This window comes from Prevotella koreensis, assembly GCF_003977605.1.
In the GTDB taxonomy this organism is placed as follows: domain Bacteria; phylum Bacteroidota; class Bacteroidia; order Bacteroidales; family Bacteroidaceae; genus Prevotella; species Prevotella koreensis.
Genome location: NZ_RYYU01000001.1, coordinates 57,672 through 115,158, shown reverse-complemented (window position 1 = coordinate 115,158; position 57,487 = coordinate 57,672). Strand labels below are relative to the sequence as shown.

Sequence of the window (57,487 nt, the reverse complement as noted above, 5' to 3'; positions counted from 1 at the left end):
CCGCTATCATAGGCGATATTAGCAACAGTAATACCTCTATCTGATTATTTATGGCAATGTTCCGAGCAGCCTTATCGCAAGTTATTGCCGAAAGTCTTGGAAAATAATCAGACTCCATTGCAGAGAATACCATACCTGCGTATGTCAGCGTTATTACATATCCCGCATTATATAGTCCTACTGTATCAAGAGCACCATAGTTATTGAGCATGGAACGTATGGCAAAGTCCATACCGCTACCCATTATTCCCGCCACTACAAAAGCGATACCGAGTTTTATCATACCTGCACCCTCACCCAGCGTTGCCTTTGAGAAATCAAACTTCAATGGATAAAACCTAAGCGAATACCTGATGGTGAGCAACATCTGTATCACTGCCACTATCACAAGCGAAGGAATAATGGCAACTTCACCCCATATATAATATATAGGTATAGTCGTTATAAGCGCAAGCAATATATTTAATGAAGAAATAGCAGCAAGCCCGCGCAACTGCTGCGTTCCTTTCAATATCGCAGTTTCACCACCTGTAATTGCCGTCATGCCAACTATCGGCGAGAGCAATATGAAATGTAGTGTGTGGTCACCCCAACTGAAAGCCACATTATCCACAAGCGGACCGGCAATCATACATACGAATACACCCAACAATGCCACAAGAATACTCCACGACCTTACAACAACTATATTTTTCTCTACCTCCTGCTTATTTTTCTTACTATAAGCCTCAGAAATATTCTTAACGGCACTAATTTGAATTCCGAAATTGGTAGAGTCGGAAATAAGTTTCACGGTGGAATTGAAAAGCGAAACAAGTCCCATTCCTTCAGGGCCGAGTATCAACGCAACAAACTTGTTACGTATAAGAGCAAAAAGTATATTGATTATTTGTATACCGCCAAAAATGCCGGTATATTTCAATATATGATGATAACTGCCCTTCTTGCCCTCCATAGTCTGAATTTATTAACGTAAAAACCGTAGGTTTATTACACTGCATGTCATTTTTTTATATATAACCTAAAAACATGACATTATTTCTTAAAACCAAGGTGATATTTTCAAAAAAATCGCATTATACCTAAGCATTTAGGACACATTGCCCAATCAAATTTCCACATTATCGGAAAATAGCAAATATTTCCAAAGAAAAACGTTATTTTTCAAATCAAAGTCGTAACTTTGCAAACGACAAAAGATAATAACAATGCCGAAGAATATTTATGTCAAGGAACAAACGCCACTCGTGAGTTTCATCGTCACGACATACAATCTACCCGAAACATTACTCAAGGAATGTCTGCAAAGTATTATTGACCTGTCTCTAAACAATAGAGAGATTGAAATAATACTTATCGATGATGGTTCGGACGAGAGTGCACTTGCACAAATAGAAGAAATGCGAGACCGAATAATCTACCTATGGCAACCAAACAATGGTGTCAGTGCGGCTCGTAACATGGGAATAAAAATAGCGAGTGGAAAATACATACAGTTTATAGACGGAGACGACAAACTTATTCAGGCAGGATATGAACATTGCCTCGACATAGTAAGGTTCAACGACCCCGACATAGTATTATTCAATTTTACAAATAAAGACGACGACATAGACACGCCTTATCTCTTTGAAGGACCTGTAAGCGGAGACGAATACATGCGCCGAAACAATATAAAGGCATCGGTATGCAGTTACGTTTTCAGCCGCAGGATTCTCGCCGACCTTAAATTCACACCGGGAGTTGAGTTCGGAGAAGACGAGGAGTTCACACCGCAACTTATACTTAGTGCAGAACGCCTGTATGCAACAGATACTTGTGCCTATTACTATAGACCAAACCACACCTCGGTAACTCATGGTAAGGGAAAGCGAAAACTCGCTAAAAGACTTGCCGATGCAGAGCATGTCATATTCAACCTATACCACCTTGCCGGCACTTTACCGATACAAGATTCGGCTGCATTACGTCGCAGAGTGGCACAACTGACAATGGATTATATTTACAACACCATAATATTAACCCGTTCAAAACACCAACTGAACAAACGAATAGGAAATATGAAAAAGCATGGACTTTATCCACTCCCACAGGAAAACTACACATGGAAATATCGTTTGTTTAGCAGATTGGTAAAATCAGAAACAGGAAAGAACTTATTGCTTTTACTGCTACCGCTATTGAAACGCGAAAGATGAGAATACTATTGTTGGGAGAATACAGCAACGTACACGCAACACTTGCCGAGGGATTAAGGGCGCTTGGCAACGAAGTTGTTGTGGCGAGCAACGGTGACTTTTGGAAAGACTATCCGCGCGACATAGACCTTGAACGCAAACCGGGAAAAATAGGCGGAATAAGTCTTTTTGCAAAGATTCTATCCATTATGCCACGTATGAGCAACTTTGATGTCGTTCAACTGATAAACCCTATATTCTTCGAATTGAAAGCACAACGCATTGCTCCTTTCTATAAACAACTGAAACGTCGTAATGGTAAGGTTTTCATGGGAGCATTCGGCATGGACTATTATTGGACAAAGATAAACTCTGAGCAGATGCCATTGAAATACAGTGACTTCAACATTGGTGAGCACATTAGAACAAATGCGGATGCCGTGAAAGAGCGTAAAGACTGGATTGGAACTCCGAAAGAAAAACTGAACCGCATGATTGCCAAAGACTGCAACGGAATTGTGGCAGGGCTATACGAATATTATGCCATCTATAAACCAATATTTCCAGACAAAACAAGATTCATACCTCTTCCAATAAAAACAAATAGCACAAAGATACCGGACATGATCCCACACGAGGGAAAAGTAAAAATATTTATCGGTATAAGTCGAGGAAGAAGCGAATATAAAGGAACTGACATTATGCTGAAAGCAGCAATTGATGTCGCAAGTCGCCACCCTAATGAAATGGAGATAATGAAAGCAGAAGGATTGCCTTTCTGTGAATATCAACGGTTGATGGATGGAAGCGATGCTATACTTGACCAACTATACTCCTACACACCAAGCATGAACTCGCTACTGGCAATGAGTAAGGGAATAATTTGCATAGGAGGAGGAGAACCTGAAAATTATGAGATTCTTAATGAAAAAGAACTGCGCCCTATCATAAACGTCAAACCATTTTATGACAGCGTTGTGGAACAACTCGAATGGCTGCTTGCAAATAAAGATAAGATTCCGCGAATGAAACGTGAAAGTATCGAATATGTACGTCGTCATCATGACCACATAGATGTCGCACGTCGTTATCTTGAGTTTTGGAATGACGACAGTTCATTATAAATACGTTGCACAGGAAGCCCCATTACATTAAAATAACTTCCATTAATAGACTCCACACCTACAAGGCCTATCCATTCTTGAATACCGTATGCTCCGGCTTTATCGAATGGCTTGTAATTATCAATGTAATAGTCTATCTCCCACGAAGAGAGTTTCTTAAATGTCACATCCGTCTCAACTGAGAAACTACGCTCTTGGACTTTAGTCGTCAAGCACACACCCGTTATGACCTGATGTGTTCGCCCACTTAGCATTCTCAACATCGAACGTGCATCATCGGCATCAACAGGTTTTCCAAGTACCTTGTCATCAACCACAACAATGGTATCTGCCGTGATTACAAGTTCATCATCGGAAATATTTCCGACATAAGCCGCAGACTTACTACGTGCTATATACTCCGCTATCCTATCAGTAGGCAAACCTTCGGGATAACTTTCATCTATTCCAGACAACAGTCTTACCTCGAAATCAAGACCGAGACCGGAAAGCAGTTCTTTTCTCCTCGGACTGCCTGATGCCAATATTATTTTCATACTCGATAATTGACAATTGTAAAAACCTACCATCCAAATGCACGAGCATCACTAAGCCATTTGCCTTGCGCCCTTAACACCTGTTCAATAACATCTCTACCACAACCATGACCTCCACGTCTGTCACTGATATATATGCAGGCTTGTTTAACTTCCGCACAAGCATCGGCAGGACAGCACGGACAACCGCACCGGCGCAACACCTCAAGGTCGGGAATATCATCGCCCATGAAAAGTATTTCCTCATCGGAATAGCCGTAACGCTCCTTAAACTCCTCGTAGGTCTTTACCTTCACGGCACATTTCATATAAATATCATTAACGCCCAAACGCTCATATCTAAGTCTTACCGAATCGGTGTTAGCACCTGTTATTATTGCTATACGAACCCCCATCTTCTGTGAAAGTTGTATTGAGTAACCATCTTTTATATTCACCGTCCTCATTGGTTCACCATCAGGGTGTAGAGGTATTGTTTCGGAACTCAGCACTCCATCAAGATCGAAAACTATTGTTTTTATCTTACTTAAATCGTAGTTTATCATTTCAATATCGAAAAATACAAATTATCAACCGTCAATTCGCATTATACTTTTACTCATCAATTCGTAAATATCCCTCGTCATTTGGTCACCGATAAGTTCTGCATGCTTTCTCATCACTTCGGTATCTCTTCTGGCAGCCGGTCCGGTTTGTGCATTATTCGGAGAAAGAGCATCAAGTTTACCTACTGTTTCTTTTATAAGAGGTAACATCACGCTGAACGGAATATTGTGAGCATGAAGGATTTTATCTGACAGCGCAAAACAATGGTTGGCAAAATTACAAGCGAAAACGGCTGCAAGATGCAGATAGCAACGCTTGTCGGAATCAAGTCGATATACCTTTTCTGTGAGTTCACGTGAAAAGGCCTCAAGTATCTTACAAGTATCTTCATCCGAAGCCTCAACAAAAATTGATATTTCATTGAAATCTACAACTTTCTGCTTACTGAAAGTCTGCATCGGATAAAATACTCCATGCCGAACATTAGTGTTGCCGAAAACACTCATCGGAACACTTCCGGCAGTATGTACCACAACACCATCTCCGACTTTCTTCACAACTTCAGTAAGAACCGAATGTAGCACACTGTCCTTCACCGAAACAATATATAAGTCGGCACCGGAAACAATCTCGTCAAGCGATATGGTAAAGCCACAATTAAGCCTTTCTGCCAAAGCCTTTGCCGATGCTTCGGTGTAACTGAACACTTGTTCTACATTCCTACCACATCGCGACAAAGCCTCTCCAAGGTTTGTCGCAAGGTTGCCTGCACCAACGATTACGATGCGCTCAATATCGCCCGACATGCACATTTTCCCACTTCAATCGGTCTTCATTCTGTGGCTTTCTATCATCTGCCTTATGACCGAAAGCAAGAACACAGAGGCACGACAAATTCTCCGGGATGTCAAGAATACCGCGTATTACTACATCAGCACTTGTACCATCACTAAGTCCGCGCCCACGCATTTGAACCCAGCATGAGCCAAGACCAAGATCTTCTGCCTGATATTGCATTGAAATAGCGGCAATAGAAGCATCCTCTATCCAACAGTCGTTTGCCAACGGATCTCCCAAAACAACAACAACAAGTGGAGCATCTTTAACAAACAACGAACCGTTACTTTTTGCATCTGCAATTTTCTCTATGTCAATCTTGTCATCAACAACAACAAACTGCCAGTCTCTCCTACCCTTACTGGTTGGTGACATAAGAGCCGCCCTAAGAATCAATCTCACATCTTCTGCCGAGATTTCTTCTTCAGTAAATTTACGATGACTTCGACGTAACTGTGCCAATGTATTGAAATTACTCATAATTTATATGTTTTAATAGTTCTTTCTAAATACTTTATTCTTTTCGTTAGTGTCAAACATTGCTATAATCCGCCACACTCTTGACTACTGCAAAGATACGAATAATATCTTTATGCACAAATTAAAACACACATAAAAATCTTAAAGGTTAAAAGTTAATGACAAATAATATATGCACACTTAACTTTTAACCTTTAATTTTATTTTGAGCCTCTTGTCGGATTCGAACCAACGACCCCGAGATTACAAATCACGTGCTCTGGCCAACTGAGCTAAAGAGGCGGGTGGGCAAGCTATCTGCATCGCGCCGCTACAACCAACTACCTTTGCTACGTTCCCGTCCTGGAGGATTCGAAGGGAGCTGGCCGTGCAGGACTTACCCATTTTAGCGGCTGCAAAGTTAGTAATTTATTTCTTAAATCATCGTGTTTAGCGTAAGAAAATCCACCTTTTAACCTTTTTTGTGCTTATAGAATATTCAATAATATAAAACAATAGTCAATTATCCGTTGAGCCGAAACCGGAAGCGCAAGTTTCATATTTCCACAAACAATAAAAAAGAGTCACTCTTTCAAAGTGACTCTCTGCGGTGCGTACGGGACTCGAACCCGTGACCTCCTGCGTGACAGGCAGGCATTCTAACCAGGCTGAACTAACGCACCAATGCGTTTTCTTACAATCTTACAAGGGGAGAGAAGCAACTCTCTGCGGTGCGTACGGGACTCGAACCCGTGACCTCCTGCGTGACAGGCAGGCATTCTAACCAGGCTGAACTAACGCACCAATCAAATGCCCCTTTTAAGATTGCGGATGCAAAGGTATGGTATTTTTTTTTATTTTCCAAATCATTGGACTATTTTTTTATTTTTTTTTGCAACAATATTGCATCTTGATAATCATTCCCAACAGATAGCCACTGTTTGAGGATTGCAGTAGGCTCATAACCAAGTTTGTTGAAGAGCCTCTGCGAATGTTTGTTAGACACTCCCACAATGGCATATAATTGGAAAATCCCAAGCACATCGGCAGCATAGCGATGCAATTCCGACAAGGCTTCTTTTGCAATTCCCATTTTTCGCAAATCAGTCTTTACCACGATACCTACCTCTGCACGACTATGCCGAGGGTCGTAATGAAACAAGTCCACTATTCCTGCAACACCGCCTCCGTTTGTTTCTATTATAAGTCGCAACTGCTTGTCCGCATAGATGTCGTTAGTGGCATTTGCAATATATTCATGCAAGGCATAACGCGAATAAGGTACGTTTGTCGAACCAACATCCCATATACTACGGTCGTTCTCTATAGCATAAAGTTCCTCCAAGTCTTCCGGCTCCATTGCCCTCAAAGCAATTTTATCGATTTTCATGCGAGAACCTCATTTAAGGTTATTATTCTATTGCTCTTTGCCTCAAACGTTCCGATAGTCAGGTTTTTCATCGGGTTACTGCCAAATATCTTCAGTATTTCCCCATACGAATAAGCATCTATATCATATACAACGTATGTAGGAGTATTCAAGTCGCAAACTTCTTTCAGCGAGTTATGTCCTTCCGGCATGGTTCTGCTGTCTGCCGTATAAAAACGCGCAGTAAGTCCGAGTTTGCGAGATATGCGACGACAATTCTTTATCGCTCCTTCCCTACCAATAAACACATAGTCGGGATAACGCTCACGTGCCTTATAGAATCCGAGCGTCTTGCGCAGTCTTCCACATCCCAATGAAATAGTGGCCATAGATGCCTTGAAGAGTATCGCAGCCCTTATTGGTATGCTGAGCAACATAGTCATGTTGCCGTAGTGTTTACGGAAGAATATAAACATCGCCTCGTAAAACACATGCACATATCTGAAACTGCTCTTCTGCGTGCTTTCGCCCTTATAGTGAAGTATGTCGATAGGATAATACCAGTTACGGAAACCGGCTTTAAGCAGCCTGCAACTCAAATCGATGTCTTCTCCATACATGAAAAAATCTTCGTCAAGCAGTCCGGCCTTGTCAAGTGCTTCGCGGCGAAGCATACAGAAAGCACCACTCACCACCTCTATCTCCACCGGCTTGTCCCAAGGCAGATAACTCATATAGTACTTACCATATATTCGGCTTTTTGGAAACCTTTTGCACAGACCAACCATTTTATAGAAAGCAGTCATCGGCGTAGGCACTCCGCGACGACTTTCCATTGCCACATCGCCGTAACTGTCGAGCATTCTTACTCCCAACGCCCCGGCATCTTTATGTTCGTCCATAAAGCGCAAACATTCTGCGATAACATCTTCACCTACAAAAGTATCGGGGTTAAGCAGAAGAACATACTCGCTCTCGGTCTGCCTTATGGCAATGTTATTTGCCCTCGCAAAGCCCAAGTTATGGTTGCTTGCCACAAGGTTTACATCAGGGAAAGAGCGTGAAATCTTCTCCACGGTATCGTCCTTGGAATGATTATCCACGACATACACTTCTGCCTCAAGGCCATGCAAAGCACGTTGAAGACTATTGAGGCATTGTTCCAGATAATGCCTAACGTTATAACTTACTATTACTACCGTCAGTTTCATTCCTCTATTGTCATTTCTCTTTTCATCCTCGATTCCGAAGGATAGACGAAAACCATCGATATGAGCATAATTATTGCCATATATCCAAAGGCAACATTCATGTATATATAATATAATATGGTGTTTGCATTTAGCAACGTGGCAAGCATCAGCAGACGTATCATAGCCCATCTTCGATAGCCTCCCTCTTTTATGGCGGTGCGCACTTTCTTGAAACGAAATAGTCGTACGGCAAGCGGAATGACACAAACCGTGAGCAACTCTGTCAATGTTACCACAGCGAACTGCACATTCACCTCGTCGGCAAACGCTCCCGGCAGCAACGTGTCGGTCTCAAACAATACTGCCACAAGTATCGAAATGATGATGGCAAGCCAATATGTTGTTTTTATCATATCTAAATATTCATGCACCTCCATAAGGCACTCTGTCAAGAATACTGCGCCCCAAGGTTATTTCATCGGTATATTCCAGTTCGTTCCCTACACTGATTCCCCGTGCAATAACGCTCTGCTTCACGTCATAATCGGCAAGTTTTCGGAACACATAAAAAGCCGTTGTGTCTCCCTCCATAGTACTGCTTAGTGCCATTATCACCTCATTCACATTGCCTTCTGCTACGCGTCTTACGAGCGATTCCACTTCAATATCGCTCGGTCCGATGCCATCTATCGGTGATATAATACCTCCAAGCACATGGTAAAGCCCACGATACTGCTGTGTATTCTCTATTGCCATAACGTCCTGTATGTTTTCCACCACACAGATTGTAGTGCTGTCGCGCCTGCTGTCCGAACATATCGGACAAACGTCGGTATCGCTGATGTTATGACAAACATTGCAATGCCGCACCTCATGCTTCAGTCGGGTCAATGCCACGGTAAGTTCATCCACCGCGCTGTCATCTTGCCTCAGCAAGTGGAGCACGAGTCGGAGAGCCGTCTTCCTACCTATTCCCGGCAGTTTCGACACCTCACTTACCGCCTTTTCAAGCAGCATTGATGGGTATTGCTGAGTCATGGTCTTGTCTTTTAATGTGCAAAGTTAGTTTAAAATAAGCGGAATGCAAAAAGATTACAATATTTTTCGTATCTTTGCAGCAAAAATAATATGAAAATAAACAAATCGGAATTCAGCATAAGCAGTGCCACACTTAGCCAATGTCCAAAAGACACGAAGCCGGAATATGCTTTTATAGGACGCAGTAATGTGGGGAAATCGAGCCTTATAAACATGCTATGCAATCATAAAGGGCTGGCAAAGACTTCCGCAACACCCGGAAAGACGCTGCTCATCAACCATTTCATAATCAACAACGAATGGTATATCGTTGACCTGCCCGGCTACGGATATGCGAAGAGGTCGAAGACACAGCGCGACAAACTTCAGCAGATGATTTCTTCATACATACTACAGCGCAAACAACTCACCAACGTATTCGTACTCATAGACATACGTCACGACCCGCAACAGATTGACCGTGAGTTCATAGACTGGCTCGGCAAAAGCGAAATTCCGTTCGCCATCGTCTTTACAAAGGGAGACAAACTGGCACAATCGAAAATGAAACAGCAGGCCGAAGCATATATGTCGAAACTCGAAGACACATGGGACATACTACCACCCTACTTCATATCAAGTGCCGAAAAGGCATACGGACGCGAAGAGATACTCGACTATATAGAGAGTATCAACGAGGAGATAAAGAACAACTCGCAAGAATAACCGGTAAGACATCATAATAAATCGACATAAATTGGCATCAATCCCTTATCTCGACATACAAAATCTCACAAAGTCTTTCGGAGAACTGCTGCTCTTCGAAAACCTCAACATGAGCATTGCCGAAGGACAGCGCGTGGGACTTATAGCAAAGAACGGCACAGGAAAGAGCACGCTGCTGTCAATAATCAATGGTGAGGAGGGATACGACAGCGGAGATATAATATTCCGTCGCGACCTGCGCGTGGGTTATCTCGACCAGTCGCCACACTTCGATCCGGATGAAAGCGTACTCGATGCATGCTTCAATCATAACGGCGAAGAGGAGAGAGTGCTGAAAGCAAAACAGATTCTCACGCAACTGAAGATAAAGAATCTCGACCAACCGATGCGGGAACTCAGTGGCGGACAGCAGAAACGCGTGGCTCTTGCTAATATACTGATAACCGAGCCCGACCTCCTGATACTCGACGAGCCTACCAACCACCTTGACCTTGACATGATAGAATGGCTCGAAGGCTTTCTTAATCGCGGCAACAAAACGTTGCTTATGGTGACACACGACCGCTTTTTCCTCGACCGCGTGTGCAATATCATAATGGAACTTGACGACCAGACAATATATACATATCGTGGCAACTATAGTTACTATCTCGATAAACGGCAGGAACGAATAGACAACAAACGAGCGGAGATAGCACGGGCGAACAACCTATATCGCCGCGAATTGGAATGGATGCGCCGCCAACCGCAGGCTCGCGGACACAAAGCACGCTATCGCGAAGAGGCTTTCGTTGACCTTGAAAAGGTGGCAAAGCAGCGAATAGAGGAAAGACAGATGCGACTGAAACGCTCTAACGTATATATCGGCAGCAAGATTTTTGAATGTCAATACGTGTCAAAGGCATTCAATGCAGACACGCAGGCACAAATCACGATACTAAAGGATTTCTACTATAACTTCGCACGTTTCGAGAAGATGGGCATCATTGGCAACAACGGAACCGGCAAGAGCACATTCATAAAAATGCTCTTGGGAACCGAACAGCCGGATAGCGGGCGCTTCGACATCGGCGACACGGTACGATTCGGCTATTTCTCGCAAGAAGGACTGCAATTCAACGAGCAGCAGAAAGTGATAGACGTGGTAACCGATATTGCCGAATACATAGACCTCGGAAGCGGGCGACACCTCACGGCATCGCAATTTCTGCAACATTTCCTCTTCTCACCGGAACAACAACACAACTATGTGTATAAACTATCCGGCGGCGAGCGACGAAAACTCTATCTCTGTACGGTATTGATGCGCAACCCAAACTTCCTCGTTCTCGACGAACCCACCAACGACCTCGACATTCAAACCTTGCAAATTCTTGAAGAATACCTGCAAGATTTCCCGGGATGCGTAATCGTTGTGAGCCACGACCGCTATTTCATGGACAAGGTTGTTGACCATCTGCTCGTGTTCAAGGGCGAGGGAGACATAAAGGATTTCCCCGGCAATTACACCCAATACCGGCAGTGGTCGGCACTGCAAAGTAAAGAGGAGGCAGGCAACAATGGCAAGAAAAAGACACCCTCCAAGAACAACCAAACCGATGCTGCGACCTCAAAACCTGAAAAGCCACGCCGACTGACATACAAAGAGCGAATTGAAATGCAACAGTTGGAAAAAGACATAGAGAAACTTGAGGCCGAGCAACAGCAACTGGAAGAAGAACTATGCAGCGGAACACTCAGCGTAGAAGAACTCACCGCCAAAAGCATACGGCTGCCTAAACTGAAAGAAGAAATAGATGAGAAAAGTTTAAGGTGGCTCGAACTCTCTGAAATAGGAAGTTGAGAAACCCAAATTGGGCGAAATTGCGGAGCAAAACAGGCGAAATTGAAAAGTAATTTGGGCGAATTTGGTTTGCAAATTCGCCCAAATTGGTTTTAAGTATATTACCGAATGGTCTGTGATAGATTATTTCTCCACAAGTATTCGGGCATCCACGGCAATGACATCGTTTTCGTCTGCAAGCAACGGATTGATGTCCATTTCCTTTATTTCCGTGGCATGACGGAGGAGGGTTGACAAACGGACGATAATCTCTGCGTATTTCTTCTCATTGAGTCCTTTCTGTCCGCGCGTACCTTTTATTATCTTATATCCTCGCAACGAACTAATCATATTCTCCGCCTCGGCATAAGACAATGGAGCAAGACCGCTCGAAACATCTTTCAGAACCTCAACGAATATGCCGCCGAGACCGCACAACACCACATGGCCGAAGCGTGGTTCGTACTTCGCTCCGATGAAGAGTTCGGTACCTTTTATCATCTTCTGCACCATAACTGCCGTGGCATCGGTAATCTGCATCATGCGATCGAACTCTCGGGCAAGATGTTCTGACGTACCAACATTCAGCACTACGCCACCAACATCACTCTTATGCACAGGTCCTACAACCTTTACCACCACCGGATAACCGCACTTCTCGGCAAATGCCACGACTTCTTCCTTCTTGCTGCTGACAAATTCGGGCACGGTCGGTATGCCTGCACTCTCAAGCAATTCGTTGACAAGTTTCGGCGCGATGTAACCGCTTTCCCCAATTCCGTCTATTATACGACGTATGCGAGACACATCAACACCGTCGGTAATTATCGTCTGGTCGGCTGGTGCCGGAGTCTTCATAATCTGCGCAAGAGCAGTGGCAAGCACCACCTCGTCAGAGAAATTGACGTGTCCGTGCTGCAAGAACTCGCTCACTTCCGGGCCGGCAGTAACGACACTTGGGAGTATCGGGAATATCGGCTTCTTGCATTCGAGCATCTTCTTGTGCAACACATCGTATGCCTCGTACAACTGAACCAGACCCGGTGTGCCGAAAATAACCATTATGGCATCTATATTGTCGAACTTCTTCTCGCAATAGTCGATTGCTATACCGAGATGTTCGGGAGTTCCGGTAGCGAGAATATCTATCGGGTTTGCCACCGAAGAGCCCGGGAAGAGTTGTTCTTTCAGTTCGTCGGCATCCTTTCCGGATATTGGCGGAACGTTCATTCCTCCCTTTGAAAGGGCATCTGTAAGCATCACACCGGGACCTCCGGCATGGGTAACGATGGCGACATTCTTGCCCGTGAAGCGCGGAAGCGTGAAGATACAGCCTACGGTTGTCAGTTCGTCGCGAGAGAAACAGCGCACGATGCCGGCCTTACGGAACAGTGCCTCAACGGCAGAGTCGCTCGAAGCAATGGCTCCGGTATGACTTGACGCGGCACGGCTTCCACTCTCTGACGAACCTGCTTTGATAGCAGCAATGCGGCATCCCTTGCGTATAAGCGATGTTGCATGTTTCAGAAGTTTATCAGGTTCGGATATATTCTCTACATAAAGCAGTTTCACCATCGAGTCTTTTTCCGGGTCGAAGTGCTCGTCCATATATTCCAATACGCTCTCAATGCCTATCTGTCGGCCATTTCCTACCGACCATACCGAGTTGAACGGCAGTCCTTTTGTCACCGCACTCTCAAGGATAAACACCGCGGTTGCACCGGAACCGGAGATGAAGTCAACGCCCTTCGGGTTGAGGTTGGGTATCGGCTTGGTGAACACCGAGTGATGCCAGCGTGTGAGCAGCCCGATGCAGTTAGGCCCGATGAGGGCGCAACCATAACGCTCACAAGTATCGAGCACCTGCTGTTCGAGCACGGCTCCTTCTTTGGTCTCTTCTCCGAAGCCTGCCGAAATGATGATGAATGCGCGCGTTTGCTTCTCTTTGGCGAGAAATTCCACATACTCCGGACAGAATTTCGCTGCCACCACAAGAATGGCAAGGTCGGTCTGCGGTAATTCTTCGACATCATGGAAGGCTTTAATGCCCTGCACCTCGTCTTCTTTCGGGTTGACGATGCGCAATGTTCCCTTATACCCGCCACTAAGAAGGTTGCGCACAACGGCACCGCCCGGCTTATGGCAATTGTTGGAACCACCGATTACTACGATGCTTTCCGGTTCTAATAATTGCTTGTTAATCATAAAGTTGTATTTTTCATATAAGTTTGTTAACTCAAGATTTCCATTCCATAATTTCACTGCGAATTGTGGTATGGTGATGCAAATTTAGGAAAAAAGTGGCAAAGGACAAAAGTTTTATTAAGGTATTTTTGCGTGAACGATTTATTTTCACAAAAAGATACCGCAACGAGCGGTGTCGTTGCGGTATCCATAGGTAATCGACGAGTTATCATCGTGTCATTTCATCAGTCTTCGGGGCCAACGTTAGTTGCTTTTAGCATCTCTGCCACCTCGCTGTTTATCTGTGCGGCAAAGTCTTCCATCTTCAACTGACCTTGGTCGCCCTGTCCCTGCTTGCGCACGCTGACGAGTCCTTCGGCTTCTTCTTTCTCGCCCACGATGAGCATATAAGGTATTCGCTTCAACTCGTTGTCGCGAATCTTACGACCGATTTTCTCGTTGCGCTCATCAACCGTTGAGCGTACGCCGACACTGTCGAAATAGCGCTTCACGCGGTTTGCATATTCCACGAACTTCTCCGAGATGGGCAGTATTGCAACCTGTTCGGGGGTAAGCCATAGTGGGAACTTGCCTGCCGTGTGCTCAATCAGCACGGCGGTGAAACGCTCCATCGAACCGAACGGCGCACGGTGAATCATCACCGGTGTTTGTTTCGAGTTGTCTTCGGCGGTATATTCCAGTTTGAAGCGCATCGGGAGGTTGTAATCAACCTGTATCGTACCCAACTGCCAGCGACGGCCGATGGCGTCTTTCACCATGAAGTCGAGTTTCGGGCCATAGAAAGCAGCCTCTCCATACTCTATCTTGGCGTTCAATCCCTTCTCCTTGCAAGCATCGATAATAGCCTGTTCGGCCTCTTCCCACACTTCGTCGGAGCCGATGTATTTCTCTGTGTCCTTGGGGTCGCGCAGCGAAATCTGCGCTTCGTAGTTGTCGAAGTTGAAAGTAGAGAATACGGTCTTGATGATGTCCATCACGCGCATGAACTCCGTCTTTATCTGGTCGGGACGACAGAAGATGTGGGCATCGTCCTGTGTGAACGAGCGAACGCGTGTCAGTCCGTGCAACTCCCCGCTCTTTTCATATCGATATACTGTTCCGAACTCTGCTATGCGCAGCGGAAGGTCTTTATATGAGCGCGGTTTCCATGCGAACACCTCACAGTGATGAGGGCAGTTCATCGGTTTCAGCATATATTCCTCGTCCTCCTCCGGAGTAAGAATCGGTCGGAAAGAGTCCTTGCCGTAGTGTGCATAGTGACCACTCGTGACATACAGGTTCTTAGACCCGATATGCGGAGTGATTATCTCCTGATAGCCGTAATTCTTCTGTATCTTGCGAAGCATTTCCTGAAGTCGCAGGCGCAGGTCGGTTCCCTTTGGCAGCCATATCGGCAATCCCTTGCCCACACGGTCGGAGAACATGAAGAGTTCCATCTCCTTACCAATCTTGCGATGATCGCGTTTCTTTGCCTCTTCGAGCATTACGAGATATTCGTCGAGCATCTTTTTCTTCGGGAACGTTATGCCGTAGATACGCGTCATCTGTTCGCGTTTGGCATCGCCTCGCCAGAATGCGCCGGCCACGCTTGTTATCTTTATGGCTTTAATGTCGCCTGTGGACATGAGGTGAGGGCCGCGACACAGGTCGGTAAAAGAGCCTTGGGTATATGTCGATATTGTGCCGTCCTCGAGGTCAAGGTCTATATGTTCGCACTTATACTCTTGTCCGTCGGCCTTGAACTCTTTCAGAGCATCGGCCTTCGATACATCACGGCGCACCACTTTCTCGTCCTTGCGTGCCAATTCCTGCATCTTTGCCTCTATTTTCGGGAAGTCGTTCTCCGAAATCGATACCCCCTCGGGAGTCATCACGTCATAGAAGAAACCGTTCTCTATGGCCGGTCCGAAACCGAACTGTATGCCGGGATAGAGTTCTTGCAAAGCCTCGGCCAGAAGGTGTGCACTGGTGTGCCAGAAGGTGTGTTTGCCTTCCTCGTCGTCGAACTTGTAAAGGGCAATTTCCGCGTCCTTCTCAATAGGTCTGTTCAGTTCCACTGTCTCGCCGTTCACTCCGCAACTTACAACGCTGCGTGCCAAAGCCGGCGAAATGCTTTCGGCAATCTGAAGTCCGGTAACTCCGCTTTCATACTCGCGTATCGAGCCGTCCGGAAAAGTAATCTTTATCATATCTACAATATATGTTTGTTTATCGTCTGCAAAGTTAGTGCAAATTAAAGACACTACAAAATAAACGGCATTTATTTTTGATATTGCTTAGCAGGTACGATTATCCTTCTTCAGGGAGTATTACCTATACGCTCGTCGTTGCTGTAGATGGCGGTCAGGGATGAGCAGTTGGAGAACATGTTATTGATTAAGGTTACGTTCCTTGTGTCGAAACTCCTCAAGTCGAGTTCTTTCAGTGCCGAGCACTTGTTGAACATGCAGCGCATGTCGGTTACGTTACTTGTGTCGAAGTTGGTCATGCAGAGTTCGGTCAGCGCCGAACACTCGGCGAACATCCAGCCCATGTCGGTTACGTTGCTTGTGTCGAAGCGCGTTACGTCTAACTTGGTCAGACCGGAGCACTCGTTGAACATGCAGCGCATGTCGGTTACGTTACCGGTGTCGAACCTGCTTACGTCTAACTCGGTCAGACCGGAGCAACCGTCGAACATGCTGCCCATGTCGGTTACGTTACCGGTGTCGAACCTGCTTACGTCTAACTTGGTCAGAGACGAGCAGCCGCCGAACATGCAGCGCATGTCGGTTACGTTCCTTGTGTCGAACTTGCTTACGTCTAACTCGGTCAGAGACGAGCAGCCGCCGAACATGCCACCCATTCGTGTTACTTTCCTTGTGTCGAACCGAGATACGTCTAACCCTTTAAGAGACGAGCAGCCGCCGAACATCTCCGACATGCAGGTTACGTTGCGTGTGTCGAAGTGAGTCAGGTCTATCCGGGTAAGTTCCGTGCAGTCGGCAAACATGCTAACCATATTGGTTACTTGAGAAGTGTTGAGGTTCTCTATCCCGATGATCTGCCTTAATTCTCTCATGTTCATGAACCAGAAAGATGTGTCTTTCGGGCGGAAATACTTGAACGATGCGTCGAATACCACCTTGCTTATCGAGAAGTCCTCGAGCAAATAACTCCCTGCCCAAATCGGGAACTTTCCCATTTCTTCTGTTCTCATTCTGTTGATGCTCCACACGGTGCCCCTACGCTTTGCCTTCTTCGCATCGTAGTAGAAAGTGAGGGTCGTCTCGTCGGTGCTTTTCACCACGTAGGCTTCCTTTCTCTGTGCCTGCGCGTTCTGCGGCAGGGCAAGCATCATTGTCGCCACCATGACAGGCAGAAGCATTAGTAAAGTCAGTCTCTTTTTCATAGTTGTTTGATGCCCTCCTGCTGTCCCGCCGACGTGTAGTCGGGCGGGAACGCCTTATAGAGGGCTCGGGCGTTGGGTTAAACCCAAATCTCCGCAAACGGCAGGAAAAGGAGTTGCTGCGTTTGCGGAGACTGATGATTGTTAGAATTCGTTTCGTAGGAACGCTACTTGTCGTTGCCGGAAAATGCTCAATCCGGCAGACTCAGGCCGCCGTCGCCGCGTTATGGCTTCTTCTTGCGCTTTTCGTTGTCCACTCTGAGTTCCACCGCCTTGGCGGCTTCGCGCATCTGCGCCTTTGGCGTGAAGATGATTTTGGGCTTATTGAGCGAATCCACGCTAACGTCAACCTCCCTGTCCTCCATCTTGGAGGGGACAAGCACACGGAACGAACCGAGGTCGGCAAGATCGACGCTTTGACCCAAGAGCAGCGCGTCGCGAACGATTGCGCCGAGCGAAATCAGTGCGTTGGCCACGTCGCCCGCCGAGAGCGAGGTTTCGCGCACGATGCGGTCCACCACCATCTTGTTCGTCAGGTGCTGTTTCGACTTGGGCGAAGCGTAATATACCGTCTGTCCACGGCGGTTGCCGATGTTTAGTTTCCTTGATTTTACTTCAAATTCTATCATTGCTGTTTACTTTTAATTGGTTTATGACTTTTGTTCTGTAATTGCGCCTTTTGCACACCACGAGTGGGGTATCATTACAGGCCACTCGTGTGGTATCATTACATCCCACTCGTGGTGTACGGACGACTGCCCGCCGCCCCGCGCCCCTTTGGTTTCCTTGTTTCGGGGCGCGCAGGGGCAGGGATTATTTCTTCTTATTCTTATCCGTCATCTTACCGCTGTAGCTCATGGTGAAAGTGTGCTCATTGTCGTCTTTTCCTACCACGAGCCCGTTTTCCAACTTAATCTTGATACCGCTTACAGGGTCGCCATTAACGGTGAGCGTACCATCTTTGAAGACGGGTAAAGGGCTGCTGGGCCCGGCAAAAGTTTGGAAGAATGTTTCGCCGTCGGGGGTATAGTAAGTTACCTCCCAATAAACCCCGCTGTGCTTCTCTTCCTTTTCCTTCAGGTTGATGGGGTTGCCGGTCATGTGCAGGCCTTTGTTCAGTTGAATTTTCACCCTTTCCACACTACCTTCTTCCACGAGGTAGAAGAAGAGGTTGTAGTTGCCGTTTTTTTTTATCAACGTATTCAGCCTTGACGATGGGCTTTTCCATGCCGCCGAAGGTTACGGTGTTGGTGAACTTCTTCGCATCATCGTCGTTGTCACTGTCTTTCGAGCACGAGGTGAACGCCGCGCTCATCATCACTGCTGCTGCAAGGGCGAAAGCAGCTTTCGCTGCGCTTGTGAAAAATAGTTTTTTACTCATTGTTTTGATTTTAATTATTAATTATTGATTGTGGTTATTAGTTCTTCGTCATCGTGCCGTTGTAGCTCAAGGTGAAGGTGTGTTCCTTGTCGTCGCTACCCTTTACGCGTCCGTTTTCGAGTTTGATATTGATGATGGCCGTGGGCAAGCCGCTCATAGTGAGGGTGCCGGTGGTGAAGACGGGGATCTCGGGGGCATCGGGATTGCCGAAAGTTCTGATGAACTTGGTGTTATCGGGCTTATAGTATAATACCGCCCAATACCACTTTCCGTCGTGCTTCTTTTCCTTTTTGGTCAAGTTGATGGGTTTGCCGGTAATGTGCAGGTCTTTGTTCAGTTCAAAATTCACCTTTTCTTTATGATTGGTAGAGAGGTAAAGATAGAGGATGTAGTCGCCGTCGGCCTTGTCTTCATATTCGGCCTTGAGTATGGGTTTCTCCACGCCGTCGAGGGTCACGGTCTGCGCCTTGGGTGTGGGCAGACTGCCATTGTCATCGTCACTGTCTTTCGAGCACGAGGTAAATGCTGCGCTCATCATCACTGCTGCTGCAAGGGCGAAAGCAGCTTTCGCTGCGCTTGTGAAAAATAGTTTTTTACTCATTGTTTTGATTTAAATTATTGGTTATTAATTGGGGTTATTACTTCTTATTCATCTTGCCTTTGTAACTCAAGGTGAGGGTGTGCTTCTTGCCGTCGCTACCTTTTACGCGTCCGTTTTCGAGTTTGATATTGATGATGGCCGTGGGCAAGCCGCTCACGGTGAGGGTGCCGGTAGAGAATACGGGGTCGTCAGTGCCGGGCTTGCCTAAAGTTTCAATTAAATAGACATCGTCTTTAATTTTGTAATCTACCGCCCAATACCACTTTCCCTCGTGACTCTCTTCCTTTTTGGTCAAGTTGATGGGTTTGCCGGTCATGTGCAGGTCTTTGTTCAGTTGAATTAGCACATTTTTCTTACGGTCGGCAGAGAGGTAGAAGTAGAGGTCGTAGTTGCCGTAGGTATTGTCTTCATATTCGGCCTTGAGGATGGGTTTCTCCACGCCGTCGATGGTCACGGTCTGCGCCTTGGGTGTGGGCAGACTGCCATTGTCGTCGTCGCTGTCTTTCGAGCACGAGGTGAACGCCGCGCTCATCATCACTGCTGCTGCGAGGGCAAGAGCCTTGTTTGCCGCGTTCGCAAAGAAATTGTTTTGTTTCATGTTCTTTTAAATTGATGTTTCATCGTTTTGATTGATGTCTCATCGTTTTGATTGATGTCTCATCGTTTTGATTGATGTTTTTATATTTTTAATTGATGTTTCATCGTTTATTCAAATGCGCCCGCACCGGGAAACCCCGTAGGGGTGGCAAGACCACAGGCAGGCGGTGGAGCGATAGCGCAACCCCTGACCGAAGGGGTGACGGACACCATCAGCCGCCCGCCACGTTTCACCCGCCACATGCACTCTCCATTTCCCCGCGCTCTGCCATCCCCTGCGCTCAATCCTCAAACGCATACCGTTCATCATACGCAATGCCGTAGGCTTCGAGAAACATCTTATACTCCTCACGAAACGAACGCCGACGATGATGCTCCGCCTGCCGACGAATGTAACGCTCAACGGTGTCGAGCAGCGACGCACTGACGGAGAACGCGCCGTAACCCGCCTGCCACGCGAACGAGTTGTAATGCGGGGCAACCGTCTTCAACCACTTGCTGCTTTCGGCCTTGACGGCGCGCACGAAATCGGCCGCCGCCACCGTCTTGGGCAATGTGGTGAGGATGTGCACGTGGTCGGGCATGCCGCCCACCTCGATGGCCGTTGCGCCCAAACTGCGGATGGTTCCGCCGATGTAGGCGAAGAGACGGGGGAGGTCTTCCTCGCGCACTTTCACGCTCGTGCTCTTGACGTGGAAGATGAGATGAATGTCGATTTTTACCAATGTCGTTGCCATAGGGCTTGAGTTTTATTGATGTTATTCGATTGAGAGGATACGGATACGTTCCGTCGCCCCTTGTCAGGGGTTGCACCCCTGCCTGTGGTCTGTCGCCCCTTTCAGGGCGCCATTTGATTGGGGCGTTCCCATTGTACAGGGGTTTCGCACTTGCGGGCGCCACCACCTGCCTGTATTCCGTCGCCCGGTCAGGGCGCCATTTGATTGGGGCGTTCCCATTGTGCAGGAGTTTCGCCATTGCGGGCTTCACCGCCTGCCTGTATTCCGTCGCCCGGTCAGGGCGCCATTTGATTGGGGCGTTCCCATTGTGCAGGGGTTTCGCCCTTACGGGCTTCACCACCTGTCTGTGGTCTGATGCCCCTTTCAGGGCTTACCCTTACGAACATTCCTCTCGTAGATGCGTAGCGGGCGCAGGGATTATTTCACCTTCGTCATCGATCCACTGTAGTTAATGGTGAGGGTGTGCTCCTTATTGTCTTCGCCATTTACGCGCCCGTTTTTGAGCACGATGTTAATGGTCCCGTCGGGCGAGCCGCTCATGGTGAGCGTGCCGGTGGTGAAGACGGGGTCGATTTTCTCGCCCGAATTGTAGAGTTCTTCGGGCCGGCTAAAAGCAGAGATGAGTCTGTTGCCGTTAGGCTTATAGTAAGATACCCACCAATAGTACTTTCCGTCGTGTTTCTCTTCCCTTTTGGTAAGATTGATGGGGCTGCCGGTCATGTGCAGGTTCTTGTTCAGGTCGATCTTCACCTTTTCTTTACCGTCGGCCGAGAGGTAGAGCCTGAACTGGTAGTTGCCGTCGGCCCTGTCTTGGTATTCGGCCTTGAGGATGGGTTTCTCCGCGCCGTCGATGGTCACGGTCTGCGCCTTGGGTTCGGGCAGGCCGCCATTGTCGTCGTCACTGTCTTTCGAGCACGAGGTGAACGCCGCGCTCATCATCATCACTGTTGCTGCGAGGGCAAGTGCCTTGCTTGCCGCGTTCGCAAAGAAATGTTTTGCTCTCATAGTTTATTGTGCCTCCCTTAAACCTCTTTTTGTGAGGAACGCCGTGTCGGGGCTGTGGGCGTTTGGGTTGATTTTGTTTTTACATCTTCTTGTGTTTGCCTATACGCTTGTCGTTGCCGTATATGGCGGCCAAGCATGAGCAGTCGGAGAACACATTCGGCTCATGTCGGTTAATTCCGAGGTATTGATTCGAATGGCTGTGCAATGGCTTGCCGTATGGCATATTGAAGTGTGGTGTCTCGCTGTTGTTTTCATACTGTTGGGGGTTAGCGGTTGTTCACTTGTATGGTTGTTCGCTTGCAAATTTAAGTCATTTTTACGAGAAATGCAAGGAATAGCGTAAAAGAAGTGCGCAAAACTTTTATTTATCTCTATTTGTCCATTAGATTCCGCACCGATGCGCGTCCTCTTGTCGGCAGGCACGGGCGCGGCATCACTTCTCGCTAAACCTGCGTATCACGCTGTATGCGTCGAACAGGCCGAGTTCCCCTGCCTTGCTGAGGTCGGCTATCCCCGCCTTCCGGTCTCCGCTCTTCAGGAGTGTCATGCCGCGGTTGTAATAAGCCTCGGCGAGATTAGGATCTATACTGATTGCGTTGGTGTAATCCTCGATGGCATGCGCAAAATCCTTTCGTGCAACATGGAAATTTGCGCGATCATACAACAAGAATGCACTGGAAGGATTTAGGCTAACCGCGTGATTGAAGTCATCGAGCGTCCGGGCGGCCTTCAGTTGAATATCAATGCCCTGCGAAGCATTAAAATCATTCATCATGGATTGGCATACGGCACGCTGCCAGAACGCCATTGCTGATGTGCTGTCGCTTGAGATATAAGTAGAAAGGTCGTTTATGGCATCGTCAAAATTCTGCATTTGCAGATATGCCGCGGCACGTTTCATAAGCAAAGGGCTTATTAAATAAATATCTTTGGCTGCGGCAATCTCGCCACTAAGTTTGTCTATAAGAGCGAAATAACGGTTGCTTTCTTCTTCGGAGAGAGGGTTTCTGTTGCAAACGAGATACAGATTCTCTTCTGTATGTTTCAGAGAATTCAGTTTCTCAAGTTCCACATCAAACACTGTGTACGAACGAATACCGTTTGCTGTCTGACCGAAAGCAAGAGCAAACATCGGCATCAGTTCCTCTCCGGTCTTCCGGTTCTGCACCTTTCCTCTGTATTCGCTGTCATACTCGTGCTCCACCGTTGACTCATCGGCAACCACCATTTGGTTATACTTATCCATATCAATCTCGCTTCGTTTCCTCACTTCGCGAGTTTTTGACTTGCTCCACCGTTGCTGAATGCCGAAATGTTTATTGTTCTGAGCCTTAAAAATGCGGAACTCATCCTGTTCGGCTAATGCCGTCATGCCAAGGCGGCGATAACACTGCGCGCGATGATGCAGTCCTGTCCAGAAATTTGGGAATTGATTGATAACGGACGTATAGTCACGTATTGCTCCTCGCAGGTTTCCTGTGCGGTCAAGTAGCAGAGCACGGTTGAATATCGCCATGAAATTCTGCGGCTCATGTTGTATTATGAAATCGAAATCGGTTATCGCACGGTTGTAGTCTCCAACCTGAACGCGCAGTTGTCCACGATTATAGTGAGCCATGAAGTTGTTAGGATCAATCTCTATTGCCTTGTCATAATCATCCATCGCCCCACGCAGATTATTTATATTGTATCGCGCGAGGGCACGATTAACGTAGTTACCCACGGCATTAGGTTTCAGATGAATGGCCTTTCCAAGTTGCTCGTCGGCATCACGCCATTGTTTTCTCGAAAGGCTTATCATTGCTCTGACTGTCCAGGTCTCACCATCGTAAGGGTCTATTTCAAGACTCTTGTCAAGGTATTGCGCACCGCATATCGTGTCTTTCTGCATCAAGCAAACCTCTGCTTTCAGCGAATAGGCCTTTGAATAATCACTCCACCTTACCATCATTGAATCGAGTTCGGTGTTGGCACGGTCGAAATCCTTGTTTTCTATTCTGCAAAGAACGCGGTTATACCATAGTCCGCGACTTGTCGGGTCATATTTTATCGACATGTCATAGTCGCTTATGGCATCATCGAATTTCTTCTGACGAATACGACATAGGCCACGTAGTTCGTACATTCCGGTTACGTATGGATTACGTTTTATAGCCTCCGAGCAGTCGTTTTCTGCTCCTACATAGTCGTCAAGATAAAATTTCGCCACCCCACGGAAGAACCAAGGTTCATAAAGGAAAGGCTTCGCGGTTACGGCTTGATTGAAATACTGTATAGAAAGCACATAATCCTCATAATAGAGCGCACTGCGCCCTATCATTATCAGTCTGTCAATGTTGAACTGTGCCATTGCAAACAAGGGAACAAGCATTGACAAGCAGAGGAGGAATCTGCGCATGGTGTTCTATTTTCTAACAGGTTTCGTGCGGTATCCGCAACGGTATTTGCCCTGTAACATCGACTTTAATTTGTTCTTTATCATAGTTTTGCGGAGCGGTGCTATGCGGTCAATGAACATCTTTCCGTCGAGATGGTCGAACTCGTGCTGCATAACACGTGCGAGATAGCCATCTACCCATTCGTCATGTTCGTTGCGGTCGATGTCTTCCCAGCGCACACGTATCCTCGTAGGTCGCTTAACTTTCTCATGTATTCCGGGCACTGAGAGACATCCTTCTTCCATTGTTTCGGTTTCACTGTCATCATATTCCAGAATATGCGGATTGATAAAAGCCTTTTTGAAGCCTTTATATTCCGGCATATCGTCAGAAAGCAGGTCGAGGTCTATGATAACCACGCGTATGTCACGCCCTATCTGTGGTGCCGCAAGACCGATACCCTCGCTCGAAGCAAGTGTCTCGAACATGTTCTCTACCAGTTCGGGCAGTTCGGGAAAGTCCTTAGGTATATCCTCACTAACCTTTCTCAGCACCGGCTGACCATAAATATATATTGGTAATATCACGATGTAATGATTATATTTTTAAAATTAGATTATCTTGAATTTCTCCTTCCCTCCATATAACTTTGAAGTATTATGGTTGCCGAAATCTCGTCAACGAGAGCCTTGTCCTGCCTTGCTTTCTTGTGCAAACCACCATCTATCATGGCTCTATGTGCAAGGACTGACGTGAAACGTTCATCCACATAATCAATGGGCACATCGGGGTGTGTTTTCTTCCACTGTGCCACAAACTGCTGCACACGCGCAAGATTCTCACTCGGCTTACCGTTCGGCTGCATCGGTTTGCCTATAACGATGCGCTCTACCTGCTCTTTAGACATGTAATCGACAAGAAAACGATATAGTTGTGACGTAGAAACAGTCGCCAACCCATTGGCAATAATCTGCAATGGGTCAGTGACTGCTATACCTGTTCGTCGCTTGCCGTAGTCGATAGAAATAATCCTCGCCACGCCTTATATAACACGATTACCTAATCTCCGGTGAGAGCAACCATGCATCCGGATACTGAGAGCGGAAATCGTTGCGGCTGCGTGCAGCATCAGCCTTATTGTCGAACGTTGCTACAATAACGCGATACATGTGCCGTGCCTCGCTATAAGCCACTTGTGCATCGTAACCTGCGTTTCTGAGTTTCTGCTGCAAGCCGTATGCATTGGCATCAATGCTAAATGAACCAACAACAACGCTGAAACTCTTCAGGCCGTTACCGTTCACCACACGCACATTCTCCTGGCGCACCGAAACATTGTCGTAATTGTCAGTAACTGTGGTTTCGGTGATTGGACGTTCCGTAACAGGAGCCACAACAACTGTTTCATCACCCATATTTCCGTCTGCCAGCGCACTGATACCTGTGTCTCCGTTAGCCTTAGCAGCGTCATACATCTTACGATAAGCGCTTTCAGACGACTTACAACTTGTAAACGCCAGTGCAAAAGCCAATCCGGCGCAAACTACCATGTACTTCTTCATAATCTTCATTTGCTGTTTATAATTTAGAATGTTACTAATGTAGTTCATATAAAAACTGCTGCGAAATTACACAAAAACAATCAAACATTACAAAAAAGTGCGCATAAAGTTTGTTAAATGACACAAATAGTAGTCTTTTTAATAAAAAGAACATCGTTTTTTTGGAAATTAAATAAAGAATTTATATATTTGCAATTCAGTAAGGAATAAATGTTTAACCCAAATTAAAGAAAGAACAAATGAAGACAGTTGGATACATTGGCGCTTTTCTCGGAGGCGCAATCGCCGGGGCAGCAATAGGTTTGCTCTTGGCTCCTGAAAAAGGAACAGACACACGTAAGAAACTCAGCGGCACTATCGAAGATTTCTGCGAAAAGCATAAACTGAAACTCACCCGCAAGGAAATAGAGGAATTTGCAGACGACTTAGAGATTGCCGGAGCATCAGAGGAATAACGATTTATGTTCTCAAGCGACAGAAACATTGAAACCATAGGCCAACTCGTGGAAGTGCTGAGGCACTATGTCGGGTTGCAAACCGAGTATGTCAAGTTAGACGTAATCGATAAAACGGTGCGCCTAATAACAATACTCGTCATGGGAGCAGCGGCAGCACTCGTAATGTTGCTTATGCTTATCTATCTCTCTTTTGCCGCAGCATGTGCAATGGCACCGTTAGTCGGTTACCCTTTGGCATTCTGCATAGTGGCTGCGTTCTACCTGACAGTACTAATAATCCTATACTTGTTCCGCAAGCCTCTCATCGAACGACCGTTGGTGAAGTTCCTTGCCGAGATGCTTTTTGAAAACGGAACAAAAACGGACATTTAAAAATGCTCAAAAGATATGGAAGAAAACAAGACAATGACTCCTATATCGGCAGTGCCTTCTGAATATAAGACACTGAAGGCTATATCTGCGAGGAAGCAGCAGTTGCTGACAGGGATAAGGGCTGACAACGCCAAGATAGGTACGCTATGGAAAGACTTGACGACCAAGCACGAACAACCAACAAAGGGATTGAAGATGGCCGACATACTGAACACTGGCGCTGGAATCTTTGATGGAGCAATGCTCGGTTGGAAAATCTATCGCAAATACTATGGTTTTCTGAACAAATTCAAGAAGACAGACAAGTAAATTATTCTGAACAACCAATTTCAACCTCCCGCCCGTCGAATGCAAGTTGCACATCGGGTGGGAGTTTTTCGTTCACTTCGGCATGCAATCCTATATCGTGACAACTATGTATGAGATAAGTACGACGTGCCCCCACCCTACGGGCAAATGCCACGGCATCATCAACATTCTGATGAGCATGATGGTCGGGGGAATACCTAAGCGCGTTGACAACAAGCGTATCAACACCGCACAGTAGGCTTATCTCTTCTGCTTTTATGGTTTTCATGTCGGTGATATAAACCAGTCCGCCAATACGATAAGCCGTTATTGGCAAATTTCCGTGCATCACTTCGAATGGCATAATGCTTATATTGTTCACACTTATAATCTTATGTCGTTCGATACTTATAAGGTTTATCTTCGGTGCTCCGGGGTAACGGTTCTTGGAAAAGCAATATGGCACGGTGTGCATCAGTTCGCCTGCCGTTGCATTGTCGGCATAAACATTCACCTCACCGAACTGACAGAAAGGACGAAGATCGTCAATACCACCTGCATGGTCATAGTGTATGTGTGTAAGCAACACGGCATCAATCTTACGAAAAGGCTGCGAGAGCATCTGCTGTCGAAAGTCAGGCCCCGGGTCTATGAGTATTCTCGTGTCATCGGTCTCCACCAATGCCGAGCAACGCAACCGCTTATCGTGTTGGTCTGCACTTTTACAAACGCGACAGTTGCAGCCTATCGTTGGTACTCCCACCGATGTTCCGGTGCCGAGAAAAATAATTTTCATAACCTGTCTTTACCTTTTCACACCACTTGTTGCAAATTCCACAATAACCTTTTTCAAGTGTTTTGGGGCTGTGGCAATATATTCACCTCCGGATAAATCTCTATTCCGAATTTCTCGAAAACATCCTTTCTTATAGCATCACTTAACGCAACTATCTCGCTTCCGGTAGCTCCGCCACGATTTACAAGCACCAATGCCTGCTTGTCATGCACACCGGCTCTGCCAAGTGAACGACCTTTCCAACCGCATCGATCAATCATCCAACCTGCGGGTATCTTCTCCTTGCCGTCAGACAACGTGTAATGTGGTATTCCCGGATATTGCGAAGCGAGACTCTCATACTTCTCTTTGTCAACAACAGGGTTCATAAAGAAACTGCCGGCATTGCCTTCCACATCTGGGTCGGGCAATTTCTGACGACGAATGCCTATCACAGTCTGCCTCAACTGTTCTGCTGTGGGATTGTGGATACCTTGTCGTTGCAGTTCGCTATCAATGTTCCCATATTCTTTTTTGGGCTCAAACCTGCCGGTTTTCAATTTGTATGTAACGGCAGTTATAAGATAACTATTTTTCCATTCGTCCTTGAAACGACTCATGCGATAGGCATATCGACAATCGGCAACATTGATGGTCACCACCTTTGCAGTTGCAATCTCCACCGCTTCAATGCTTTCAATCAAGTCCTTAACTTCCGCTCCGTATGCACCGATATTCTGAACCGCACTTGCACCGACATCTCCCGGTATAAGCGAAAGATTCTCAGCACCATACAAATTATTGCTAACACAGTATGCCACAACATCGTCCCACTGCTCACCTGAGCCGCAACATAGTCTGCCATTGCCATCATGCGACATGCCTTTTATTTCAGAATGAACCACCGTTCCTTCGAAATCCTGTGTCAACAGCAGATTGCTGCCACCACCGATGATAAGGAACTGAGCCGACTCCCGCTGCAATTCACGCGCCACCTGTTGCGCTTCCTCCACCGTAGCAAATTCCAAGAAACGGCTGCAGCGTACATCAATGCCGAAAGTATTGTGTTTTAGCAGACTATAGTCCTTTAAATCTTTCATCACGCTTACTGAACAAGTTTTGTCAGTTTCCAATTACCTCCAATCTTCTTGAATGTCATTTCCATCTCCTGTCCGTTAGCAATACCACGCAGACAGAAAATCTTCTCATTGCTTGCCACAGACTTCTCGCCATACATTATATTGTATATAATTCCGCGCGGCATATCCGTAGGTGCAAAAGCGAGCCAAGTCTCAGGAGCAATTTCTCCTGTCATAGTAGCGAAATCATCATCCGGATCTTGCCCGGTAAACTTAACAGGGTTATTCAAACTTGCTATCTGGAATGTAGTGTCATTGGCAAACCTGTTGTAGAAGTTTAGGAACGACGCATTCGGATTCTGGCCAATACCTTGATTTACAATACTTGTAAGCATCCACTTACCGTTGTTTCGATTGAATATATATTGCTTCACGGCTTTCTTATCAAGCATTATTTTCTCCACCACAACATGATTCACCGATGTATCTTTTCCCAAAGCCATCTGCTTGCGATTGTCGCAAATCAAGGTGTAGAAGCCCTGTGTCATAAAGAAATGTTCAGTACGCCATTGATTGCTCTCTATCATGGTGGTCTTATTACCGGTAATCATCTGTAAGGGGAATACAATCCTTGTGCGCTGCAACTTACCGTTGCCCGCAAAATTGAACACAAAATCATCGAATAGTTCGTCCGCGGTTTTCGGCATCGGAGTCTCTTCGATAATCTTTTCAAGCGAATCAAAAACCGAAGTATCACGCCCCATAGAGTCTGCCGTGATACTGTCTTGCCTGTTTTTTCCCTCCGTACAACTCGTTGTCTGCATCGTCATGATTGAGCATATCAAAGCCGTAATCACGATAACAAATGCCTTTTTCATTTCTCTATTAAAATAAGTTTTCTCTAAATAAAATAATAGAAGTAACTCACATTACTCTTTTTCGTTTGCAAAGTTAGTGCAAATCGAAGACAATACAAAATAAATTTATTTATTTTTATTGTTGAGATGCAGCCTAACTTCACAGACATAGTCCGTAAAGTAGTGCAAATCGAAGAACAAACAAACCATATCACAACCACATTGATACTCTACTACAAAGCAAAATCGGCTAAATTGCAGACCAAAATCGCCGAAATTGAAAAGTAAAATCGGCGATTTTGTTTTGTAATTCCGCCGATTTTACAATATGAAAAACATCTTACGCACGAATACTTTGACATATATTGCATACCGAAAACAAAAAAAAAACATCTATAATCGGTCACAAGCACTCTCTTAAAAAAAAAAGTATTACCTTTGCAAGGAAATTTAACTAAGACAGGATTATGAACTTCGACTTTAACAAAACAAAGGAACTCGGGAAAAAGTACTTCAACATGATGCCCGACAAGAGCGACGAGCAAGAAACGATAGAGCGCATAGAAACCGGTGTATCGTTCAGAGGAGCAAATCTATGGGTGCTTGTATTTGCTATCTTCATCGCATCACTGGGACTGAATGTAAACTCAACGGCAGTAATAATCGGAGCCATGCTCATATCGCCACTAATGGGACCAATCCTCGGTTTAGGACTTGGTATAGGCATAAACGATATGGCTCTGTTGAAGAGATCGGGCAAAAACCTTGCCGTGGCAACAGGAATCAGCGTGCTCACAGCAACAATATATTTCGCCATATCGCCACTCAGCGAGGCTCAATCGGAACTTCTCGCACGCACCTCTCCTACTCTATACGACGTACTGATAGCACTCTTCGGTGGCGCGGCAGGTATCGTGGCACAGGCTACGGGAGGAAAGGGAAACGTAATACCCGGCGTTGCAATCGCTACGGCACTGATGCCACCGCTATGCACGGCAGGTTTTGGCATAGCCACACTGAACTTCAGTTACTTCATCGGAGCATTCTACCTTTTCTATATCAACTCGGTATTCATTTGCATTGCGACTTATCTCGGCGTGAAATTCCTGAAATTCAGTCCTATCGCGTCACTCGACAGTCACAAAGCACGAAACATTCACAACAGGATTCTAATCGTAACGATTGCCACATTGATTCCGGCTGCATTCATGACATACAAAATGGTTGGAGAAACGGTGTTTGAAAACAGAGTGAAGAGCTTTGTTAATAAAGAACTCTCATGGAAAGGTTCTCAGGTAATATCATACAATGCAAACAAAGAAAACAAACAACTGACAGTGGTAGTTGTGGGAAAAGAGGTTCCGGACAGCATACAACAACAGGCGCGAAAACTGTTGGAGTTTTACGGTATGGAAGAATATAAACTTCAACTCATACAAGGAGCGGCATCTGCCAACCTACAACTGTTGGAAAACAAAATGGCGAAAGATAATGAAACGCGCGAAAAATATCAGCAGATGCTTATGGAAGAGACTGCGAGACAGACAAAAACGCGTGACTCACTACAGCAATATCGCCACTATGAAGAGTTGAGTTATAAGATGAGAGGCGAGATAAAAGTGCTCTATCCATCAATAAAAAGCATAAGTTTGGCAAAGGCCGTATCTGTATCTACTGATACTTTGCCGCAGAAAAGATATGTGGCTGCAATAGTAGAACTCAAAAAAGGTATCCAAATGAACGATGCAGAGCAGAAGAAAATGAGACAATGGATTAGTGAACGCACCGCAACAGATAGCATCAGGTTGTTTGTAACGCAATAGTAAAAAGCAACTTATTTATTTTTTATTGTCTTCGATTTGCACTAACTTTGCACCCATAAAGATTATTTAATAGAAATGATACTTGACAAAATCGAACAACTTCTGAAAGAAGTGAACTCACTGAAAGCCTCTAATGCTGAAGAGATAGAGACTCTCAGACTAAAATATCTCAGTAAGAAAGGAGAGATTAACGCCCTAATGTCTGATTTCCGTAATGTTGCAGCCGAAGAAAAAAAGGCTATAGGAATGAAGATTAACGAACTGAAACAGACTGCAATAGAGAAAATCAACGCGTTGCGCGAAAATATTGGAACAAGTGATGACAGCGTTGCGGACATAGACCTGACACGCTCTGCTTATCCTATTCCATTGGGAACACGCCACCCGCTGACAATAGTCGAAAACGAGATTATAGACATTTTCTCGCGAATGGGATTCGTGTTGGCAGACGGCCCGGAGGTGGAAGACGACATGCACGTGTTCACAAGAATGAATTTCGCTGCCGACCATCCCGCACGCGACATGCAAGACACATTCTTCGTGGAGACAAACCCGAACGATGCTACAAAAAACATCATACTGCGCTCACACACATCTTCGGTACAAACGCGTGTCATGGAGACACAAGAACCACCGATACGAGTGATTTGTCCGGGACGTGTCTATCGCAACGAGGCAATAACTGCACGTGCACATTGTTTTTTCCACCAAGTGGAAGGACTATATATTGACAAGAATGTATCGTTCACCGACCTCAAACAAGTATTGCTATCGTTTGCACGTGAGATGTTCGGAGTGGACACCAAGATACGTCTTCGCCCGAGTTATTTCCCATTCACTGAGCCAAGTGCAGAAATGGACATCTCATGCCACATCTGTGGTGGCGGCGGTTGCGGATTCTGCAAACACACCGGTTGGGTGGAAATATTAGGTTGCGGTATGGTTGATCCGAATGTTCTCGAACAATGCGGAATAGATAGCAGCATATATAGCGGCTATGCTTTCGGACTCGGAGTGGAACGCATCACGAACCTTAAATATCAGGTGAGCGACCTGCGCTTGTTCTCTGAAAACGACACACGCTTCTTACGCGAGTTTGAGTCGGCATACTGATAATGGTAGAGCCAACCGAATTTCGATGAAAAGAAGTTTCATACACAGAGTTTCATATATAGAAGTTGCCGGTGCGGCAATGCTTGCCATATTGGCATTATTGTTTTTCTGGAATCGGACACCGGCGAATACAATGGTTGGTTGCCTGCTTATTGCACTCGATATAGCAGTAATTGACAGACTACTTAACACTACATACGTTATCACCGAAAACACTCTGACAATCGTAAGAGGACGATTTGGAAGAAAAAAAACTATAAAATTAAGCAAGATAGATAGTGTAGAGAAGGTAAAAACACTCTTCTCTCACTATGTATTGATAGAATATGACGGTAGGAAACATACTACCATAAACACACTAAACGAAGAAGAAATAATAAAGATACTGAAAAAACGGGGGAAAGATGAGTATTAAGAAGATTTTTCTATTCAGCATATTGTGCCTGATGACACTAAACATCGCGGCACAAGATTATGATGAGAACGATACAATTATTACCGCTTGGCAAGACAGCAGCAATGATGAGGCGGCTTGGGAAGACAAGATTATTGATAGAATTAACGGACTGCTGCAAAGTAAAATCTTTAAGACATCGACCGTAGGACTGGAAATTTACGACCTCACAGACAACAAGGTGCTTTATGCTTATAACGAACAGCAGACCATGAGGCCTGCGAGTACGCAAAAAATGCTTACCGCAGTGACTGCGCTCGCACGTCTTGGAGGTAATCATGAGTTCAAAACACAACTGCTCTACACTGGCGAAATTAATAACGGAACGCTAAACGGCTCGCTATACTGTGTCGGAGGATTCGATCCCGCGTTCGGAAACGAAGACCTCGAAAGATTTGTATCTGCGGTAAGAACGGCCGGAATTGATACCATTCTCGGAAATATCTGCGCCGATTTGCAATTCAAAGATGGTGACAGAATGGGCGAAGGCTGGTGTTGGGATGATGACAACCCTACTCTGACACCACTTATGCTGAACAAGAAAGATGATTTCATGTCGTGCTTCGCATCGCTATTGCGACAAAAAGGTGTAGTAATCAACGGATATACAGAGGAGCAAAAAACTCCTTCTTCTGCACAACAGATATGCGTAGTCACCAACAACATGGACAGGATTCTGCACAGAATGATGAAGAACAGCGACAATACATACGCCGAAGCAATGTTCTATCAATTAGGCAGTTCGGCCAAGAAAGCGAAAATTCACTTTAATAACATAATAAAAGAAGTGGGACTTAATCCTAAAAATTATTATGTCGCAGACGGCAGCGGATTGTCATTATATAATTATGTGTCGCCACACGAAGAAGTTCTTTTCCTGAAATATGCCTACGATAACAAGGAGATATTCAGCCATCTTTACGCATCAATGCCCATTGCCGGCGTTGATGGAACATTAGAAAAACGTATGCGTGGCACTCATGCAGAGGGCAATGTTCACGCAAAAACAGGTACGGTGACCGGCGTAAGTTCGCTTGCCGGTTATCTTGATGCACCGAACGGGCACTTCGTATGCTTTTCAATAATAAACATGGGAATACGTCAAGCATCTACCGGCCGCAACTTCCAAGACCAATTATGTGACGCGCTATGTCGTCCTTAGTTGCATAGAGACCAGAAGCCGATATGCGTATCCATGCCTTTATCAGGTTCTGTGTCACAACATTTTTAACAACCTGCACAGCGACTTTACACCGAACAGTCTTGCAAAAGCAATCTTCATCGTGGCCACAGTTCCCAAATTTACTCCTCGGACTCTCCATCTTCCTGCATAATCACTCATCGCAAGCAATCGCACCGCTGCTCCGTAGCGTGAAAAAGCAGTTATCTGTATGTTTAGGACATGGGCATAATATTCGGCGAAGAAATCCAAATCCCTACTGCATATTCCCTTGCAATGGCTATCAAGAAATGAGATATGTGCGTCAAGCAAACTCTGATAATCTTCGTTGGTAGCATTCTGAGTTATCCCTTTCGGATTCTCAATATAGTGATATGCACCGTGCGAAGTAGTCACCACCTTACCCTTCACATTGTCAAGAAGCAAGGGAAGTATATGAACATCTTCAAAATTCTTTCCCACCGGAAAGCGAACAGCGGAGAATACGGCACGTCTGTAAATCTTGTTCCAAGAATAAGTATGAACGTAAGCATGTCCGCAAAACCAATAATCTGACACATCATACCATTCGGCATCACCTATACCGAGAGATTTTTCCACACCCTTACCATCATGCTTCACAACGTTATACTCCAAAATATCTATGTCGTTGTCATTCTCCATACGTCGCAACAATGGCAAAAGCGTATCGGGAGCGAGATAATCATCAGAGTCAATAAAGGTCAGCAAATCGCCAACAGCCTGCTCAATACCGGTATTGCGTGCCGCACTCAGTCCGCCATTACGCTGATGCACAGCCTTGAAACGCCTGTCCTTCGCCGCCCAGCGGTCGCATATCTCACTGCAACCGTCCGGCGAACCATCATCTACCATTATCACCTCACAGTCTTCTAATCCCTGCGAAGCAACACTTTGCAAACATCTATCAAGTGTCTGCTCTACATTATATATAGGTATTATGATGCTTAACATAGCCTATGTAGTCTCATTTAAGGGATTGCAAACTTATTGCTTTTTCTCGAGACTCTCAACTTTAACAAGTTAAAGAATTTAAACGAAAAGATTAAACGTAATAAAAAGTATCACAAAAAGGCACGAAAATTATAACGATTTACTTTAAAAATTAATATTAAATATTTGTATTGTATGACGAAAACACGTATATTTGTAGGAATAATACATATAAATAGGTTTGATTAAGAAAAAGAATAGATAAAAAATGACTTGTTATTTGTATTGATAAGAAATATATAATTGATATTCACCATATAAAAAGAAACAATATGACAATCAGTAAGAAAATGCAAGATGCGTTCAACGCACAAATCGAAAAAGAATTATGGTCAAGCAATCTCTATCTCGAAATGGCATTCTGGTTTCGTTCAAACGGATGGAAAGGTTTTGCCACATGGATGTTCAGGCAGAGTGAAGAAGAAAGAGAGCACGCTTTGGAAATGGCAAACTACGTGCTGAGCCGCGGAGGAAAAGCGAATGTGACAGAAATAAAAGCAGTTCCGACAGACTTTAAGAACCCACAGGAAGTGTTTGAAATGACATATAAACACGAGCAAGAGGTGACAAACCTCATCAATAAGTTGGCCGATGTTGCTGATGAAGAAAAAGACCGTGCGTCTGCAAATCTGTTGTCAAAGTTCATTGACGAGCAGGTAGAAGAGGAAAGCAGCGTGAAAGAAATTCTCGATTTCTTTGTCAACAACCAAGGCCACGGCATCGGAATGTTAGACCATCGTCTGGGAAAACAACAATAAATGATTGCCTTTATTTTGGCGAAGCCATAAGAACATGGCTATAAAAAACAAATAAAAAACCCGGCATCTGTCTTGATGTCGGGTATTTACGTATATATTAATAAGCATTTCTCGGAAACAATAGGGTTCTATGGCATTGAGACTATAACATGATTAATCATTGTAATATTTCTAAGAGCAAGAATGATTATCAATGGAATATTCCACAAACCAACGTGAGATATTCCGGTATATGCACACCATCGCTCCATTTTATCTCCAGCCCAAGCAACTCTTTTGCAGTCTTACTCATATCGAAACCGAATGCTTCAAGAGACGGACGCACCTTGTCAGGATGCATACACGGCTTGCCTTTTATACGCAGACAAGTAGCACCGCCGCAGTAAGGACACTTTCCTACGAATCCGAAAGCATAGCCTCCCAAGATACGTTCCTTCTCAAGAAGTTCCTCATTCATCTCACATGTAACAGGCGACATTAAGTCGTTAGCGGCACTTAGCGGTAGCATCGGGTTGTTTGGAACAACCTTTACACCCATAATCCACACATTCTGATACCTATTGATTATGTCAAGTTGCTCTTTATCGAACGGCGGACAGCCATAGCGTTTGCCATAATTGCCACATTTCCGACATAACTCAACGAAATAATCAACATTGCGAAAACGCTCGATATAATCCTTTGCAGAAATGTCTGCCGTCAGTCGTTCGGTAGTATATGTAAGGTTTTGGGACATCTGTTGTATTTTAAATTCGCTCAAAGAAACGAGAATATATTATTTCAAGTGTGCATCACATCAATACAATAGAACATCAGATTGTCGTCTGCTGATAAATCTTCAGTCCGAAATCCGGCGTTATGGCAATTACATATTCCATTATTCCGGAGATGTCGTGTTCATAAGGCACTCCGCCTTTGTTTTTCAAGAAGAATATGAACTCAACGGCAAGTCCGTTCTGAGTGGCCTCTGCTTGACGCACGAGTATCATCATATCGGGATTCACGGCACTGTTATTTTTCAACCAACGTTCCACATACATGCGCAGAAGAGTGATATTCACGGCTTCTTTATCTATCTCTCCATTCTTAAAATATCCCTTTTCAATAAGTGCAAAACGTGTATCAGTATCAACAATACCAACATTACGGAAGTCGTAGAAAAGGCGTTTCACTACTTTTCTGCCCGCACTCTCCTCCATTCCTTTCCAATTCTGGAACGAGTCATTAACCAAAGTCTTAGGTGATATTGTCATTATCGTATTATCAAAGTTACGCACCTTAACCGTGGTCAGTGTCATCTCCTCCACTATTCCGTCCACTCCGGTGTTCTGAACTGTTATCCAGTCACCTTTCTTCAACATGTCATTGCTTGTGAGACGGACTCCTGCAACAACACCGATAATGGTATCTTGAAACACCAACATTAATATAGCCGATGTTGCACCGAGTCCGGCAAACAACACCATCGGACTCTTGTTTATCACTATTGAAATAACAACCACCACGGCAATGAAAATCATAACAATCTTCAGTAGGCCGCAAAAAGTGTAAAGATACTGCTGCATCGATGTGCGCTTCTCACCCTCGAAGAGTTTGAACGAGTCTATAAATACAACCATTGTAGCAACCGACATCACAGTAATATATATTGCCGTGAGGCGTGTAAGAATCATTCGCACCGTCGGGAACTGATAGAACACCCACGGAAGTAGCATCCATACCACCACGGCAGGTACGATGTGGGAAGCAGAAAGGAGGACGCGCTTGTTGAGAAGAATATCATCCCAAGTTGTCTTTGTCTTCTTTGTGGCTTTCACAATAAGCGGTACGATTACTTTACGACACACCAATCCTGCCATGGAAGCAATGAAAACGGTTATCAATACAAGCAAGACATGACGAACAACAGGCACAATGTCACCGGTAAGCCCACATATATTTATAAGGCGTTCTACAATTAACACAATCTTATCCATTTCTTATTTTTATTTAAATTCAGTTGCAAAGGTAACGAAAAAAAAGAAAAAATAGTATCTTTGTGTTGTTATAACTATTATCCATTGCCAAAATACATTTTAAAAAGGTATATGGATTATGAAAGGAATGAAATATATGGCAAAAATAATTTTTCTTTTTTCAATGCTCTGCATAGTATCATGTTCTAAGAGTACGCACAACGGAGCACAAACAAACAATACGAATATGAAATATAATCAATTAACGGAAATCGAACGTTACGTAATAGAACAAAAAGGAACAGAACGCCCATTCACCGGTGAATATTATGATTTCTTCGAGGAGGGAACCTACGTATGCAAACGCTGTGGGGCAGAACTATATCGCTCATCAGACAAATTCCACTCAAGATGTGGCTGGCCGAGTTTTGACGACGAGATAAAAGGAGCGGTAAAAAGACTGACTGATGCAGATGGAATACGCACCGAAATACGATGTGCCGCATGTGATGCTCACCTCGGACATGTATTCAAAGGCGAAGGATTTACGGCAAAAGACACTCGCCATTGCGTTAATTCCGTATCTCTAAAGTTTATTCCGAAACAAAATAAAAATAAGAACATGAAAGAGATTTATTTCGCAGGAGGATGCTTCTGGGGCACAGAGCATTATTTCAAGCAGTTGAGAGGCGTATTAGAAACACAAGTGGGATATGCAAATGGCAACACCGATAACCCGACGTATAAGGAAGTGTGCAACAACAATACCGGATTTGCCGAAACGGTACGAGTTGTCTATGACCCAGAAGTGCTCACTTTAGAATTTCTTACTGAGATGTATTTCAAGTCTATAGACCCAACAAGCCTAAACAAACAGGGAAACGACATAGGCACACAGTATCGCACCGGAATCTACTTCAAAGATGCAAACGACAAGACCGAACTTTTAAAAGTATATAATCGTGTGCAACAGGAGGTGGGAAGTCAGTTAGCCGTAGAACTAAAGCCTTTGGAAAATTTCTATAATGCCGAAGAATATCATCAGGACTATCTCGACAAGAACCCTAACGGATATTGTCATCTCCCCCTCTCGCTCTTCAAAATGGCTAAGGAAGCAAACAGGTAATCAATTTCGTCATGCCGCACCTAACTATAAAAGTGATAATATAGGAAAAGGAAAGTTGAAACATTCAACTTTCCTTTTTGTACACCTGCAGGGGTTCGAACCCTGGACACCCTGATTAAGAGTCAGGTGCTCTACCAACTGAGCTACAAGTGCATCATTTGCGCATTCAAAATAGAGATTTCTGAAATGCGAGTGCAAAGGTACAACCTTTTTTTAAAACCTCCAAACATTTCCTTATTTTTTTTGAAAAAATATAATTACTCCCAAAACAATAAAGAAACAAATACGCAAGTTCAGGATAAAACTCATCATGAAATTTGGTAATCTGTATAAATTGTTACATCTTTATAAGGCCAATAATCAACAAATTAGGAATAATATACATTTGGTAGGTTGAAAACCTCTTGAATGTCTATTACGCCGTAGATTGGTATTTGCTTGTTCTGTCTTAAAACCATGTTACCTAAAAAATGTTTTTATGTTACTCTTTCCTATTTACTATCTTCTTTATCAACGGTTCTTATGGCAACAAAAAAGTGCCAGAAACCTTTCGGCTCTTGGCACTTTGTAACTAACACTGTTAGAATTACTATTGCGATGAATTAATAGTTAGACTCCTCAACCTGAAAGAAACTCTGTGGGTGGTTGCAAACCGGACATACAGCCGGAGCTTTCTTGCCGATAACAATGTGGCCACAGTTGCGGCACTGCCAGATGCAATTGCCATCACGAGAGAACACCACACTGTCCTCGATGTTCTTCAGAAGTTTGCGGTAACGCTCCTCGTGGTGCTTCTCAACCTTACCCACGCTGCGGAACTTGACAGCCAACTCCGGAAAACCTTCTTCAATAGCATCCTTTGCCATCTGCTCGTACATATCAGTCCACTCGTAATTCTCACCATCTGCTGCGTCAGAGAGATTCTGGGTTGTTGTAGGGATATCACCCTCGTGGAGAAACTTAAACCAAATCTTTGCGTGCTCCTTCTCGTTGCGCGCAGTCTCCTCAAAGAAGCCTGCAATCTGTTCGAAGCCATCCTTCTTAGCCTTAGAGGCATAGTATAGATACTTTGTGTGTGCCTGACTCTCACCTGCAAAAGCATCCTTGAGGTTCTGCTCTGTCTTAGTACCCCTCAGTGCTATAGGATTAAACTCCTTGAACTTATCAGCCTTTACGTGACATACCGGGCACTCTTCAGGTGCCTCTATTCCTTCGTGGATATAACCACAAACGGTGCAAATAAATTTCTTTTTCATAATGCTTTTTGATTATAATGTTATGTATATCTATGTTTATTACGAATAGAACTAAATTTATATCTACTGATTTTAAGCAGTATAAACTTACATTTTGTTTTCTGTAATAATACAAAATTTTGTTTGCAAAGATATTAATTATTTCCGAAACCGCCAACGTTTCTCCAGTTTTTCGCACGAAGTTGACTATTTAGATGGTGTATTACTCCCAAAACAATAAAGAAACAAATACACGAGTTCAGGATAAAACTCATCATGAAATTTGGTAATCTGTATAAATTGTTGCATCTTTATAAGGCCAATAATCAACAAATTAGGAATAATAAACATTTGGTAGGTTGAAAACCTCTCGAATGTCTATTATGCCGTAGATTGGTATTTGCTTGTTCTGTCTTAAAACCATGTTACCTAAAAAATGTTTTTATGTTACTCTTTCCTATTAACTATCTTCTTTATCAACGGTTCCTTATGGCAACAAAAAAGTGCCGGAAACCTTTCGGCTCTTGGCACTTTGTGACTAACGCTGTTGGAATTATTATTGCGTCAATTTTATATTCATCTTTTCTCTTCCCATCGTTGAAATTTCCCCATACAAAAGAATGCAGAAAACAAACTTAGTACGGTAAGAACAATCCCAATAGTTGCCCATAAAACCATTTGTGAGAAAGATAGAACTGTGATTTTTGAAAATTCAGTAAAAGCATAGAAGCAATAAGGTAATGTTAGGAAACTGGTTATGATAACGGGCACATACTTTCTATATACAATCCATTGCAGGATATGTATTAAAAGGTGAACAGAATATCCTGTCAACGCAGCAAACCACCATTGATATTCTACTGTCCATACGGAGCAAAACGAAACGACAGAAATAAGTATGAACTCGTGAACAGTGCCAATGGCGAACGTGGAAGTGGAATAGTTGAAAAGTCCTCGTCGCGTAAAGAACGATTCGATTTTAGGGAAGCGTTTTCTTAACTCTTCTCTGTTCCTGTCAATCCAATGTCTAAACATAATAATTTCCTCGTATTCGTGAACCATAAACACGAAAGGAAGAAGCAACATTATTAAGTTTATTTTAGTCATAATCTCCCTTGATATTTATTTCAAGTTATCGATATTGTTTTTCCAATCCCTTAAAGTGATTTTGGTAAAATGCTCTGTGCGAACCTCGTTAAGCAATGGAACAGGCTTATTGTCTTCTGTATGGCTATAAATGAATCCGCATTTCTCTTGTACTCGTTTCGATTTCTCGTTGCCATCGTAGTATCCACACCAAACCTTATTTTGCCGTAAGTCCTCAAAAGCATACCTAAGTAATTCTTTTACAGCCTCAGGAATCATCCCTCGTCCCCAATAAGGCTCTCCTATCCAATAGCCAATTTCGCACTCGTTGTCCGAAATATTTGCACTGTGGATTTCACTTTTTGCGGTCATTATTCCAATACTGCCGATTGCCTCGCCGGTTTCTTTTAATACAACTGCATAGGTTTCAGGAGCAGATAATACTGTCTTTATAATCTCGCGACTGTTCTCTATACTTGTATGCGGTGCCCAACCGGCAATAGGACCAACATTTGGATTCTGTGCATACTTATACAGTGCTTCTGTATCGCTTTCCTTCCACGGCCTCAATATTAGGCGTTTTGTTTGTAGTTCCATATTTTTCTTATATTCCATATGAGAATTCGTGATAAAAACTCATCATAAAATTTGGTAATTTGCAAAAAAATATTGTACTATTATAGTGCTCTAAATCAACAAAATACAAACAAAATCCGCTATGATTACCGAGTACAAAATTAGTGATTTTTTCTGTATTATCGACGAATTTAACAAGAATTTTAATGCCAAACTTAATAAAAATCTGTTATTACCATCGCTTGATACTACCGGCAGACGCTATCGTAATCATAAAGGCCGGATGTCAGGAAGTGAAATAACGAGCATTTACTGCATATTGTTTCTTTGGGAACAAACCGCAGGCATTACCGGTACATGTGGAAAAAACGAGATAGTTAGAAATCTTTTGGGGAGAGGTCTTATCCCCAAACTCAGGCTGATAATATTCATATTATATGGGTAATCAAAAGAAAAGGGAATGTAATTTGGGCGAAATTACCGACCAAATTGGGCGAATTTGAAAAGCAAAACAGGCGAGATTGGTTAGCAATTTCGCCTGTTTTGGTATATTGATAGATATAGATACAAAATCAATAGAATGTTATTAATGTCGGAAACAATGATTAATACCATTGTGGTTAAAAAAAACTAAATGGACAGATAGTCCATATAAAAACAGTAATCAAGAGTCGTGTTTTCAAAAAAAATGCGTACCTTTGCATCGTTTTTATAAACATTCGTATTGTTTCCACTCGTGAAACAAACAAACAATCTTAATTTTGCATATTAATATTACGTATGTACACAATAGACGAATTATCATCTAAAGATATTTCCGAACTGAGAAATATTGCGAAAGAAATTGAGGCTGATGTCACGGATAATGACGATCAGCAGAGTCTTATTTACGCCATTCTGGACAAACAGGCTGTACTTGAAAGCGAGAAGAACCCGCTTGGAGCAAAGCGACGCAGAACACGAATACAGAAAAAAGAGACTGACAGAGTGTATTCTGTTAATGGAAAAGAAGGCGAAAACTTTGATACAAAGAAACAGAAACCGGCAGAACAGCAACAACTTTTCAAAGACATAGTCGAACCAACCGAACCTGTGGCCGAAAACAATGCTGAAGAAAAGCCGATGGAAGAACCGGTAAAGGCTCCCGCAAAGAAACGCGGAAGAAAATCGAAAGCGGAGATTGCCGCCGAAGAAGCAAGGAAAGCATCGGAGGAACAGCAGCAATCAGAGGCTCCCTCTATGGAATCAATAGAAGAACCGGCCATAGAACAAGAACACGATACAGAAGAAATTTCTGATAACAGCGAAGACTTCATACCGGAAGAAGAGTTTGCATCGGAAGCACCGGCAGAGCAAACCGACGAGGAAAACGACCTCATACAGCAACTTCAGGCCAAGGTAAATGCTCACAATGAAAACGTAGAGATAAAGCATGACGGACTTGAAGACAACATCTGGGAAGGTGATCCCGGAGACGGTACCGACTTCATTATCTCAATAGATCTGCCAATAGAAGACCATGCAGCAATGCCAATCTATGACATGCTCGACAATCCCACCACGCCTATAATGCAACCGTTGCAACCGGCACAGCAGTTCATCCCAATGGTACAAAACGACGAAGTGGAGGAAGATGATTTCGACTTCTCTGACATAATAAAGGCAAACGGAGTTCTCGAAATAATGCCCGATGGATATGGCTTTATACGTTCGAGCGACTACAACTACCTTTCTTCTCCGGATGATGTTTACGTTTCTGCCGCCCAGGTGAAGCGTTATGGTCTGAAAACAGGCGATGTGCTGCAATGTAATGTGCGCCCGCCACGCGAAAGCGAGAAATATTTCCCATTGACAAGTATCGACAAAATCAACGGAAGAGAACCGTCTGAAATTCGCGACCGCGTTCCTTTCGAACATCTCACCCCACTCTTCCCCAATGAGAAATACGAACTCTGCGGAGACCCTAAGACCACAAACCTCAGTACAAGGGTAGTAGATTTGTTCGCTCCTATCGGAAAAGGACAACGTGCACTGATTGTAGCACAGCCAAAGACCGGTAAGACAATTCTCATGAAAGATATTGCCAACGCCATTGCGGCCAATCATCCTGAGGCTTACCTTATGATGCTCCTCATAGACGAACGTCCGGAGGAAGTTACCGACATGGCAAGAACTGTCAATGCAGAAGTAATTGCATCTACGTTCGACGAACCGGCTGAACGTCACGTAAAGATAGCCGGCATTGTGCTCGAAAAGGCCAAGAGAATGGTTGAATGCGGACATGACGTGGTAATATTCCTCGACTCTATCACACGTCTTGCACGTGCCTATAATACCGTTGCTCCGGCAAGCGGAAAAGTACTCACCGGTGGTGTAGATGCCAACGCACTGCAAAAGCCGAAGCGTTTCTTCGGTGCGGCACGTAACATCGAGGGAGGCGGTTCGCTGACCATAATAGCCACCGCACTCATAGATACCGGTTCGAAAATGGATGAGGTTATATTCGAGGAATTCAAGGGTACCGGTAACATGGAATTGCAACTTGACCGCTCGTTGAGCAACAAGCGAATATTCCCTGCAGTGAACCTCGTTGCCTCAAGCACACGTCGTGACGACCTGCTGCAAGACAAAACAACGCTCGACCGAATGTGGATTCTAAGAAAGTATATTGCCGACATGACATCAATGGAAGCAATGGACACAATACACGACCGCATGGAAAGAGCATTGAGCAACGAAGAGTTTCTGCTTACGATGAACTCTTGATATACCAACGATGAGTGTTGAATGGTATAATATCATACATTCAACACTCATCGTTTATATTTTTCTGTGTTCCGGAAAATCATTTCTTAACGGGCATAAAAAGAAGCGGAGTATTCCCACATGGAGATACTCCGCTTCTTTTATTGTACTGAACGGAAAGGGAAATTAAGCCTCTGCCGGTGTTTCTTCAGCAGCAGCCTCTTCTGCATTTGCAGTAGCCTCTGCTTCAGCCTTGGCAGCAGCCTCAGCGGCCTTCTTGTCAGCCACCTTCTTTGCTATTGCCTCGTTGATTTTCTTTTCGGCATCGAGTTCCTTGGCCTTAGCCTCTTTCTTGGCATTTGCTTCGCTCTCACGAATAGCCTCAAAACCCTTCTCCTTTGCATTCTTCCATGCGTCGAACTTTGTCTGAGCAGCAGCCTCATCGAATGCACCTTTCTTAACGCCTCCGCGCAAGTGCTTCATCATATACACGCCCTCAGCCTTAAGGATGTTGCGAACGGTATCTGTTGGTTGTGCTCCGGTCTCTACCCAGTAGAGAGCGCGTTCGAAATTCAAATCCACCGTGGCCGGATTGGTGTTAGGATTGTAGGTACCAATCTTTTCAGTAAATCTACCATCACGTGGTGCTCTTGAGTCAGCGATAACGATACGATAGAAAGCATAGCCTTTACGACCGCCGCGCTGCAATCTGATTTTTGTTGCCATTTTGTTGTTGTTTAATGTTTTATTAGGTTTGAATTTTATGCCACTATCACGTAGTAGCGGCTGCAAAGTTACTACTTTCTGTCGATATATCTTTCATTTAATATGGTATAACACAAAACAATTAACTTTTTTTATCAAGTCAAAATCTACAATTAATTGGCTTAACACTCACAAAACAAAGAAGATAAGCGATATTAGACATTCAATTACGAGCCCTGACTATACTTTCAGACGAAACAAAAAAAGGGTTGATACAGGACGCACCAACCCAAAAATGATTTCGATAATTCCGAAATCGCAAATAAAGATGTGGCAAATATAAAAGAAAATATTTACAATTGCAAATATTTTGATAGAAAAGTTCTATTTTTAACATTTCGGGAATGTTATAAAAATAAGAAATATTCTGTTTTCATAAGAAACTGATATGAAAACAAAAAGGTGGAACATGAAGGTGAGTGGAAAACAAATAAAAGCAATAAAATCATTCCACTATCTTTGTCATAATGGATTAATTTGCTAACTTTGCGGCCGCATTGCATGTTGCGATGCTTGAAAACAATAATTTATAATGTACAAAAATCGTTTTAACAAACGCGAGACTATCACGTTCAGGCACTTTCTGAACAAAGGTTACGCGCTGTTCTCCTGCCTCGGCAAGGAAGTCATAGTGGGCACATTGAGCATAGCCACACTGACGTATGCCAAGGCCGACGGAATCAGTACGCGCCAATCTGACATCGATCCTATCATCGATGAGAAGGAAGTGACACTCGAAGAAGTGGAAGTGAATGGCTCGCTCGCACCGCTTTCATCAGGAAAAGCGGCGAGAATGGTTACTGTACTGACACGCAAGGAAATTCAAGCGGCGCCGGTACAAAGTGTTAATGACTTGCTGAAATATGCCGTAGCAGTGGATGTGAGACAGCGAGGAGCGTTGGGAGCACAGACCGACATCGGCATCAGAGGCGGCACACAAGAGCAGGTGGCTGTGCTGCTGAATGGCATCGACATTACCGACCCGCACACAGGACATAACTCGGTGGAATATCCGGTTGACCTTAGCGAAATTGAAAGGATAGAAATTATCGAAGGACCTGCAAGCCGACTGTTCGGAACATCAAGCCTCGTTGGAGCAATAAACATTGTGACGAAATTGGCAGATAAGAGCAGTATCGACCTTAACACGGAGGGTGGAAGTTTCGGATATTTCACCATCGGAGGAAGAGCCAACGCAAGAACAGGAAAATTCAACAACCAAATTAGCGGTAACTATAAGCGGAGCGACGGATTCAGTCGTGCAAAATCGGGAGCATTAAACGCTGACTTCAAGGGTGGAAAGGCTTTCTATCAAGGCAGTTTCGACGACCGCAACATAGGAATAAACTGGCATGGCGGAATGAGCATCAAGGACTTCGGTTCTAACACGTTCTACGGAATAGGCAGCGACACGCAGTTTGAACATGTCTCAAAGACATTCGTGGCACTGCAAGGAGAGAGCAAGCGGTTGTGGATGCACATAAAGCCTGCGGTTTATTGGAATCGCACGTTCGACAGATTCGAGTATTTCAGAGGCACTACAAAGCCGGTGCCGTATAACTATCACCTAACTAATGTGTTCGGTGCCAGACTGAATTTTTATTTCGACTCCTCCATTGGTAGAACGGCTTTCGGAGCAGCATACCGCAACGAAGACATAGTGAGTGGAAATCTTGGCGAACCGCTTGCAAACCCCAAGCATATCAGCAATACCGACCGCGACTATACTCACGGACTGAACCGCTCGGACATCAGTTTTCATCTCGAACATAACGTGTTGCTGAAAGATTTCACATTGTCTGCAGGTTTCGTACTGCTTAAGAACACGTGGAACAAGCGACATTTCGGTTTCTATCCCGGAATAGATGCAAGTTACAGATTGGGAGAGCATTTCAAGTTGTTCGCCTCATGGAATACATCGCTCCGCACGCCATCGTTCACGGAAATGTATTATAACGTTGGTGAACACATACCAAACCCTTTGCTCAATCCGGAAGAACTGAGTGCCATTGAGGGTGGCATGAAATACACAGCACGCGGCATCTATGGAAGCGTGAGTGTTTATCACAATCGCTATAAGAATATGATAGACTGGATTGCTGATGACACCGGTGAGAAACGAGCATGGCGAAGTGTAAACTTCACAAAGGTAAATACCATAGGCGTGGAAAGCAATATACGCTTTGACCTGAAAGAACTGCTACCGAAACAGAACATGCTGAAAAGCCTGCAGGTTGCTTACAACTATATAGACCAGAACAAGTGCGAGGTGGAGAATATCATCACCGAGAGCAAACAGGAGTATCTGCGTCATAAATTTGTTGCGACACTACAGATGCACCTCGTGGCAAGTCTTGACTTGGGACTTAACTACCGTCACCAGAAGCGCAACGGCTCATACACCGACCGTAACGGCAAAAGTCAGAAATATAATCCATACTCATTGCTTGATGCTCGCTTGTCTTGGAACAAACCGCAGTACACAATATATGCTGAGGTGAACAATCTAATGGACAAGAAAGATTATGTTGACTTTGGCAATATACCACAACCCGGACTTTGGGTAACAGCGGGAGTGACAGTGAAGATATAATCCGAAAAGCAAAAAAACAACTAATCCCAAGGATAGGATATGACAACACTTGAGTATGTCATTCGCTATCCTTGGGATTACTCATTATTATTATGTGGGATGTAGAGAAACTTTTCTACAAGATTCTACAAAGAAATCTCCCCTCTGAGGTTTTGTTCCATCTTTTCTCTTACAATCTCCGGGTCACGATATTGTCCCAGAAGAAACATCAGTTTTGCAACGGCACTTTCAACGGTGCTGTCATATCCGGATATTACGCGGGCGTTCTTCAGTTGATAACCAGTGTCATAACGTCCCATCTCAACCGTTCCTTCTGCGCACTGACTGATGTTGACAATGTTCACTCCACGGCTTGCGGCATCACGGAGCATATTCATCAGACACGGACGTTGCGGTGCATTGCCACTGCCATAAGATCTCATTACTATGGCTCTCAATTCCGGAACGTCAAGCGCATGTTGCACTATATTGTCTTGAATACCGGGGAAGAGAGTGAATATAACAACGTTAGGGTCGAGATCGAAATGAGGAATCATAGGCTTGGTGTAATCGGGCTTACGTATATATTCCTCATGATAGACTATGTTTATGCCGGCATCGGCAAGGTGTGGATAATTGAACGAGTCGAAAGCATTGAACCCATCTGCATTTACCTTAGTGGAACGGTTGCCTCGAAGCAACCTACCACTGAAATAGATACATACTTCCGGAACCATGGGTGAGCCATCGGCATGCTTAGCGGAAGCAATCTCTATACTCGTGATAAGATTTTCCTTGCCGTCTGTGCGCAACTGTCCGATTGGCACCTGACTGCCCGTAAGCACTACTGGTTTTGTCAAGTTTTCGAGCATAAACGACAATGCGGAGGCGGTGAATGCCATTGTGTCCGTGCCGTGCAGAACCACGAAACCATCATATTCATCGTAATTATCAGATATGACGCGAACCAACTGCGACCACTGCAATGGCGACATGTCAGAAGAGTCGATTGGCGGCGCAAACTGATAAACCTCTATGGCTGTCGGAATCTGTCCCAACTCCGGCATCTTGTTTGATAGTCTGTCGAAGCGCAATGGTTCCAATGCACCGGTCTTTGCATTGCAGTCCATGCCTATCGTACCGCCGGTATAGATGATAAGTACTTTGTTCATAGTATATTACAAGGTTTATCTGGATTTAAGTAAATATTTTCTGCAAATATAGTTCAAATATTCCTATCTCGCAAAAAAATCATGTATATTTGCAAAACATTAAGCAAACAATTCCGGTTCGGCAATGCTGGCACATTCTTTCATGAACGATAAAACGAAAAATGGCTGCGCCTCTGTTCGAGATGCGCAGCCATTTTGTTTGTTATCGGAAATGTTTTACTCATTGTTCAACGGCACTGCGATATAGTCAATCCTACCCGATGGTTGTATTCCCTTTATCTGTAATACCGGTTCATCGCTCTTCGATGCAGCCTTTACTTCTTTTTGCAGGTCGCTGACGCTCTTCATCGGCTTCTTGTTCACGTTGAGAATGATAAAGCCTTTATTGATGCGGCCTTTCATAACACCGCCGGTAATGTTGACAACCTTCAAACCGTATGAAATCTCAAGTTCTCTCTTTTCCTGGTCGTTCACCTCGCGGAAGGTGGCACCGAGAACATCCATGTCGGCCTCTTTCATTATCTTGGTGTTGCCTTGAGAATTCTTCAGCATAACATCGGTTGTTTTCTTGCTCTTCTTACGCAGGTAAGTAATCTTCACATTGTCGCCCGGACGTTTGTTGGCAAGGAACTCTTGCAGTTCGGCCATCTTCGTAACCTTCTTTCCATCAATGGCTATTATGACATCACCGGTCTGAAGTCCGGCATCTTCGCCCGCACTTCCGTCTTGAACGCCGGCTACATATATACCATCGTTGGTGCCAAGATCCACTTCGTTGTCCTTGCGTTTCTGCTCATCTATGTAGTTATGCACGTCAGAACCCGTTATACCTATTACCGCACGTTGAACAGTACCGTAAGTTTTAAGGTCTTCAACCACCTTATTCATTATCGTAGTTGGAATGGCAAAACCATATCCGCTGTAATTTCCTGTTTGTGAATACAGCATGGCATTGATACCCACGAGTTCGCCACTTGTATTGACAAGAGCACCGCCCGAATTTCCTGAATTGATTGCGGCATCCGTCTGAATGAAACTCTCAACACCGTTAGCACCGAGACTTCTCGCCTTTGCACTGACGATACCGGCTGTCACGGTTGATGTGAGATTGAAAGGATTACCCACTGCAAGTACCCACTCTCCTACCTTTATTTTATCGGAATCGCCTATTGGCAGTGTCGGCAGATTCTTTCCATCAATCTTTATAAGGGCGAGGTCTGAAAGTTCATCGGTACCGATTATACGTGCCGAGAACTCACGGTTGTCGTTAAGCGTTACGGTAAGTTCGTCCGCACCGTTCACCACGTGATTGTTGGTAACGATATATCCGTCAGAAGATATAATGACTCCCGAACCTGATGCCTCGCGCTTCGGTGTCTGTACCTGACGACGTTGCTTGCCACCTTGACCACCGGGATTGCCAAAAAAGCCGAACGGATTGAAAAAATCTTCAAACGGATTAGAATCAACCTCAACCTCTCTCACCTTGCTGTTCTGAACATACTTGATGTGTACCACCGCAGGGAGAGCCTTATCTGCTGCGTATGTCAAATCCACAGGCTGTCCCGGAACAGGTGGTAACGTTGCTGCCGAAGAAGCGGCATTGACTCTAATGAATGCCCCGGCTGAAAATGCAAGGGACACAACTACTGCTGAATAGAGAAGAATGTTTTTGAACCTTTTCATTGTCATTGTCATTTTATAATATTTTTAAAATTCTTTTTTATCGCTGTTGCAAATATAAATGCAAAAAATGTGTCACGTGACAAATTGTCGTATCTTTTGTTCTCTTTTAACAATAACAACTTTGCTTTAACGGCATTTTGCTATCAATGTATTGATGTTGAAAAAATAAAAAAGTAAAAAACAGTTCTGAATGTTAAAAAATGGGTTAAAACAGAAATACGGCATATAGGCATAAAAACTCCTCACGGAATGTGAAACCTGCTGTTCGATTGCTAAAAAAATCATTGCTAAACGCTTTGTCAAATAGCAAACAAAAAAATGTGGGGTAAAAACAATTATCCCACGCTTCATGATAACAGATGAAGCGTGGGAAAAAGATGGTTATTTCACGGCTCTATCGTTTACGATTGCTTCAACCCTTGTCGGCAAGATATTTCAGAAAAAGTTGCAGAGCCTGATTGGTGGCATTAGAGATATTGAGGTCGCGCCCCTCATCTTCTGTTATTTTCAGTGTCATCACATCGCCCTTTTTACCGCATGCGACAAATATTGTGCCTACGGGAATCTCCGGAGTACCACCCCCCGGACCCGCAAAACCGGTGGCCGCAATGGCATAATCAACGTTGAGAGCATCGCAGGCACCTTCTACCATTGCCGTTGCCACCTCGACACTTACGGCATTTTTTTCATCAATCAAATCGTGGTCAATGTTTAGAAGTCTCTCTTTTATCTCGTCTGAATATGAAACGATGCTACCCTTAAAATAGTGTGACGAACCCGGAGCAGCAATTATAGCCTCGGCAATGCGCCCTCCGGTACAACTCTCTGCCGTTCCAATAGTGTTGTCTTTTTCGTATAACAGTTGATGAATTTCCCTGCTAAGTATTCTGCTTTCTAATTCCATAATGGTATTTATTTTATTTGAATGTCACTTTAGAGAATGCCGGTTTGTCTATGCTACAGAAATCACGGTCAAGATATTTGCAATATCCCGTGATACCTATCATCGCGGCATTGTCTGTGGTATAACTGAATTTCGGTATATATATAGTCCAACCATAACGCTCGGCATTGTCGTGGAAAGCATTTCGCAAGCCGTTATTGGCACTCACTCCTCCGGCCAATGCCACATGCTTTATCCCTGTCTGCTTCACTGCAAGTCGCAACTTCTTCATCAATATATTGACAATGGTATGCTCAAGTGATGCTGCAAGATCTTCCTTGTGATGCTCCACGAAATCCGGATCTTCTTTTACCCAATCCCGAAGGTTGTATAAGAACGAAGTTTTCAGTCCACTGAAACTATAGTCAAGTCCCGGAATATTCGGCTCGCTGAACTTATATGCTTCCGGATTGCCTTGACGCGCCAACCTATCTATTATCGGGCCACCAGGATAACCAAGTCCCATGACCTTAGAACATTTGTCTATAGCCTCGCCTGCGGCATCGTCTATCGTCTGTCCGAGCACCTGCATATCATTATAAGCATTCACCTTAACTATCTGCGAGTTACCCCCGCTTACTAACAGACATAAAAACGGCAGTGGCGGAGCAGTGTTGTCATCATCGCTTTCTTTAATAAAATGCGCCATGACATGTCCCTGCAAATGATTCACATCGAGCAAAGGAATCTCAAGTGAACGTGCCAATCCTTTAGCAAAACTCACACCAACGAGCAGAGACCCCATAAGTCCCGGTCCGCGTGTGAATGCAATAGCCGACAGTTGCTCTTTCTCTATATTTGCACGTTTCAGTGCTTGATCGACAACCGGAACCACATTCTGTTGATGCGCACGCGATGCCAGTTCGGGCACCACACCTCCGTATGCCTTATGAACATCCTGCGATGCGGTAACATTGCTCAACAACACTCCGTTGCGAAGAACCGCAGCAGAGGTGTCGTCACAACTGCTTTCTATACCTAATATATATATATCGTTCATATTGATTTCAATAAGTAAGTATTTCCACCCCCTCCTCTGTCATGAGGAAAGTGTGTTCCCATTGTGCACTCGGCATCTCGTCTTCCGAAATAACCTCCCATCCATACGGGTCTTCGGCATCAGTGAACACTCGCCATGTTCCCATATTCACCATAGGTTCGATAGTAAACACCATGCCCGGCACAAGCAACATGCCCGTACCTTTTCGTCCATAGTGCATCACATCAGGTTCTTCATGGAAAGCGTTGCCCACACCATGACCACAAAGGTCACGCACGATGCCATAGTTATATTTCTTGGCATGCTTCTGTATTGCATTTCCAATGTCTCCCACAAAACAGTATGGCTTTGCCGCCTCCATTCCTATCTCAAGACATTCCTTTGCCACACGCACCAGTTGTTCTTTCTCAGGAGTTGTCTCTCCGATAATGAACATTCGCGAAGCATCGGCAAAATAACCATTGAGAATTGTCGTGCAATCAACGTTTATGATGTCACCCTCCTGAAGAATATCCTCCTCTTTCGGAATACCATGACACACAACTTCGTTTATACTTGTGCAAACGCTTTTTGGAAAGCCTTCATAGTTTAGCGGAGCCGGTGTCCCACCGTGTAGCGTGGTATAGTCATAAACAATCTTATCGATTTCGAGTGTTGACATACCCTCACGTATATTCCTCGCCACCTCATCAAGTACTGCGGTATTAAGTTTGCCGGCTTGTTTTATGCCTTCAATCTGTTCGGGAGTCTTTATCAACTCTCTCGTCGGCACCTCTTTTCCCTTGTTCTCCCAGTACATCACCCGTCTGTCAAGTTCGGTGATTTCCTGACCTTGCACAAGATGCCATCTCTTTCTTTTCATAAACGTGAAAATTACATCAGTTTATCTCAACCGGTTTTTCCGAAAGATAATATGTCCAGTTATAAATATCTGTTGTCGAGAAGAAAATAATCTGATATTCCAGTGCCGGGTCAACATCTTTCCAGTGCTTGAAACTCACAACGTATGTTCTGCCGGCAAGATCTGTGGCATCATATTGCACCGCAGAATAATACTTATTCTCTGTAACTTTCTTGCCGGAGAGTGTAAATTGCTTACCATCTATGGTCATAGCCTTGTCTCCATCACGCACAATCAGCAAGTTCACCTCATGCAGTTGGTTCGTATATACACGTGTCTGTTCATTCTTTTCCGCACTATAAACTATCTTATAGCGTGTCTTCGCAAATCCCGAAGAAACAACGAATAATGCTACTATCGCAGCTAATAACAATCTTTTCATAAATGTATTTTTACAAGTTATACCTAACATTTTGTTATCACAATAATTATATATAATCACTTCTTATTTTTATTTTCAGGGCATCAGGACGATATGCGACAGCAGACAGCAACGGTCAATACCTCTTCACGGCTCTGTCCATCTCGCGCCGGTCTTCCTTTTCTTTCATAGTCTGCCGCTTATCATACAATTTCTTGCCTCGCGCCAAAGCCACATCAACCTTTGCACGTCCCTTATCATCAATGAAAATGAGTATCGGGATGATGGTATATCCGGGAGTTTTGGAAGCCTCTTCAAGCCTGTTTATTTCTCTTCTATTGAGAAGAAGTTTGCGCTCACGCTTACTTTCATGATTACTGTAAGAGCCATAAAAATAAGGTGAGACATTCATTCCCTTAACCCATATCTCTCCATTGTGTATATAGCAATATGCATCAACAAGCGAAGCCTTTCCCATTCTGATAGACTTTATTTCAGTGCCCGTAAGCACAATGCCTGCGGTCAGCACGTCAACGAAATAATATTCGAATGATGCTTTCTTGTTTCTTATGTTTACAGGACTCTTCTTCCTGAGCAGTTCTTCTTCCTTGTTCATCTTTTCCTAAACCACATCCATTAAATAATCTTGGCGAACTTCTCGATATTCGAATCTATATAGTGGGCAATATCCTCTGTCCATCGCTCTTCGTTCTCGACAAATCCGTCATCATAATCGTCAAATTCAGGATATTGCTCGAACATAGCCATGAACTCATCGTCCGTGCAGTCTTTTTCTATCTCATCGTGATATTTTGCATATAACGTATGAACATCATATACCATGCGGCACAAATCCTTCATTCCCCACGCTTTAACAGCCTTAGCAAAGGGATTCTTGAATATGAAACTACCATAACCGTTATGTATAAGTTGCACGAAACCTCCATTCATCACCTCCTCACGCAGCACTATATAAGCTAACAAGGTGATTTGGTCGGAGTTGAGTTCTTGCATCATTTCTTGGGTTAGTTCACCACCAATAGACTTATAAATGGCATCAACAAAAACCTGAATAAACTCATCCATTCCCTTAGCGGCAGCCTCCTGAAGGTCAATGTCTCTTACTTCTACCTGAATCATAACAACTTTTCTATTTCACGTGCAAAGTTACAATAAAATTCCATATATCTGCGTTATATAAAGAAAAATATTATGTATAAGATTGTTTACGCCCTACTGCTTGCCATAATGCTACCTAATGCCGCTACCGCGCAGAGAAACGAAATATACAATGACCGCATCGCCACTCTTAAAGTGGTGGCAGGGACTAATTGGCAACTCCCCCCGGTGATAAGGCTGAACAGCACCAGCGAGGCTGACTACATAAATATTTCCTTTGACGACCTGACTCACACATACCAAAGATACACATACAAGATTGAGCATTGTGAGGCCGACTGGACTGTTTCGGACGAGTTGTTTGCAAGCGATTACGTGGACGGATTTGCCGAAGGTAACACTATAGAGGATATGGAAGAGTCTCTGAACACCAATGTCTTATACAATCATTACTCGATTACCATACCCAACAAATATTGCAAGTTGAAACTAAGCGGCAACTACAAAGTGACAGTCTATGACGAAAATGCCAACAACGAACCGATGTTCACCGCATGCTTCATGGTTCTCGACCCACAGATGGGTGTATCGCTGAACGTTTCATCAAACACCGACATAGATATCAACAATAGTCACCAACAAGTGACAATGGCCGTAAACTACGGTGGCATCACCGTGAGCAATCCTCAAGCACAGATAAAGACAATTGTGACACAGAACCAAAGATGGGATAATGCAAAAATCAATGCCACACCGCAATTCAAAATGGCAGACGGATTGAAATGGGAACACAACAAATACCTTATATTCGATGCCGGAAACGAGTATCACAAATATGAAATATTAGACACACATCATCCTACAATGGGCATAGAGAAGATTGAATGGGACGGAAAGAACCATAACGTGTACCCCTTTGCATCAGGAGAAAGACTCAACTATCTGTATGACGAGGATGTCAACGGAGCATTCTATATTCGCAACAGCGACAACATCGAGAACGACAGAACGTCAGAATATGTCCTCGTTCATTACCGATTGCACTGTCCATATAAAGTTAATGGGAACGTATATATAAACGCTATTTGGACAAACAACCGCTTCATTCCAAAATACAAAATGGAATATAACGAAGAAACCTCATGCTATGAGGCCACGGTGCAGCAGAAACAAGGATATTATAGTTACCAATACGTTTTGGTTGACCCGTCGGGTGTGTCGCGCATCATGCCTACAGAAGGCAGTTTCTATCAGACAGAAAATACCTATCAGGCATACGTTTACTATAAAGGACAAGGCGAACGCTACGACAGATTGGTGGGTTACCAAAACGTTCAATACAAATAATAAGTTATGAATGTTTTAGCATTGCATCTATTTCCTCAAACTCCTTGCCCATGTTAAGTTTCAGATAGATGTTATAAAGTGCCGCACCCCATTTGTCCTTATCTTCGGGACACAACGACCTATACCTGTCCATATAAGACAACGATTTGGAATAGAAGTTCCTTATCTGTTGTCTTTTTTTGTTATTTCCTCTGACCTTTTCCATAGATAACGCCTTGTTGATGTATGCCACGCCGGCATTATAATACGCCTCAGAAACCGAGTCGTTAATGGCTATGATTCTGTCACACAACTCAACACACTCGTCATATTTGCCCAAATTGAGCATTATATTACTCTTGGCATAGAGATACAGCGTCTCGCAACTATCCTGTGCCAATGCTGTATCGACAATACTTATTGCCTTTTCAAAATCAGATGCTCCGTTGTAATAATCAATTAAGTGTGTGAAAAAATAGCCTGAACGAGGGAATTCCTTTATACCGGCATTGAGGATTGAAACATATCCTGTAGTATCGTTCACGAACGAATAAGTCTCTGAAAGACATTGCATGGTGCGTTCAAGCATTCCCATATCTTTCATCGCAAGTTCTTTGTAGCGTAGTACAACACCTGCATTTTGCATCTTGTACCCACAGTAGAGTGCACGCGATGCCGCCATTGGTGCCAACTTGTCTTTACCTGCCAAATCATACCCCGCGAACAAAGGCTGCGAATGGCAGTCCAAATAAGCATCGAACATCAAACGCGCTTTATTAAAATCATTTCTCTTGAGCAGAAACAACCCTCCATTATACAGATTTACCCTATACGTGTTCAGATATTCTGCGTTCTTGGCTCTTATCTTATCATTGTTTTCCTGCTTCTTGCTGTATTTTACAAGAGCACTGTCTAATTTCTCATAAACGTCAAACATCTTTTTGGTGGTATTGAAAAAGGCTACCGTGTCATACGGTTGCCTGAGATATACTTTCTCATTCACCTGTTCATACTGCTTTCTAACAATCTCTGCAAGTGTTGTATATATCTTTATATTCTCAATATTAGCACTGTCGGTGAGCAATTTCCTC

At 44.3% G+C, this 57,487-nt stretch carries 59 protein-coding genes, 4 tRNA genes, 1 other RNA gene and 1 pseudogene (2 of these 65 only partly in view); 17 read left to right on the top strand and 48 right to left on the bottom strand.

Annotated elements, in window-relative coordinates:
• Window positions 1–955 carry the 5' portion of an oligosaccharide flippase family protein gene (locus EHV08_RS00540; protein ID WP_126677506.1) on the bottom strand. Its footprint begins 560 nt before the window's first position, so 955 of the gene's 1,515 nt are visible here — the first part of the coding sequence; the start codon lies at window positions 953–955; the stop codon falls past the left edge of the window.
• Between the two features lie 253 nt (window positions 956–1,208).
• On the opposite strand from EHV08_RS00540, the gene EHV08_RS00535 reads away from it, so the two are divergent.
• Entirely contained in the window at window positions 1,209–2,198 is a 990-nt protein-coding gene (locus EHV08_RS00535) for a glycosyltransferase family 2 protein (protein WP_126677505.1), read from the top strand.
• Complete coding sequence (locus EHV08_RS00530; RefSeq protein ID WP_126677504.1) at window positions 2,195–3,301, top strand: glycosyltransferase family protein; 1,107 nt, start codon at window positions 2,195–2,197, stop codon at window positions 3,299–3,301. Before EHV08_RS00535 ends, EHV08_RS00530 begins: the two co-directional genes overlap by 4 nt.
• On the opposite strand, the gene EHV08_RS00525 is transcribed toward EHV08_RS00530, so the two are convergent.
• The 12 genes from EHV08_RS00525 to recR all read right to left on the bottom strand — a co-directional run bounded on the left by EHV08_RS00525 (window position 3,265) and on the right by recR (window position 9,279).
• Window positions 3,265–3,837 carry a Maf-like protein gene (locus EHV08_RS00525; protein ID WP_126677503.1) on the bottom strand — a complete coding sequence of 191 codons (573 nt, stop codon included), beginning with the start codon at window positions 3,835–3,837 and terminating at the stop codon, window positions 3,265–3,267. The two genes, EHV08_RS00530 and EHV08_RS00525, sit on opposite strands and share 37 nt — an antisense overlap.
• Before the next feature lie 26 nt (window positions 3,838–3,863).
• Window positions 3,864–4,382 carry a KdsC family phosphatase gene (locus EHV08_RS00520; RefSeq protein WP_126677502.1) on the bottom strand — a complete coding sequence of 173 codons (519 nt, stop codon included), beginning with the start codon at window positions 4,380–4,382 and terminating at the stop codon, window positions 3,864–3,866.
• A gap of 24 nt (window positions 4,383–4,406) precedes the next feature.
• Window positions 4,407–5,189 (bottom strand): Rossmann-like and DUF2520 domain-containing protein, encoded by a 783-nt coding sequence (locus tag EHV08_RS00515; protein WP_126677501.1) that lies wholly within the window; start codon window positions 5,187–5,189, stop codon window positions 4,407–4,409.
• A complete protein-coding gene (locus EHV08_RS00510; RefSeq protein ID WP_126677500.1) occupies window positions 5,173–5,700 on the bottom strand; it encodes a nitroreductase family protein in 528 nt (175 codons plus the stop codon). The genes EHV08_RS00515 and EHV08_RS00510 overlap by 17 nt, the downstream gene beginning before the upstream one ends.
• Before the next feature lie 208 nt (window positions 5,701–5,908).
• Window positions 5,909–5,982: transfer RNA gene (locus EHV08_RS00505), tRNA-Thr, on the bottom strand.
• Between the two features lies 1 nt (window position 5,983).
• An RNA gene (gene ffs, locus EHV08_RS00500) (signal recognition particle sRNA small type) lies at window positions 5,984–6,082 on the bottom strand.
• A 205-nt stretch (window positions 6,083–6,287) separates the two neighbouring features.
• Window positions 6,288–6,362, bottom strand: a tRNA-Asp gene (locus EHV08_RS00495).
• Window positions 6,363–6,408: 46 nt separating this feature from the next.
• Window positions 6,409–6,483 (bottom strand) — tRNA-Asp (locus EHV08_RS00490).
• Between the two features lie 70 nt (window positions 6,484–6,553).
• A complete protein-coding gene (locus tag EHV08_RS00485) occupies window positions 6,554–7,069 on the bottom strand; it encodes a GNAT family N-acetyltransferase (RefSeq protein WP_126677499.1) in 516 nt (171 codons plus the stop codon).
• Window positions 7,066–8,259, bottom strand: a complete 1,194-nt coding sequence (locus tag EHV08_RS00480) for a glycosyltransferase family 2 protein (protein ID WP_126677498.1) — start codon at window positions 8,257–8,259, stop codon at window positions 7,066–7,068. Before EHV08_RS00480 ends, EHV08_RS00485 begins: the two co-directional genes overlap by 4 nt.
• A complete protein-coding gene (locus EHV08_RS00475; protein ID WP_126677497.1) occupies window positions 8,256–8,654 on the bottom strand; it encodes a hypothetical protein in 399 nt (132 codons plus the stop codon). The genes EHV08_RS00480 and EHV08_RS00475 overlap by 4 nt, the downstream gene beginning before the upstream one ends.
• Before the next feature lie 10 nt (window positions 8,655–8,664).
• Window positions 8,665–9,279: a recombination mediator RecR gene (recR, locus tag EHV08_RS00470; protein ID WP_126677496.1), complete on the bottom strand. Its 615-nt coding sequence runs from the start codon at window positions 9,277–9,279 to the stop codon at window positions 8,665–8,667.
• A gap of 90 nt (window positions 9,280–9,369) precedes the next feature.
• On the opposite strand from recR, the gene yihA reads away from it, so the two are divergent.
• Both yihA and abc-f read left to right on the top strand, forming a co-directional pair.
• Window positions 9,370–9,984 (top strand): ribosome biogenesis GTP-binding protein YihA/YsxC, encoded by a 615-nt coding sequence (yihA, locus tag EHV08_RS00465; RefSeq protein ID WP_126677495.1) that lies wholly within the window; start codon window positions 9,370–9,372, stop codon window positions 9,982–9,984.
• Window positions 9,985–10,015: 31 nt separating this feature from the next.
• Window positions 10,016–11,827 carry a ribosomal protection-like ABC-F family protein gene (abc-f, locus tag EHV08_RS00460; RefSeq protein ID WP_126677494.1) on the top strand — a complete coding sequence of 604 codons (1,812 nt, stop codon included), beginning with the start codon at window positions 10,016–10,018 and terminating at the stop codon, window positions 11,825–11,827.
• 123 nt (window positions 11,828–11,950) lie between these two features.
• Here the strand turns inward: abc-f and EHV08_RS00455 are convergent, their stop codons facing one another.
• The 15 genes from EHV08_RS00455 to EHV08_RS00395 all read right to left on the bottom strand — a co-directional run bounded on the left by EHV08_RS00455 (window position 11,951) and on the right by EHV08_RS00395 (window position 25,660).
• Window positions 11,951–14,011, bottom strand: a complete 2,061-nt coding sequence (locus EHV08_RS00455) for an acetate--CoA ligase family protein (protein ID WP_126677493.1) — start codon at window positions 14,009–14,011, stop codon at window positions 11,951–11,953.
• 224 nt (window positions 14,012–14,235) lie between these two features.
• Window positions 14,236–16,200, bottom strand: a complete 1,965-nt coding sequence (gene thrS / locus EHV08_RS00450; protein ID WP_126677492.1) for a threonine--tRNA ligase — start codon at window positions 16,198–16,200, stop codon at window positions 14,236–14,238.
• Between the two features lie 110 nt (window positions 16,201–16,310).
• Window positions 16,311–17,402, bottom strand: a complete 1,092-nt coding sequence (locus EHV08_RS00445) for a BspA family leucine-rich repeat surface protein (RefSeq protein WP_126677491.1) — start codon at window positions 17,400–17,402, stop codon at window positions 16,311–16,313.
• A 221-nt stretch (window positions 17,403–17,623) separates the two neighbouring features.
• Window positions 17,624–18,028: an HU family DNA-binding protein gene (locus tag EHV08_RS00440; protein ID WP_126677490.1), complete on the bottom strand. Its 405-nt coding sequence runs from the start codon at window positions 18,026–18,028 to the stop codon at window positions 17,624–17,626.
• 184 nt (window positions 18,029–18,212) lie between these two features.
• Window positions 18,213–18,596: a hypothetical protein gene (locus EHV08_RS00435; RefSeq protein ID WP_238987978.1), complete on the bottom strand. Its 384-nt coding sequence runs from the start codon at window positions 18,594–18,596 to the stop codon at window positions 18,213–18,215.
• Window positions 18,541–18,780 (bottom strand): hypothetical protein, encoded by a 240-nt coding sequence (locus EHV08_RS11570; RefSeq protein WP_238987977.1) that lies wholly within the window; start codon window positions 18,778–18,780, stop codon window positions 18,541–18,543. Before EHV08_RS11570 ends, EHV08_RS00435 begins: the two co-directional genes overlap by 56 nt.
• A 37-nt stretch (window positions 18,781–18,817) precedes the next feature.
• Window positions 18,818–19,381 (bottom strand): hypothetical protein, encoded by a 564-nt coding sequence (locus tag EHV08_RS00430; RefSeq protein WP_126677489.1) that lies wholly within the window; start codon window positions 19,379–19,381, stop codon window positions 18,818–18,820.
• A gap of 37 nt (window positions 19,382–19,418) precedes the next feature.
• Window positions 19,419–19,979 carry a hypothetical protein gene (locus EHV08_RS00425; RefSeq protein ID WP_126677488.1) on the bottom strand — a complete coding sequence of 187 codons (561 nt, stop codon included), beginning with the start codon at window positions 19,977–19,979 and terminating at the stop codon, window positions 19,419–19,421.
• A gap of 280 nt (window positions 19,980–20,259) precedes the next feature.
• Window positions 20,260–20,715 carry a transposase gene (locus tag EHV08_RS00420; RefSeq protein ID WP_126677487.1) on the bottom strand — a complete coding sequence of 152 codons (456 nt, stop codon included), beginning with the start codon at window positions 20,713–20,715 and terminating at the stop codon, window positions 20,260–20,262.
• 417 nt (window positions 20,716–21,132) lie between these two features.
• A complete protein-coding gene (locus EHV08_RS00415) occupies window positions 21,133–21,720 on the bottom strand; it encodes a hypothetical protein (RefSeq protein WP_126677486.1) in 588 nt (195 codons plus the stop codon).
• 79 nt (window positions 21,721–21,799) lie between these two features.
• On the bottom strand, window positions 21,800–21,943 hold the full coding sequence (locus tag EHV08_RS11370) for a hypothetical protein (RefSeq protein ID WP_158676024.1): 144 nt from the start codon (window positions 21,941–21,943) through the stop codon (window positions 21,800–21,802).
• 210 nt (window positions 21,944–22,153) lie between these two features.
• Window positions 22,154–24,118 carry a tetratricopeptide repeat protein gene (locus EHV08_RS00410; RefSeq protein WP_126677485.1) on the bottom strand — a complete coding sequence of 655 codons (1,965 nt, stop codon included), beginning with the start codon at window positions 24,116–24,118 and terminating at the stop codon, window positions 22,154–22,156.
• Window positions 24,119–24,124: 6 nt separating this feature from the next.
• Entirely contained in the window at window positions 24,125–24,685 is a 561-nt protein-coding gene (gene def, locus EHV08_RS00405) for a peptide deformylase (protein ID WP_126677484.1), read from the bottom strand.
• 29 nt (window positions 24,686–24,714) lie between these two features.
• The gene (gene ruvX / locus EHV08_RS00400; RefSeq protein ID WP_126677483.1) at window positions 24,715–25,137 is read right to left on the bottom strand and encodes a Holliday junction resolvase RuvX; all 423 of its coding nucleotides are present in this window, start codon (window positions 25,135–25,137) and stop codon (window positions 24,715–24,717) included.
• A gap of 16 nt (window positions 25,138–25,153) precedes the next feature.
• Window positions 25,154–25,660 (bottom strand): SPOR domain-containing protein, encoded by a 507-nt coding sequence (locus tag EHV08_RS00395; protein ID WP_126677482.1) that lies wholly within the window; start codon window positions 25,658–25,660, stop codon window positions 25,154–25,156.
• Between the two features lie 239 nt (window positions 25,661–25,899).
• Here EHV08_RS00395 and EHV08_RS00390 point away from each other — a divergent pair, with 239 nt between their 5' ends.
• Genes EHV08_RS00390 through EHV08_RS00380 form a run of 3 tightly spaced genes read left to right on the top strand, consistent with a single transcriptional unit; the run spans window position 25,900 to window position 26,799 of the window.
• On the top strand, window positions 25,900–26,115 hold the full coding sequence (locus EHV08_RS00390) for a YtxH domain-containing protein (RefSeq protein ID WP_126677481.1): 216 nt from the start codon (window positions 25,900–25,902) through the stop codon (window positions 26,113–26,115).
• Between the two features lie 6 nt (window positions 26,116–26,121).
• Window positions 26,122–26,490 (top strand): phage holin family protein, encoded by a 369-nt coding sequence (locus EHV08_RS00385; protein WP_126677480.1) that lies wholly within the window; start codon window positions 26,122–26,124, stop codon window positions 26,488–26,490.
• 15 nt (window positions 26,491–26,505) lie between these two features.
• Window positions 26,506–26,799: a hypothetical protein gene (locus tag EHV08_RS00380; protein ID WP_126677479.1), complete on the top strand. Its 294-nt coding sequence runs from the start codon at window positions 26,506–26,508 to the stop codon at window positions 26,797–26,799.
• A gap of 1 nt (window position 26,800) precedes the next feature.
• Here EHV08_RS00380 and EHV08_RS00375 read toward each other — a convergent pair whose 3' ends face one another.
• The 3 genes from EHV08_RS00375 to EHV08_RS00365 are packed head-to-tail and all read right to left on the bottom strand — an operon-like array spanning window position 26,801 to window position 29,510.
• Window positions 26,801–27,574 carry an MBL fold metallo-hydrolase gene (locus EHV08_RS00375; protein WP_126677478.1) on the bottom strand — a complete coding sequence of 258 codons (774 nt, stop codon included), beginning with the start codon at window positions 27,572–27,574 and terminating at the stop codon, window positions 26,801–26,803.
• A 53-nt stretch (window positions 27,575–27,627) separates the two neighbouring features.
• Entirely contained in the window at window positions 27,628–28,653 is a 1,026-nt protein-coding gene (gene murB / locus EHV08_RS00370; RefSeq protein ID WP_126677477.1) for a UDP-N-acetylmuramate dehydrogenase, read from the bottom strand.
• Window positions 28,654–28,658: 5 nt separating this feature from the next.
• Window positions 28,659–29,510, bottom strand: a complete 852-nt coding sequence (locus EHV08_RS00365) for a DUF4348 domain-containing protein (protein ID WP_126677476.1) — start codon at window positions 29,508–29,510, stop codon at window positions 28,659–28,661.
• Window positions 29,511–29,956: 446 nt separating this feature from the next.
• Between EHV08_RS00365 and EHV08_RS00360 the strand changes: the two genes are divergently transcribed.
• The 4 genes from EHV08_RS00360 (at window position 29,957) to dacB (ending at window position 34,041) form a co-directional block, all read left to right on the top strand.
• A complete protein-coding gene (locus tag EHV08_RS00360) occupies window positions 29,957–31,312 on the top strand; it encodes a DUF389 domain-containing protein (protein WP_126677475.1) in 1,356 nt (451 codons plus the stop codon).
• A 75-nt stretch (window positions 31,313–31,387) separates the two neighbouring features.
• The gene (gene pheS, locus EHV08_RS00355; protein ID WP_126677474.1) at window positions 31,388–32,425 is read left to right on the top strand and encodes a phenylalanine--tRNA ligase subunit alpha; all 1,038 of its coding nucleotides are present in this window, start codon (window positions 31,388–31,390) and stop codon (window positions 32,423–32,425) included.
• Between the two features lie 25 nt (window positions 32,426–32,450).
• Window positions 32,451–32,840 carry a PH domain-containing protein gene (locus EHV08_RS00350; protein ID WP_126677473.1) on the top strand — a complete coding sequence of 130 codons (390 nt, stop codon included), beginning with the start codon at window positions 32,451–32,453 and terminating at the stop codon, window positions 32,838–32,840.
• A complete protein-coding gene (dacB, locus tag EHV08_RS00345; RefSeq protein WP_126677472.1) occupies window positions 32,830–34,041 on the top strand; it encodes a D-alanyl-D-alanine carboxypeptidase/D-alanyl-D-alanine endopeptidase in 1,212 nt (403 codons plus the stop codon). The genes EHV08_RS00350 and dacB overlap by 11 nt, the downstream gene beginning before the upstream one ends.
• Window positions 34,042–34,095: 54 nt before the next feature.
• On the opposite strand, the gene EHV08_RS00340 is transcribed toward dacB, so the two are convergent.
• Window positions 34,096–35,031: a glycosyltransferase family 2 protein gene (locus EHV08_RS00340; protein ID WP_126677471.1), complete on the bottom strand. Its 936-nt coding sequence runs from the start codon at window positions 35,029–35,031 to the stop codon at window positions 34,096–34,098.
• Window positions 35,032–35,342: 311 nt separating this feature from the next.
• Here EHV08_RS00340 and EHV08_RS00335 point away from each other — a divergent pair, with 311 nt between their 5' ends.
• Window positions 35,343–35,828: a ferritin gene (locus tag EHV08_RS00335; protein WP_126677470.1), complete on the top strand. Its 486-nt coding sequence runs from the start codon at window positions 35,343–35,345 to the stop codon at window positions 35,826–35,828.
• A gap of 190 nt (window positions 35,829–36,018) precedes the next feature.
• On the opposite strand, the gene EHV08_RS00330 is transcribed toward EHV08_RS00335, so the two are convergent.
• Entirely contained in the window at window positions 36,019–36,564 is a 546-nt protein-coding gene (locus tag EHV08_RS00330) for a DUF2284 domain-containing protein (RefSeq protein WP_126677469.1), read from the bottom strand.
• 76 nt (window positions 36,565–36,640) lie between these two features.
• Window positions 36,641–37,804, bottom strand: a complete 1,164-nt coding sequence (locus EHV08_RS00325) for a mechanosensitive ion channel family protein (protein WP_126677468.1) — start codon at window positions 37,802–37,804, stop codon at window positions 36,641–36,643.
• A gap of 226 nt (window positions 37,805–38,030) precedes the next feature.
• Here EHV08_RS00325 and EHV08_RS00320 point away from each other — a divergent pair, with 226 nt between their 5' ends.
• A complete protein-coding gene (locus EHV08_RS00320) occupies window positions 38,031–38,909 on the top strand; it encodes a bifunctional methionine sulfoxide reductase B/A protein (protein ID WP_238987976.1) in 879 nt (292 codons plus the stop codon).
• An 80-nt stretch (window positions 38,910–38,989) separates the two neighbouring features.
• On the opposite strand, the gene EHV08_RS00315 is transcribed toward EHV08_RS00320, so the two are convergent.
• From EHV08_RS00315 to EHV08_RS00300, 4 genes are all read right to left on the bottom strand, one after another.
• Window positions 38,990–39,062 (bottom strand) — tRNA-Lys (locus EHV08_RS00315).
• Window positions 39,063–39,511: 449 nt separating this feature from the next.
• Window positions 39,512–40,165, bottom strand: coding sequence for a rubrerythrin (gene rbr / locus EHV08_RS00310; RefSeq protein WP_126677467.1), 654 nt, complete (start codon window positions 40,163–40,165; stop codon window positions 39,512–39,514).
• A gap of 555 nt (window positions 40,166–40,720) precedes the next feature.
• Window positions 40,721–41,251, bottom strand: a complete 531-nt coding sequence (locus tag EHV08_RS00305; RefSeq protein WP_126677466.1) for an HXXEE domain-containing protein — start codon at window positions 41,249–41,251, stop codon at window positions 40,721–40,723.
• Window positions 41,252–41,266: 15 nt separating this feature from the next.
• Window positions 41,267–41,827, bottom strand: a complete 561-nt coding sequence (locus tag EHV08_RS00300) for a GNAT family N-acetyltransferase (protein ID WP_126677465.1) — start codon at window positions 41,825–41,827, stop codon at window positions 41,267–41,269.
• 121 nt (window positions 41,828–41,948) lie between these two features.
• Between EHV08_RS00300 and EHV08_RS11915 the strand changes: the two are divergent.
• Window positions 41,949–42,116, top strand: a pseudogene (locus EHV08_RS11915) (IS982 family transposase); the annotation flags it as partial.
• Between the two features lie 470 nt (window positions 42,117–42,586).
• The gene (gene rho / locus EHV08_RS00295; protein WP_126677464.1) at window positions 42,587–44,572 is read left to right on the top strand and encodes a transcription termination factor Rho; all 1,986 of its coding nucleotides are present in this window, start codon (window positions 42,587–42,589) and stop codon (window positions 44,570–44,572) included.
• Window positions 44,573–44,737: 165 nt separating this feature from the next.
• On the opposite strand, the gene EHV08_RS00290 is transcribed toward rho, so the two are convergent.
• Complete coding sequence (locus tag EHV08_RS00290) at window positions 44,738–45,277, bottom strand: 30S ribosomal protein S16 (RefSeq protein WP_126677463.1); 540 nt, start codon at window positions 45,275–45,277, stop codon at window positions 44,738–44,740.
• Between the two features lie 571 nt (window positions 45,278–45,848).
• Between EHV08_RS00290 and EHV08_RS00285 the strand changes: the two genes are divergently transcribed.
• On the top strand, window positions 45,849–47,909 hold the full coding sequence (locus EHV08_RS00285; protein WP_126677462.1) for a TonB-dependent receptor: 2,061 nt from the start codon (window positions 45,849–45,851) through the stop codon (window positions 47,907–47,909).
• 125 nt (window positions 47,910–48,034) lie between these two features.
• Here EHV08_RS00285 and EHV08_RS00280 read toward each other — a convergent pair whose 3' ends face one another.
• From EHV08_RS00280 to EHV08_RS00245, 8 genes are all read right to left on the bottom strand, one after another.
• A complete protein-coding gene (locus EHV08_RS00280) occupies window positions 48,035–49,060 on the bottom strand; it encodes an asparaginase (protein WP_126677461.1) in 1,026 nt (341 codons plus the stop codon).
• A 216-nt stretch (window positions 49,061–49,276) separates the two neighbouring features.
• A complete protein-coding gene (locus EHV08_RS00275; RefSeq protein WP_203227030.1) occupies window positions 49,277–50,746 on the bottom strand; it encodes a Do family serine endopeptidase in 1,470 nt (489 codons plus the stop codon).
• A 412-nt stretch (window positions 50,747–51,158) separates the two neighbouring features.
• The gene (locus EHV08_RS00270; RefSeq protein ID WP_126677459.1) at window positions 51,159–51,650 is read right to left on the bottom strand and encodes a CinA family protein; all 492 of its coding nucleotides are present in this window, start codon (window positions 51,648–51,650) and stop codon (window positions 51,159–51,161) included.
• Between the two features lie 13 nt (window positions 51,651–51,663).
• The gene (tsaD, locus tag EHV08_RS00265; protein ID WP_126677458.1) at window positions 51,664–52,689 is read right to left on the bottom strand and encodes a tRNA (adenosine(37)-N6)-threonylcarbamoyltransferase complex transferase subunit TsaD; all 1,026 of its coding nucleotides are present in this window, start codon (window positions 52,687–52,689) and stop codon (window positions 51,664–51,666) included.
• Between the two features lie 7 nt (window positions 52,690–52,696).
• Window positions 52,697–53,551 carry a type I methionyl aminopeptidase gene (gene map / locus EHV08_RS00260; RefSeq protein ID WP_126677457.1) on the bottom strand — a complete coding sequence of 285 codons (855 nt, stop codon included), beginning with the start codon at window positions 53,549–53,551 and terminating at the stop codon, window positions 52,697–52,699.
• 16 nt (window positions 53,552–53,567) lie between these two features.
• Window positions 53,568–53,972 carry a hypothetical protein gene (locus tag EHV08_RS00255; protein ID WP_126677456.1) on the bottom strand — a complete coding sequence of 135 codons (405 nt, stop codon included), beginning with the start codon at window positions 53,970–53,972 and terminating at the stop codon, window positions 53,568–53,570.
• A 115-nt stretch (window positions 53,973–54,087) separates the two neighbouring features.
• A complete protein-coding gene (gene smpB / locus EHV08_RS00250; RefSeq protein ID WP_126677455.1) occupies window positions 54,088–54,567 on the bottom strand; it encodes an SsrA-binding protein SmpB in 480 nt (159 codons plus the stop codon).
• Window positions 54,568–54,587: 20 nt separating this feature from the next.
• Complete coding sequence (locus EHV08_RS00245) at window positions 54,588–55,091, bottom strand: DMP19 family protein (RefSeq protein ID WP_126677454.1); 504 nt, start codon at window positions 55,089–55,091, stop codon at window positions 54,588–54,590.
• A 72-nt stretch (window positions 55,092–55,163) separates the two neighbouring features.
• Here EHV08_RS00245 and EHV08_RS00240 point away from each other — a divergent pair, with 72 nt between their 5' ends.
• The gene (locus EHV08_RS00240; protein WP_126677453.1) at window positions 55,164–56,417 is read left to right on the top strand and encodes a type IX secretion system plug protein; all 1,254 of its coding nucleotides are present in this window, start codon (window positions 55,164–55,166) and stop codon (window positions 56,415–56,417) included.
• 4 nt (window positions 56,418–56,421) lie between these two features.
• Here the strand turns inward: EHV08_RS00240 and EHV08_RS00235 are convergent, their stop codons facing one another.
• A protein-coding gene (locus EHV08_RS00235; protein WP_126677452.1) for a tetratricopeptide repeat protein crosses the window boundary here: on the bottom strand, window positions 56,422–57,487 show its 3' portion. 143 nt of this gene lie beyond the right edge of the window; the window shows 1,066 of its 1,209 coding nt (coding positions 144–1,209); the start codon falls outside the window, past its right edge; it ends in the stop codon at window positions 56,422–56,424.

Bases quoted from the DNA above. Each gene is read 5' to 3' on its own strand.
- EHV08_RS00535 (WP_126677505.1), top strand. From the start codon at position 1,209: ATGCCGAAGAATATTTATGTCAAGGAACAAACGCCACTCGTGAGTTTC.
- EHV08_RS00530 (WP_126677504.1), top strand. From the start codon at position 2,195: ATGAGAATACTATTGTTGGGAGAATACAGCAACGTACACGCAACACTT.
- EHV08_RS00525 (WP_126677503.1), bottom strand. From the start codon at position 3,837: ATGAAAATAATATTGGCATCAGGCAGTCCGAGGAGAAAAGAACTGCTT.
- EHV08_RS00520 (WP_126677502.1), bottom strand. From the start codon at position 4,382: ATGATAAACTACGATTTAAGTAAGATAAAAACAATAGTTTTCGATCTT.
- EHV08_RS00515 (WP_126677501.1), bottom strand. From the start codon at position 5,189: ATGTCGGGCGATATTGAGCGCATCGTAATCGTTGGTGCAGGCAACCTT.
- EHV08_RS00510 (WP_126677500.1), bottom strand. From the start codon at position 5,700: ATGAGTAATTTCAATACATTGGCACAGTTACGTCGAAGTCATCGTAAA.
- EHV08_RS00485 (WP_126677499.1), bottom strand. From the start codon at position 7,069: ATGAAAATCGATAAAATTGCTTTGAGGGCAATGGAGCCGGAAGACTTG.
- EHV08_RS00480 (WP_126677498.1), bottom strand. From the start codon at position 8,259: ATGAAACTGACGGTAGTAATAGTAAGTTATAACGTTAGGCATTATCTG.
- EHV08_RS00475 (WP_126677497.1), bottom strand. From the start codon at position 8,654: ATGATAAAAACAACATATTGGCTTGCCATCATCATTTCGATACTTGTG.
- recR (WP_126677496.1), bottom strand. From the start codon at position 9,279: ATGACTCAGCAATACCCATCAATGCTGCTTGAAAAGGCGGTAAGTGAG.
- yihA (WP_126677495.1), top strand. From the start codon at position 9,370: ATGAAAATAAACAAATCGGAATTCAGCATAAGCAGTGCCACACTTAGC.
- EHV08_RS00455 (WP_126677493.1), bottom strand. From the start codon at position 14,011: ATGATTAACAAGCAATTATTAGAACCGGAAAGCATCGTAGTAATCGGT.
- thrS (WP_126677492.1), bottom strand. From the start codon at position 16,200: ATGATAAAGATTACTTTTCCGGACGGCTCGATACGCGAGTATGAAAGC.
- EHV08_RS00445 (WP_126677491.1), bottom strand. From the start codon at position 17,402: ATGAAAAAGAGACTGACTTTACTAATGCTTCTGCCTGTCATGGTGGCG.
- EHV08_RS00440 (WP_126677490.1), bottom strand. From the start codon at position 18,028: ATGATAGAATTTGAAGTAAAATCAAGGAAACTAAACATCGGCAACCGC.
- EHV08_RS11570 (WP_238987977.1), bottom strand. From the start codon at position 18,780: ATGAGTAAAAAACTATTTTTCACAAGCGCAGCGAAAGCTGCTTTCGCC.
- EHV08_RS00430 (WP_126677489.1), bottom strand. From the start codon at position 19,381: ATGAGTAAAAAACTATTTTTCACAAGCGCAGCGAAAGCTGCTTTCGCC.
- EHV08_RS00425 (WP_126677488.1), bottom strand. From the start codon at position 19,979: ATGAAACAAAACAATTTCTTTGCGAACGCGGCAAACAAGGCTCTTGCC.
- EHV08_RS00420 (WP_126677487.1), bottom strand. From the start codon at position 20,715: ATGGCAACGACATTGGTAAAAATCGACATTCATCTCATCTTCCACGTC.
- EHV08_RS00415 (WP_126677486.1), bottom strand. From the start codon at position 21,720: ATGAGAGCAAAACATTTCTTTGCGAACGCGGCAAGCAAGGCACTTGCC.
- EHV08_RS11370 (WP_158676024.1), bottom strand. From the start codon at position 21,943: ATGCCATACGGCAAGCCATTGCACAGCCATTCGAATCAATACCTCGGA.
- EHV08_RS00410 (WP_126677485.1), bottom strand. From the start codon at position 24,118: ATGCGCAGATTCCTCCTCTGCTTGTCAATGCTTGTTCCCTTGTTTGCA.
- EHV08_RS00395 (WP_126677482.1), bottom strand. From the start codon at position 25,660: ATGAAGAAGTACATGGTAGTTTGCGCCGGATTGGCTTTTGCACTGGCG.
- EHV08_RS00390 (WP_126677481.1), top strand. From the start codon at position 25,900: ATGAAGACAGTTGGATACATTGGCGCTTTTCTCGGAGGCGCAATCGCC.
- EHV08_RS00385 (WP_126677480.1), top strand. From the start codon at position 26,122: ATGTTCTCAAGCGACAGAAACATTGAAACCATAGGCCAACTCGTGGAA.
- EHV08_RS00380 (WP_126677479.1), top strand. From the start codon at position 26,506: ATGGAAGAAAACAAGACAATGACTCCTATATCGGCAGTGCCTTCTGAA.
- EHV08_RS00375 (WP_126677478.1), bottom strand. From the start codon at position 27,574: ATGAAAATTATTTTTCTCGGCACCGGAACATCGGTGGGAGTACCAACG.
- murB (WP_126677477.1), bottom strand. From the start codon at position 28,653: ATGAAAGATTTAAAGGACTATAGTCTGCTAAAACACAATACTTTCGGC.
- EHV08_RS00365 (WP_126677476.1), bottom strand. From the start codon at position 29,510: ATGAAAAAGGCATTTGTTATCGTGATTACGGCTTTGATATGCTCAATC.
- EHV08_RS00360 (WP_126677475.1), top strand. From the start codon at position 29,957: ATGAACTTCGACTTTAACAAAACAAAGGAACTCGGGAAAAAGTACTTC.
- pheS (WP_126677474.1), top strand. From the start codon at position 31,388: ATGATACTTGACAAAATCGAACAACTTCTGAAAGAAGTGAACTCACTG.
- EHV08_RS00350 (WP_126677473.1), top strand. From the start codon at position 32,451: ATGAAAAGAAGTTTCATACACAGAGTTTCATATATAGAAGTTGCCGGT.
- dacB (WP_126677472.1), top strand. From the start codon at position 32,830: ATGAGTATTAAGAAGATTTTTCTATTCAGCATATTGTGCCTGATGACA.
- EHV08_RS00340 (WP_126677471.1), bottom strand. From the start codon at position 35,031: ATGTTAAGCATCATAATACCTATATATAATGTAGAGCAGACACTTGAT.
- EHV08_RS00335 (WP_126677470.1), top strand. From the start codon at position 35,343: ATGACAATCAGTAAGAAAATGCAAGATGCGTTCAACGCACAAATCGAA.
- EHV08_RS00330 (WP_126677469.1), bottom strand. From the start codon at position 36,564: ATGTCCCAAAACCTTACATATACTACCGAACGACTGACGGCAGACATT.
- EHV08_RS00325 (WP_126677468.1), bottom strand. From the start codon at position 37,804: ATGGATAAGATTGTGTTAATTGTAGAACGCCTTATAAATATATGTGGG.
- EHV08_RS00320 (WP_238987976.1), top strand. From the start codon at position 38,031: ATGAAATATAATCAATTAACGGAAATCGAACGTTACGTAATAGAACAA.
- rbr (WP_126677467.1), bottom strand. From the start codon at position 40,165: ATGAAAAAGAAATTTATTTGCACCGTTTGTGGTTATATCCACGAAGGA.
- EHV08_RS00305 (WP_126677466.1), bottom strand. From the start codon at position 41,251: ATGACTAAAATAAACTTAATAATGTTGCTTCTTCCTTTCGTGTTTATG.
- EHV08_RS00300 (WP_126677465.1), bottom strand. From the start codon at position 41,827: ATGGAACTACAAACAAAACGCCTAATATTGAGGCCGTGGAAGGAAAGC.
- rho (WP_126677464.1), top strand. From the start codon at position 42,587: ATGTACACAATAGACGAATTATCATCTAAAGATATTTCCGAACTGAGA.
- EHV08_RS00290 (WP_126677463.1), bottom strand. From the start codon at position 45,277: ATGGCAACAAAAATCAGATTGCAGCGCGGCGGTCGTAAAGGCTATGCT.
- EHV08_RS00285 (WP_126677462.1), top strand. From the start codon at position 45,849: ATGTACAAAAATCGTTTTAACAAACGCGAGACTATCACGTTCAGGCAC.
- EHV08_RS00280 (WP_126677461.1), bottom strand. From the start codon at position 49,060: ATGAACAAAGTACTTATCATCTATACCGGCGGTACGATAGGCATGGAC.
- EHV08_RS00275 (WP_203227030.1), bottom strand. From the start codon at position 50,746: ATGAAAAGGTTCAAAAACATTCTTCTCTATTCAGCAGTAGTTGTGTCC.
- EHV08_RS00270 (WP_126677459.1), bottom strand. From the start codon at position 51,650: ATGGAATTAGAAAGCAGAATACTTAGCAGGGAAATTCATCAACTGTTA.
- tsaD (WP_126677458.1), bottom strand. From the start codon at position 52,689: ATGAACGATATATATATATTAGGTATAGAAAGCAGTTGTGACGACACC.
- map (WP_126677457.1), bottom strand. From the start codon at position 53,551: ATGAAAAGAAAGAGATGGCATCTTGTGCAAGGTCAGGAAATCACCGAA.
- EHV08_RS00255 (WP_126677456.1), bottom strand. From the start codon at position 53,972: ATGAAAAGATTGTTATTAGCTGCGATAGTAGCATTATTCGTTGTTTCT.
- smpB (WP_126677455.1), bottom strand. From the start codon at position 54,567: ATGAACAAGGAAGAAGAACTGCTCAGGAAGAAGAGTCCTGTAAACATA.
- EHV08_RS00245 (WP_126677454.1), bottom strand. From the start codon at position 55,091: ATGATTCAGGTAGAAGTAAGAGACATTGACCTTCAGGAGGCTGCCGCT.
- EHV08_RS00240 (WP_126677453.1), top strand. From the start codon at position 55,164: ATGTATAAGATTGTTTACGCCCTACTGCTTGCCATAATGCTACCTAAT.